Annotated in this window: 62 protein-coding genes and 3 tRNA genes (1 of these 65 running past the window's edge); 36 read left to right on the top strand and 29 right to left on the bottom strand. The window is 64.9% G+C overall.

The genetic code is table 11. The annotated features are described in order from the left end of the window. On the top strand, positions 1 to 822 hold the 3' portion of the coding sequence (locus tag L1087_RS07615; RefSeq protein WP_234558345.1) for a CTP synthase. Its footprint begins 828 nt before the window's first position; the window shows 822 of its 1650 coding nt (coding positions 829-1650); its start codon lies off the left edge, out of view; it ends in the stop codon at positions 820 to 822. Here L1087_RS07615 and L1087_RS07610 read toward each other — a convergent pair. From L1087_RS07610 to cycA, 6 genes are all read right to left on the bottom strand, one after another. After that, complete coding sequence (locus tag L1087_RS07610; protein ID WP_386082872.1) at positions 819 to 1844, bottom strand: DUF815 domain-containing protein; 1026 nt, start codon at positions 1842 to 1844, stop codon at positions 819 to 821. The genes L1087_RS07615 and L1087_RS07610 overlap by 4 nt on opposite strands. Before the next feature lie 254 nt (positions 1845 to 2098). Beyond that, positions 2099 to 2974, bottom strand: a complete 876-nt coding sequence (locus L1087_RS07605; protein ID WP_234558341.1) for a tyrosine-type recombinase/integrase — start codon at positions 2972 to 2974, stop codon at positions 2099 to 2101. A gap of 82 nt (positions 2975 to 3056) precedes the next feature. Then, positions 3057 to 3132, bottom strand: a tRNA-Lys gene (locus L1087_RS07600). Between the two features lie 85 nt (positions 3133 to 3217). Then, a complete protein-coding gene (locus tag L1087_RS07595; RefSeq protein ID WP_234558339.1) occupies positions 3218 to 3829 on the bottom strand; it encodes a thiamine diphosphokinase in 612 nt (203 codons plus the stop codon). Next, positions 3826 to 4776, bottom strand: a complete 951-nt coding sequence (locus tag L1087_RS07590; RefSeq protein ID WP_234558323.1) for an ABC transporter ATP-binding protein — start codon at positions 4774 to 4776, stop codon at positions 3826 to 3828. Before L1087_RS07590 ends, L1087_RS07595 begins: the two co-directional genes overlap by 4 nt. Positions 4777 to 4836: 60 nt before the next feature. Further along, complete coding sequence (gene cycA / locus L1087_RS07585; protein ID WP_234558321.1) at positions 4837 to 5283, bottom strand: cytochrome C-552; 447 nt, start codon at positions 5281 to 5283, stop codon at positions 4837 to 4839. A 229-nt stretch (positions 5284 to 5512) separates the two neighbouring features. Here cycA and L1087_RS07580 point away from each other — a divergent pair, with 229 nt between their 5' ends. The 23 genes from L1087_RS07580 (at position 5513) to L1087_RS07470 (ending at position 23477) form a co-directional block, all read left to right on the top strand. Continuing rightward, positions 5513 to 5947: a thioredoxin fold domain-containing protein gene (locus tag L1087_RS07580; protein WP_135259886.1), complete on the top strand. Its 435-nt coding sequence runs from the start codon at positions 5513 to 5515 to the stop codon at positions 5945 to 5947. Next, a complete protein-coding gene (soxY, locus tag L1087_RS07575; protein WP_234558320.1) occupies positions 5940 to 6392 on the top strand; it encodes a thiosulfate oxidation carrier protein SoxY in 453 nt (150 codons plus the stop codon). The genes L1087_RS07580 and soxY overlap by 8 nt, the downstream gene beginning before the upstream one ends. An 11-nt stretch (positions 6393 to 6403) precedes the next feature. Then, positions 6404 to 6730, top strand: a complete 327-nt coding sequence (gene soxZ, locus L1087_RS07570; RefSeq protein WP_038041426.1) for a thiosulfate oxidation carrier complex protein SoxZ — start codon at positions 6404 to 6406, stop codon at positions 6728 to 6730. Between the two features lie 48 nt (positions 6731 to 6778). Continuing rightward, positions 6779 to 7561 (top strand): sulfur oxidation c-type cytochrome SoxA, encoded by a 783-nt coding sequence (soxA, locus tag L1087_RS07565; RefSeq protein ID WP_234558318.1) that lies wholly within the window; start codon positions 6779 to 6781, stop codon positions 7559 to 7561. 9 nt (positions 7562 to 7570) lie between these two features. Then, positions 7571 to 8146 (top strand): sulfur oxidation c-type cytochrome SoxX, encoded by a 576-nt coding sequence (gene soxX / locus L1087_RS07560; protein ID WP_038041428.1) that lies wholly within the window; start codon positions 7571 to 7573, stop codon positions 8144 to 8146. Next, positions 8143 to 9864 (top strand): thiosulfohydrolase SoxB, encoded by a 1722-nt coding sequence (soxB, locus tag L1087_RS07555; protein WP_234558316.1) that lies wholly within the window; start codon positions 8143 to 8145, stop codon positions 9862 to 9864. Before soxX (L1087_RS07560) ends, soxB begins: the two co-directional genes overlap by 4 nt. Then, on the top strand, positions 9861 to 10424 hold the full coding sequence (gene soxX, locus L1087_RS07550; protein WP_234558314.1) for a sulfur oxidation c-type cytochrome SoxX: 564 nt from the start codon (positions 9861 to 9863) through the stop codon (positions 10422 to 10424). The genes soxB and soxX (L1087_RS07550) overlap by 4 nt, the downstream gene beginning before the upstream one ends. 3 nt (positions 10425 to 10427) lie before the next feature. Next, positions 10428 to 11231: a sulfur oxidation c-type cytochrome SoxA gene (soxA, locus tag L1087_RS07545; protein WP_038041431.1), complete on the top strand. Its 804-nt coding sequence runs from the start codon at positions 10428 to 10430 to the stop codon at positions 11229 to 11231. A 2-nt stretch (positions 11232 to 11233) separates the two neighbouring features. Then, a complete protein-coding gene (locus tag L1087_RS07540) occupies positions 11234 to 11674 on the top strand; it encodes a rhodanese-like domain-containing protein (RefSeq protein ID WP_038041432.1) in 441 nt (146 codons plus the stop codon). Then, a complete protein-coding gene (locus tag L1087_RS07535) occupies positions 11671 to 12522 on the top strand; it encodes a translation initiation factor 2 (RefSeq protein WP_234558313.1) in 852 nt (283 codons plus the stop codon). The genes L1087_RS07540 and L1087_RS07535 overlap by 4 nt, the downstream gene beginning before the upstream one ends. Before the next feature lie 10 nt (positions 12523 to 12532). After that, positions 12533 to 13822, top strand: a complete 1290-nt coding sequence (locus L1087_RS07530) for an FAD-dependent oxidoreductase (protein ID WP_234558312.1) — start codon at positions 12533 to 12535, stop codon at positions 13820 to 13822. A 68-nt stretch (positions 13823 to 13890) separates the two neighbouring features. After that, a complete protein-coding gene (gene soxC, locus L1087_RS07525) occupies positions 13891 to 15174 on the top strand; it encodes a sulfite dehydrogenase (RefSeq protein WP_234558311.1) in 1284 nt (427 codons plus the stop codon). Beyond that, the gene (locus L1087_RS07520) at positions 15167 to 15715 is read left to right on the top strand and encodes a c-type cytochrome (protein ID WP_234558310.1); all 549 of its coding nucleotides are present in this window, start codon (positions 15167 to 15169) and stop codon (positions 15713 to 15715) included. The genes soxC and L1087_RS07520 overlap by 8 nt, the downstream gene beginning before the upstream one ends. A gap of 9 nt (positions 15716 to 15724) precedes the next feature. After that, positions 15725 to 16393, top strand: a complete 669-nt coding sequence (gene ccdA / locus L1087_RS07515; protein ID WP_135259795.1) for a cytochrome c biogenesis protein CcdA — start codon at positions 15725 to 15727, stop codon at positions 16391 to 16393. Between the two features lie 76 nt (positions 16394 to 16469). Then, positions 16470 to 17039 carry an ABC transporter ATP-binding protein gene (locus tag L1087_RS07510; RefSeq protein ID WP_234558309.1) on the top strand — a complete coding sequence of 190 codons (570 nt, stop codon included), beginning with the start codon at positions 16470 to 16472 and terminating at the stop codon, positions 17037 to 17039. Then, positions 17036 to 17758 carry a heme exporter protein CcmB gene (locus L1087_RS07505; RefSeq protein ID WP_051906164.1) on the top strand — a complete coding sequence of 241 codons (723 nt, stop codon included), beginning with the start codon at positions 17036 to 17038 and terminating at the stop codon, positions 17756 to 17758. The genes L1087_RS07510 and L1087_RS07505 overlap by 4 nt, the downstream gene beginning before the upstream one ends. 71 nt (positions 17759 to 17829) lie before the next feature. Continuing rightward, entirely contained in the window at positions 17830 to 18516 is a 687-nt protein-coding gene (gene ccsA / locus L1087_RS07500; RefSeq protein WP_135259794.1) for a cytochrome c biogenesis protein CcsA, read from the top strand. Positions 18517 to 18607: 91 nt separating this feature from the next. After that, complete coding sequence (gene ccmE, locus L1087_RS07495) at positions 18608 to 19036, top strand: cytochrome c maturation protein CcmE (protein WP_038041443.1); 429 nt, start codon at positions 18608 to 18610, stop codon at positions 19034 to 19036. Continuing rightward, entirely contained in the window at positions 19033 to 20964 is a 1932-nt protein-coding gene (locus L1087_RS07490) for a heme lyase CcmF/NrfE family subunit (protein WP_234558308.1), read from the top strand. The genes ccmE and L1087_RS07490 overlap by 4 nt, the downstream gene beginning before the upstream one ends. Before the next feature lie 20 nt (positions 20965 to 20984). Further along, positions 20985 to 21521, top strand: coding sequence for a TlpA family protein disulfide reductase (locus L1087_RS07485; RefSeq protein ID WP_135259885.1), 537 nt, complete (start codon positions 20985 to 20987; stop codon positions 21519 to 21521). After that, a complete protein-coding gene (locus L1087_RS07480; RefSeq protein WP_038041448.1) occupies positions 21518 to 21949 on the top strand; it encodes a cytochrome c-type biogenesis protein in 432 nt (143 codons plus the stop codon). Before L1087_RS07485 ends, L1087_RS07480 begins: the two co-directional genes overlap by 4 nt. Beyond that, complete coding sequence (locus L1087_RS07475) at positions 21946 to 22926, top strand: c-type cytochrome (protein WP_234558307.1); 981 nt, start codon at positions 21946 to 21948, stop codon at positions 22924 to 22926. The genes L1087_RS07480 and L1087_RS07475 overlap by 4 nt, the downstream gene beginning before the upstream one ends. Further along, positions 22923 to 23477: a Rieske 2Fe-2S domain-containing protein gene (locus L1087_RS07470; RefSeq protein ID WP_234558306.1), complete on the top strand. Its 555-nt coding sequence runs from the start codon at positions 22923 to 22925 to the stop codon at positions 23475 to 23477. The genes L1087_RS07475 and L1087_RS07470 overlap by 4 nt, the downstream gene beginning before the upstream one ends. Here L1087_RS07470 and tyrS read toward each other — a convergent pair. Further along, positions 23474 to 24778, bottom strand: coding sequence for a tyrosine--tRNA ligase (gene tyrS, locus L1087_RS07465; protein WP_135259790.1), 1305 nt, complete (start codon positions 24776 to 24778; stop codon positions 23474 to 23476). The two genes, L1087_RS07470 and tyrS, sit on opposite strands and share 4 nt — an antisense overlap. A gap of 22 nt (positions 24779 to 24800) precedes the next feature. Here tyrS and L1087_RS07460 point away from each other — a divergent pair, with 22 nt between their 5' ends. The 3 genes from L1087_RS07460 to L1087_RS07450 are packed head-to-tail and all read left to right on the top strand — an operon-like array spanning position 24801 to position 25623. Then, complete coding sequence (locus L1087_RS07460; protein ID WP_234558305.1) at positions 24801 to 25178, top strand: hypothetical protein; 378 nt, start codon at positions 24801 to 24803, stop codon at positions 25176 to 25178. Between the two features lie 57 nt (positions 25179 to 25235). Then, a complete protein-coding gene (rpsT, locus tag L1087_RS07455; RefSeq protein WP_015717955.1) occupies positions 25236 to 25529 on the top strand; it encodes a 30S ribosomal protein S20 in 294 nt (97 codons plus the stop codon). Between the two features lie 10 nt (positions 25530 to 25539). Beyond that, complete coding sequence (locus tag L1087_RS07450; RefSeq protein ID WP_008632889.1) at positions 25540 to 25623, top strand: 30S ribosomal protein THX; 84 nt, start codon at positions 25540 to 25542, stop codon at positions 25621 to 25623. Between the two features lie 65 nt (positions 25624 to 25688). Here the strand turns inward: L1087_RS07450 and L1087_RS07445 are convergent, their stop codons facing one another. The 3 genes from L1087_RS07445 to L1087_RS07435 all read right to left on the bottom strand — a co-directional run bounded on the left by L1087_RS07445 (position 25689) and on the right by L1087_RS07435 (position 29020). Beyond that, entirely contained in the window at positions 25689 to 26429 is a 741-nt protein-coding gene (locus L1087_RS07445) for a DUF4388 domain-containing protein (protein WP_038041456.1), read from the bottom strand. Further along, a complete protein-coding gene (thrB, locus tag L1087_RS07440) occupies positions 26414 to 27292 on the bottom strand; it encodes a homoserine kinase (RefSeq protein ID WP_234558304.1) in 879 nt (292 codons plus the stop codon). The genes L1087_RS07445 and thrB overlap by 16 nt, the downstream gene beginning before the upstream one ends. A 279-nt stretch (positions 27293 to 27571) precedes the next feature. Next, the gene (locus L1087_RS07435; RefSeq protein ID WP_234558303.1) at positions 27572 to 29020 is read right to left on the bottom strand and encodes an NAD(P)H-hydrate dehydratase; all 1449 of its coding nucleotides are present in this window, start codon (positions 29018 to 29020) and stop codon (positions 27572 to 27574) included. 35 nt (positions 29021 to 29055) lie between these two features. Between L1087_RS07435 and L1087_RS07430 the strand changes: the two genes are divergently transcribed. Both L1087_RS07430 and L1087_RS07425 read left to right on the top strand, forming a co-directional pair. After that, positions 29056 to 29817 (top strand): SIR2 family NAD-dependent protein deacylase, encoded by a 762-nt coding sequence (locus tag L1087_RS07430; RefSeq protein WP_135259544.1) that lies wholly within the window; start codon positions 29056 to 29058, stop codon positions 29815 to 29817. Further along, positions 29789 to 30325 carry a hypothetical protein gene (locus L1087_RS07425; protein ID WP_234558301.1) on the top strand — a complete coding sequence of 179 codons (537 nt, stop codon included), beginning with the start codon at positions 29789 to 29791 and terminating at the stop codon, positions 30323 to 30325. Before L1087_RS07430 ends, L1087_RS07425 begins: the two co-directional genes overlap by 29 nt. On the opposite strand, the gene der is transcribed toward L1087_RS07425, so the two are convergent. After that, a complete protein-coding gene (der, locus tag L1087_RS07420; RefSeq protein ID WP_135259545.1) occupies positions 30322 to 31620 on the bottom strand; it encodes a ribosome biogenesis GTPase Der in 1299 nt (432 codons plus the stop codon). The genes L1087_RS07425 and der overlap by 4 nt on opposite strands. Before the next feature lie 80 nt (positions 31621 to 31700). Between der and L1087_RS07415 the strand changes: the two genes are divergently transcribed. Both L1087_RS07415 and L1087_RS07410 read left to right on the top strand, forming a co-directional pair. After that, complete coding sequence (locus L1087_RS07415; RefSeq protein WP_038041462.1) at positions 31701 to 32273, top strand: lysophospholipid acyltransferase family protein; 573 nt, start codon at positions 31701 to 31703, stop codon at positions 32271 to 32273. 44 nt (positions 32274 to 32317) lie between these two features. Continuing rightward, complete coding sequence (locus L1087_RS07410) at positions 32318 to 32683, top strand: DUF4870 domain-containing protein (RefSeq protein ID WP_038041464.1); 366 nt, start codon at positions 32318 to 32320, stop codon at positions 32681 to 32683. Here L1087_RS07410 and acpS read toward each other — a convergent pair. Further along, positions 32661 to 33038, bottom strand: coding sequence for a holo-ACP synthase (acpS, locus tag L1087_RS07405; RefSeq protein WP_234558299.1), 378 nt, complete (start codon positions 33036 to 33038; stop codon positions 32661 to 32663). The genes L1087_RS07410 and acpS overlap by 23 nt on opposite strands. A 168-nt stretch (positions 33039 to 33206) precedes the next feature. Between acpS and rsmF the strand changes: the two genes are divergently transcribed. Next, positions 33207 to 34574 carry a 16S rRNA (cytosine(1407)-C(5))-methyltransferase RsmF gene (gene rsmF, locus L1087_RS07400; RefSeq protein ID WP_234558298.1) on the top strand — a complete coding sequence of 456 codons (1368 nt, stop codon included), beginning with the start codon at positions 33207 to 33209 and terminating at the stop codon, positions 34572 to 34574. On the opposite strand, the gene L1087_RS07395 is transcribed toward rsmF, so the two are convergent. The 13 genes from L1087_RS07395 to L1087_RS07335 form a co-directional block, all read right to left on the bottom strand. Further along, positions 34571 to 35620 (bottom strand): 3-dehydroquinate synthase, encoded by a 1050-nt coding sequence (locus L1087_RS07395; RefSeq protein ID WP_234558297.1) that lies wholly within the window; start codon positions 35618 to 35620, stop codon positions 34571 to 34573. The two genes, rsmF and L1087_RS07395, sit on opposite strands and share 4 nt — an antisense overlap. Next, a complete protein-coding gene (locus L1087_RS07390; RefSeq protein WP_038041470.1) occupies positions 35598 to 36152 on the bottom strand; it encodes a shikimate kinase in 555 nt (184 codons plus the stop codon). The genes L1087_RS07395 and L1087_RS07390 overlap by 23 nt, the downstream gene beginning before the upstream one ends. Positions 36153 to 36177: 25 nt before the next feature. Further along, entirely contained in the window at positions 36178 to 37329 is a 1152-nt protein-coding gene (gene aroC, locus L1087_RS07385; RefSeq protein WP_234558296.1) for a chorismate synthase, read from the bottom strand. 185 nt (positions 37330 to 37514) lie between these two features. Beyond that, positions 37515 to 39770, bottom strand: coding sequence for a secretin N-terminal domain-containing protein (locus tag L1087_RS07380; RefSeq protein WP_267964788.1), 2256 nt, complete (start codon positions 39768 to 39770; stop codon positions 37515 to 37517). 11 nt (positions 39771 to 39781) lie between these two features. Continuing rightward, entirely contained in the window at positions 39782 to 40756 is a 975-nt protein-coding gene (locus tag L1087_RS07375) for a competence protein (protein ID WP_234558294.1), read from the bottom strand. Continuing rightward, positions 40753 to 41376 carry a type IV pilus inner membrane component PilO gene (locus tag L1087_RS07370; RefSeq protein ID WP_234558293.1) on the bottom strand — a complete coding sequence of 208 codons (624 nt, stop codon included), beginning with the start codon at positions 41374 to 41376 and terminating at the stop codon, positions 40753 to 40755. Before L1087_RS07370 ends, L1087_RS07375 begins: the two co-directional genes overlap by 4 nt. After that, positions 41366 to 41989, bottom strand: coding sequence for a competence protein (locus L1087_RS07365; RefSeq protein ID WP_038041475.1), 624 nt, complete (start codon positions 41987 to 41989; stop codon positions 41366 to 41368). Before L1087_RS07365 ends, L1087_RS07370 begins: the two co-directional genes overlap by 11 nt. Next, positions 41982 to 43115 (bottom strand): type IV pilus assembly protein PilM, encoded by a 1134-nt coding sequence (pilM, locus tag L1087_RS07360; protein ID WP_135343082.1) that lies wholly within the window; start codon positions 43113 to 43115, stop codon positions 41982 to 41984. Before pilM ends, L1087_RS07365 begins: the two co-directional genes overlap by 8 nt. Positions 43116 to 43307: 192 nt before the next feature. Further along, positions 43308 to 44312 (bottom strand): homoisocitrate dehydrogenase, encoded by a 1005-nt coding sequence (locus L1087_RS07355; protein ID WP_038041479.1) that lies wholly within the window; start codon positions 44310 to 44312, stop codon positions 43308 to 43310. A gap of 72 nt (positions 44313 to 44384) precedes the next feature. Then, the gene (locus L1087_RS07350) at positions 44385 to 44894 is read right to left on the bottom strand and encodes a DUF5317 domain-containing protein (protein WP_234558439.1); all 510 of its coding nucleotides are present in this window, start codon (positions 44892 to 44894) and stop codon (positions 44385 to 44387) included. A gap of 35 nt (positions 44895 to 44929) precedes the next feature. Further along, complete coding sequence (locus tag L1087_RS07345) at positions 44930 to 46345, bottom strand: HD-GYP domain-containing protein (protein WP_234558292.1); 1416 nt, start codon at positions 46343 to 46345, stop codon at positions 44930 to 44932. A 679-nt stretch (positions 46346 to 47024) separates the two neighbouring features. Beyond that, a tRNA-Phe gene (locus tag L1087_RS07340) sits at positions 47025 to 47100 on the bottom strand. Between the two features lies 1 nt (position 47101). Then, positions 47102 to 47178, bottom strand: a tRNA-Asp gene (locus tag L1087_RS07335). Positions 47179 to 47243: 65 nt separating this feature from the next. Between L1087_RS07335 and L1087_RS07330 the strand changes: the two genes are divergently transcribed. Then, a complete protein-coding gene (locus tag L1087_RS07330; RefSeq protein WP_038041482.1) occupies positions 47244 to 47615 on the top strand; it encodes a hypothetical protein in 372 nt (123 codons plus the stop codon). Here the strand turns inward: L1087_RS07330 and L1087_RS07325 are convergent. Continuing rightward, positions 47572 to 48330: a type III pantothenate kinase gene (locus tag L1087_RS07325; protein ID WP_234558291.1), complete on the bottom strand. Its 759-nt coding sequence runs from the start codon at positions 48328 to 48330 to the stop codon at positions 47572 to 47574. The two genes, L1087_RS07330 and L1087_RS07325, sit on opposite strands and share 44 nt — an antisense overlap. A 5-nt stretch (positions 48331 to 48335) precedes the next feature. Further along, entirely contained in the window at positions 48336 to 48764 is a 429-nt protein-coding gene (locus tag L1087_RS07320) for an OsmC family protein (RefSeq protein ID WP_234558290.1), read from the bottom strand. 48 nt (positions 48765 to 48812) lie between these two features. Between L1087_RS07320 and L1087_RS07315 the strand changes: the two genes are divergently transcribed. Next, a complete protein-coding gene (locus tag L1087_RS07315; RefSeq protein WP_234558288.1) occupies positions 48813 to 49919 on the top strand; it encodes an N-acetylmuramoyl-L-alanine amidase in 1107 nt (368 codons plus the stop codon). A gap of 313 nt (positions 49920 to 50232) precedes the next feature. On the opposite strand, the gene L1087_RS07310 is transcribed toward L1087_RS07315, so the two are convergent. Beyond that, the gene (locus L1087_RS07310; protein WP_234558438.1) at positions 50233 to 51009 is read right to left on the bottom strand and encodes a serine/threonine-protein kinase; all 777 of its coding nucleotides are present in this window, start codon (positions 51007 to 51009) and stop codon (positions 50233 to 50235) included. 44 nt (positions 51010 to 51053) lie between these two features. Between L1087_RS07310 and L1087_RS07305 the strand changes: the two genes are divergently transcribed. Together L1087_RS07305 and lepB are read left to right on the top strand one after the other, a co-directional pair. Further along, on the top strand, positions 51054 to 51809 hold the full coding sequence (locus L1087_RS07305; protein ID WP_135259563.1) for a patatin-like phospholipase family protein: 756 nt from the start codon (positions 51054 to 51056) through the stop codon (positions 51807 to 51809). Then, complete coding sequence (gene lepB / locus L1087_RS07300; protein WP_135259564.1) at positions 51806 to 52612, top strand: signal peptidase I; 807 nt, start codon at positions 51806 to 51808, stop codon at positions 52610 to 52612. Before L1087_RS07305 ends, lepB begins: the two co-directional genes overlap by 4 nt. On the opposite strand, the gene L1087_RS07295 is transcribed toward lepB, so the two are convergent. Further along, positions 52597 to 53166 (bottom strand): LutC/YkgG family protein, encoded by a 570-nt coding sequence (locus tag L1087_RS07295; protein ID WP_234558286.1) that lies wholly within the window; start codon positions 53164 to 53166, stop codon positions 52597 to 52599. The genes lepB and L1087_RS07295 overlap by 16 nt on opposite strands. Positions 53167 to 53255: the final 89 nt, after the last annotated feature.

Raw genomic sequence — 53255 nt, 5'->3', positions numbered from 1 at the left:
CTCGAGGCTGTCTTCCCTAACCTCTCCTTCTGGCAGGAGGCGGTGCGGGTGCTGAAGCACCCCGAGCGCACGGTGAGGATCGCCATCGCCGGGAAGTACGTGAAGATGCCCGACGCCTACCTCTCCCTTCTGGAGGCCTTGAAGCATGCGGGTATCCGGCACGGGGCCCGGGTGGAGGTGAAGTGGGTGGACGCCGAGGGCCTGGAGGCGGGGGACCTGGACGAGGCCTTCCGCGACGTGGCGGGCATCCTGGTGCCCGGGGGTTTTGGGGTGCGGGGCATCGAGGGCAAGGTGCGGGCGGCCCAGTACGCCCGGGAGCGGAAGATCCCCTACCTCGGCATCTGCCTGGGCCTGCAGATCGCGGTGATCGAGTTCGCCCGGAACGTGGCCGGGCTCAAGGGGGCCAACTCCACCGAGTTTGACCCCTACACCCCCCACCCGGTCATCGACCTCATGCCCGAGCAGCTGGAGGTGGAGGGCCTGGGGGGCACCATGCGCCTGGGGGACTGGCCCATGCGCATCCGCCCCGGCACTCTCCTCCACCGCCTTTACGGCAAGGAGGAGGTCCTGGAGCGCCACCGCCACCGCTACGAGGTGAACCCCCTCTATGTGGACCAGTTGGAGCGAGCCGGGCTGGTGATCTCCGCCACCACCCCGGGCATGCGGGGCCGGGGGGCGGGGTTGGTGGAGGCCATCGAGCTCCCGGACCATCCCTTCTTCCTGGGCCTCCAGAGCCACCCCGAGTTCAAGAGCCGCCCCATGCGCCCCTCGCCTCCCTTCGCCGGCTTCGTGGAGGCGGCCTTGAGGTACGCTGGGCTCTAGAGCAGGCTTTGGGCGAACTGCCGGGCCACGCGCCCGGAGAAGCCTTTTTGCAGGGCAAAGCGCAGGGCCTCCCTTTCCTCCTCCGGGGTCAAGGGGCGGCCTAGGTGGTGGGCCACCGCCTTCAGGTAAAGGGCCTTGTCAAAGGGGGGGAAGGTGAGGACCAGGCCGAAGCGCTCGGAAAGGGCCAGGGTGTCCTGAAGCTCGTCCCAGGCGCTGGGGTCGGCCCCGGGTAGGGGGTTTTCCCCAGTTTGACGCACCAGGTGGCGGCGGTTGGAGGTGGCCAGGAGGAGGACGTTCTCCGGGGGGCCTTCCAGGCTTCCCTCTAGGAGGGCCTTCAGGTGATGGAAGGAATCCTCTTTAGGATCCAGGGAGAGGTCGTCCAGGAAGAGGAAGAAACGATGGGGAAGGAGAGCCAGCTTTTCCAACAGGTTTTCCAGGTGGGCTAGGGCATTGTGCTCCACCTCTACCATGCGGGCTTCTCTAAGGTGCAAAAGACTCTTGGCGGCAGTGCTTTTGCCCGTGCCCCGGGCCCCGTAGAGGAGGGTGTGGAGGGCGGGTTTTCCCGAGAGGAAACGAAGGGCATTGGCTCTAAGGGCCTTAAGCTGCTCCTCGTAGCCCAGAAGTTCGTCCTCCTGGGGCAGGCGGTAGCGTTCCAGGGGGCGCACCTCGCCAACGAAGCGGAAGGCCCGGTAGAGGGCAAAGGGATAGGGTCCGTGGGCTTGGAGTACCCGGGCCAGGGCCTCGGGGTCGCGGGTGAGGAGGGCGGCCAGGGCCCCTTCCTCAGCAGGGTGGGGGGGGCGCTCTCCCAGGTCGGCTAAAGGGTACTCCTTCCGCCTTTCTTCCAGTTCCAGGAAGAGGACCTCGAGGTCCTGCCGCATCAACTGGAGAAGCCCTGGGGTGGGCCTTAAAGCCCGCCAGGCCCAGGGGGCTTTGAGGAGGCTTTGGGCGAAGCCATAGCCCCAAGGTTCACCCCGGGGTAGGTCCAGGTCCAGGAGGTCCAAAGGGGTCTTAGGAATCTTCATGGGCCCCATGGTAAAGGAAGACCCCCGGGGAAGGCCCCGGGGTTCCGTGGTGGGCCGCACAGGACTCGAACCTGTAACCCACCGATTAAGAGCCAGGCTCTCCCTTGCATGGCCGTTTTCCCGCGTCCAGGAGCCCAAAGCCTGTCCGCTTTCCTAAGTTTACAACCACCAGATTGGGGTTTCAAGCTCTGTCGGTTGCTCATATCCGGGGTTACAGCCTTCCAAGCTACACTATGCTACCTCACTTCCAAATTTCATTGTGGGCGTGTTCCCCTTTTGACTAACGCCACCAAGTCCACAGTTTGCAGGCGTTCCCTAAGGTCTTCGGTTAGGAGGTGGAGGTAGCGGCTGGTCATAGCCGGGGTCTTGTGGCGCAATATACGTTGCAATGTAAAGGGGTCGCCCCCGCTTTTGAGGAAGTGCGTGGCGAAAGTGTGGCGTAAGAGATGCATGCCTACAGGACGGTCAATTCCAGCGGTCTTAGCCAGGCGATGAATCCAGCGAGACAAAGCATTGGCGTTCAAGGGCCGGTTCCTGTGAACAAACAAGTAGGGTATGGTGGCCCGGCGTTCCCGGTCCACGTACAGCCGTAGATACCGCAAAGTGTCTTTTGTGAGGGGAACGACACTGAAGCCCGTTTTCCCCTCTACCCGCAGGACAGCTTCTTCCCATTGAATATCTTGGAGGGTTAGGCGGCAAATCTCCGAGGCCCGTAGTCCGGCACCCAAGGCGAGCGCTAAGATGGCTTGGTTACGGAAGCGGAAACGAGGGTCTTTACGGGCTGCGGCAAAAAGAGCGGCTATCTCATCTAGGCTTAGAACCTGCCTGGGCCGGAAGTCTTGCCTAGGGCGCTTGCGCCCTTGGAAAGGATTTTTGTCTAGATAGCCAACGGCGACAAGCCAATTGCAGAAGCCCCTTAGCGCCCGGTCATAGTTGCCCAGTGTAGCTTGAGATACATTTTTGAGCAGGGCTTGAGTTACCAGGCTGCGGTTGAGGGCTACCAAAGGCTGGTCCAAATGCTCCCGTAGTAGATAGCTCACGGTCTGCTGATACCAGCGGATGGTTGCTGGCCGTTTCCCCTCCACCCTTTTCTCCTGCAGAAACTCTTCTAGCGCTTCAAGAATTGTCATGCCCGGCACCTCCTTCGACCAAGAGAGATGCCGGGCTCGACAACTCGCTTCCAAGAGTGGAAGCTTTGCCTTTAAAAGGCGATGGTGGGCCGCACAGGACTCGAACCTGTAACCCACCGATTAAGAGTCGGTTGCTCTACCGGTTGAGCTAGCGGCCCAAACGCCAAAGGCTAGTGTAGCCTTCCCCCCTTTTCCTGTCAAGGAGAGGCGGCGGGCCCTTCTTTGCCCCTGGCGGCCCCGCCCTCAGAAGAGGTAGAGCACCGCCCGCCCCGCCTCCACCCGTATCCGGATGGGCCCTAGGGCCCGGTTTTCTAGGGTCATAGTGGTGGCTTTGAGGGGGGCAGGGGGAAGGTTCCAGCGGGCCCCTTCCACCCCCAAGGTGGCCTCGGGGAAGGGGAGGAGGCTGAAGGGGGCTCCGGCTTCCAAGGGAAAGGTGTGGCTTCCGGGGAGGAGGGGGAAGGCTCGGGTGAGGCCGTCGGAAAGCTCCACCTGCACCCCCAGTGCCGCCAAGGAAAAGGCCAGCTCCAGGTGGGCCAGGGTGTGGTCCAGCCGCCCGCCCAGGGCCCCCAGGAGGAGCATCGCCTCCGCTCCCAGGTCCAGGGCTTTCCGCACCAGGGCTTCGCCGTCCGTAAGGTCCTTTTCGCGGGGGAGTACCTCCTTGGGAGCGGGAAGGATTTGCTGGAGCCAAGGAGGGCTTGAGTCGAAGTCCCCAAGCCATAGCTCCAGGGGAAGCCCCAGGGCCAGGGCATGCCGTCCACCGGAGTCCGCCGCCAGGAGGCGGTAGCCCTGAAGGCGCGCCCTCAGGGCCTCCGTTGCCAAGAGGGGGCCGCCCAGGAGGAGGGCAAAGCGCTTCACCCTTCCAAGGGTAACGCCTGGTTGAGGTCCAGGTGGAGGCGGATAGGGGTTCCCTCCTCCGAGCCCTCCTGGGCCTCGAGGTAAAGCCGCACCCCCTTAACCCGCACCCAAAGCCCCACCCTGGGCCCGTAGTAGAGCCGTTCCTCCACCACACCCTCCGCCCCCTCCCCCAGGCGCAGGGCCCCCGGGGGTAGGAGATGCGGCTTAGGCGGCAGGCCTATCCTTTGGCTTTCCTCCGGGGAGAGGAGGTTTTTGTGGCCCATAAAGCGGGCGGTCCAGGCATCTTTAGGTTTGGTGTAGACCTCTTCTGGCCGCCCCACCTGGACCAGACGCCCCTGGCGGATCACCGCCACCCGGTGGGCCAGGAGAAAGGCTTCCCCCTGGTCGTGGGTGACCAGTAGGGTGGTAACCCTGGTTTCCCGCAGGGTCCTGCGCAAGAAGAAGAGCAACTCCTCCCGTAGGCGCAGGTCCAGGGCCCCCAGGGGTTCGTCCAGAAGCAGGAGGCGGGGCTTGGGGGCCAGGGCCCGGGCCAGGGCCACCCGCTGTTGCTCCCCTCCTGAAAGCTCTTGGGGCCTTTTGCCGGCGTGGGAGAGGAGTTCCATCCGCTCCAGGAGCTCCCGCACCCGCGCTTCCCTCTCGGCCCTGGGCCAGCGGGCTTCCACCAGGCCGAAGGCCACGTTCTCCGCCACCGTGAGGTGGGGGAAGAGGGCATAGTCCTGAAAGAGAAAGCCCACCCCCCGCCTTTCCGGGGGCAGGGGAGTGAGGTCCACGCCCCCAAAGCGCACGAAGCCCCGGTCCGGGGCTAGGAGCCCGGCGATGAGCCGCAAGAGGGTGCTCTTGCCGCTTCCCGAAGGCCCCAGAAGGGCCAGAACCTCTCCTTCTTGGGCCGTGAGATCCAGGGCCAGCTGGAAGCCAGGGAAGGACTTCTCCAGGGAGAGCTCCAGCACCCCTTCATTAAACTAAGGAACCCGGGGCCTTGGGCCCCGGGACCAGAGGAAAGGTAACCTTTACTTCAGGCCCAGCTTCTTCCGCTCCTCCAGCACCTGCTGGGGAGTGAGCTTCTTGTCCCGCAGGGCCTTGACCTCGGCGGCGGTGAAGGGCTTCCAGTCCTTCACCTTCTTGTCGTCGCCCCAGGCGGTAACGATGTGGTTGAGGACGGCGGCGATATCGTCGTCCTTGAGGCCGTTGAAGGCGGGCATGGCCCCGTTGTACTTCATGCCCTTCACCTCAATCTGCCCCTGCAGGCCCCAGAGCAGGACCTTGATCAGGAACTCCCGGCCGCCTTGCTTGCTCAAGATATCCGCCACGTGGCCCGCCAGGGGCGGGAAGGCCCCGGGAAGTCCCTGGCCGTTGGCCTGGTGGCAGCCCGCGCACTGGGCGTATACTTTAGCGCCGTCCGCCTGGGCAAAGGCCAGGCCGCCGATAAGGAGGAGAACCGTTAGGGTCCGCTTCATCTTTACCCTCCGGGGTATCAGGGTATTTTGTCCCTCGTTCCTTGTCAAGGCCTTTGGCCAAGCCCAGTCTTTAACTTTTCTTAAGGGTATAGTCCTGGGGGGTACAGGGGAGGAGCCCACATAAGTGGGTTTTTATGAAAAGGGGATTCCGTGTCAAAGGAGCTTGACATGGTCCCGGGGGGGGTGCTAGGGTACAAATGTCCTTGGGTGTACCCAGGCGGTGTATAAGATGTACGCATACCGGGTACTTTGGTCCCTTCTGGTACTAACCCTGGCCGCGGCCTTGGCTGCCCCGGATTTTGGTCGTTGGTACCCTTATGGGGCGGCGCTGGACCTGGCCCGGGCCCATGGCCGTATTGCGATGGTGTACTTCCATTCCCCTCATTGCCCCTACTGTGACCAGATGAACACCTTTGTCCTCTCTGATCCCCAAGTGAGCCAAGTTTTGGAGGACCGCTTTGTGGTGGCCTCCGTGGGTACGGAAACCCCGGAGGGTCAGGAGCTTGCCCGGCGCTACAGGGTGCTGGGTACCCCAACCTTTGTCTTCCTCGTCTTCCGCAAGGGGACGTGGGAAGAGGTGGGCCGGTTTTTTGGCAGCCGGCCCCGGGCGCAGTTCCTTTCGGAGCTGCGCCAGATCTGTGCCAAAGGAGGTGCGTGTGAATAGGCGAGCGTTTCTAAGGACCACTGGCGTAGCCCTCGGGGCCGTTGCCTTGGCGGGGCTTCCCGTAAGGGCGCAGGGTTTGGAGGGCGAGGACCTGGCCAACCTGGAGAAGGCCTTGCAGGCGGTGTTGGGCAAGGGATTCAAGGACCTTACCCCCTCCAACGTCATCAAGCTCACCATGCCGGCCATTGCCGAAAGCGGCGCCAATGTTCCCGCCGAGGTGGAGGTGAACCTTCCCTCTAATCAGGTGAAGGCCATCCATCTCTTCGCCGATAAGAACCCCACCCCGCACCTGGTGGCCTTTATGCCCATGAAAGCCTTGCCCTACTACGCTACCCGGGTGCGTTTAGCAGAGACCAGCGCGGTGCGGGCGGTGGTGGAAACGGTGGACGGCAAGTTCCTTTTGGCTTCGGCCAGCACCCGCGTGACCGTGGGTGGCTGCGGTTAAGGAGGTAGAAAATGGCGATTCGTACCATTGTTCGCTTGACTCCGGCCAAGCCCAAGGCGGGCGAGAACTTCAAGCTCCAGGTAGTCGCCCAGCACCCCAACGAGCCTGGCACCCGTAGGGATGCCGAGGGCAAGATCATCCCCGCCAAGTACATCAACCAGGTGGAGGTCTACTTTGAGGGGGAGAAGGTGGCCGAAGCCAAACCCGGTCCCTCCACCAGCGCCAACCCCCTTTACGGCTTCATGTTCAAGGCGGAAAAGGCGGGAACCTTTACCGTCAAGCTTAAGGACACTGATGGGGATACCGGCGAGGGTACGGCAAAGCTGGAGCTAGCCTAAGGTGGGGCGCCCGGTTTTCCGGGCGCCTTTGCCTTTATAGAGGAGAATATGCCTCTCAAGGCGTGGTTGACGACTGGTGTTTTGGCCCTGGCGGTCCTTGCCCTAGCCCAGGAGGGGGTGGACCCCCGGGAGGAGGCCAAGCGGCAAAAGCAGCTCCTTTTGGAAACCGCAGGTATCCTGCCCACGGAGCTCATTGTGGAGCAGGGGAAGGAGCTCTTCAACCGCAAGGGGCCTTCAGGCAAGACCATGGCCGAGTGCGACTTCGGCTTGGGCAAGGGGGTGCTGGAGGGGGCCGCTGCCCGGCTTCCCCGCTACTTCCTGGACACAGGGAAGGTGGAGGACCTGGACAGCCGCATCATCACCTGCATGACCCGGGTTCAGGGCTTTAAGCCGGCACAGGTGAAGCGGTCCGAGGTGGTGGCCGTGGCCTTCTACATCGCCAGCCATTCCACGGGCAAGCCCATCCAAGTCCGCCTCCTCTTCCCGGAGGAGCGGGCCCTTTACGCCCTGGGAGAAAAGCTCTTTTACGCCCGCTCCGGGGCCCGGGACGTGGGGTGCGCCACCTGCCACGTGACCTACGTGGGCAAGCGGGCCGGGGTGCTTCCCTATGCGGATGTCCTGGGTAAGGACAAGTCCTGGACCCACTGGCCCGCTTACCGCTACTCTAACGACCAGATCTGGACCATGCAGGACCGCATCCGCGCCTGCTACGGCAACATCGCCCACCCCCAGCCGGACCTGTACTCCCTGCCCATCCTGGCCCTGGAGCTTTTCCTGGCCTACAGCAACAACGGGGCGGTGGTGGAGGAGTGGCCCGCCTTTGTGCGCTGAGGAGGGAGCATGAAAAAGGCACTCCTTACCCTCTTGGCCCTCTCCCTTCTGGCTTGGGGCTTGGCCCAGCGCTACTTTCAGGACCCGGAGCTGGAGCGGATCAAGTCGGGGGGCAAGGCCTACGCTGAGGTCTTCGTAAGCCAACGCCCAGACCAGGCCCTCTGCTCCATCCACCGGAACCGCCTGCCTGCTGATCTTCTGCCCAAGTTCCTCGAGGAGCAGCGTTCCCTCATCAAGTATCCGCAAAATGGCAAGCTCATGGGGGACTGGAAGAAGGGCGGGGCCATCTTCAACAACCTGCAGAAGGCCAACTGCTTCTCCTGCCACTTCGGCTCCCCGGTACACCTGGGTGGGGACGTGGGCCCCAGCCTGGAGAAATACGGGGTGAAGAGGGGTCAGTCCGAGGCGGTGCAGCGCTACACCTACGAGGTCATCTACAACGCCTGGGCCTACTTCCCCTGCACGGTGATGTACCGCTTCGGGGCCCAGGGGCTTTTGACCCCCGAGGAGATTGCGGACGTGGTGGCCTACTTGTTGGATCCGGAGTCTGAGTTCAACACCAAGCCGGCGGTGGGTTCCAAATGAACCGAAGGGAGCTTCTTTTCTGGCTTTCCGCTTTGGCGGGGTTCGGACCCAAGGTCTTGGCCCAGGTCCTGGAGAACCCTTCCCGGCTTTACGACCTCCCCCCCTACGGCAACGCCACCCTTCTCTACTTCTCTGACCTCCACGGCCAGGCTTTTCCCCATTACTTCATGGAGCCCCCCAATCTCATTGCTCCGAAGCCCCTTATGGGGAGGCCCGGCTACCTCACCGGGGAGGCCATCCTGCGTTACTACGGGGTGGAGCGGAAGACCCCCTTGGCCTACCTCCTCAGCTACCTGGACTTCGTGGAGCTGGCCAAGGCCTTCGGCCCCATTGGGGGGCTTTCCGCCCTCACCGCCTTGATCCGCCAGCAGAAGGCTCAGGTGGAGGCCGAGGGGGGCCAGGCCTTGGTCCTGGACGGCGGGGACACCTGGACCAACTCCGGCCTTTCCCTCCTGACCCAGGGGGAAGCCATTGTGGACTGGCAGAACCTCGTTGGGGTGGATCACATGGTCTCCCACTGGGAGTGGACCTTGGGGCGGGAAAGGGCAGAGGCGCTCTTCAAAAAGCTTAAGGGGGAGCACCTTTCCTACAACGTGGTGGATGAGCTTTTCGGCGACCCCCTTTACCCTGCCTACAGGATTCACCAAATGGGCCGCTACGCCCTGGCCGTGGTGGGGGCCACCTATCCCTACGTGAAGGTTTCCCACCCCGAGGAGTTTACGGAAGGCCTTTCCTTTGCCCTGGATGTGCGCCGCTTGCAGGAGGCCGTGGACCAAGCGCGGTCCGAGGGGGCGGATGCGGTGGTCCTTCTCTCCCACAATGGCCTCCAGCTGGACGTGGCCCTGGCGGGGCGGGTGAAGGGCGTTGACCTCATCCTTTCCGGGCACACCCACGACCTCACCCCTTCCCCCTGGCGGGTGGGCAAGACTTGGATCGTGGCGGGAAGTGCCGCAGGCAAGGCCCTGATGCGGGTGGACCTCGAGCTTTTCAAGGGGGGTATCGCCAACCTAAGGGTTCGGGTCCTGCCGGTCTTGGCCCGCCACCTCCCGGGGGCTCCTGACGTGGAGGCCTTTTTGGAGAAGACCCTAGCTCCCCACCGCCAGCACCTCTTTGAACCCTTGGCGGTCTCCGAATCCTTGCTGTACAAGCGGGATACCCTGTACTCCACCTGGGATGAGCTGGTGGGGCGGGCGGTCAAGGCCCTTTACCCGGAGGTGGACCTGGTCTTCAGCCCGGCGGTGCGCTGGGGCACCACCCTTTTGCCGGGGCAGGCCATCACCCGGGACCACCTCTACGCCTACCTGGGTTTCACCTACCCCGAGCTTTACCTCTTCTGGCTAAGGGGGGAGCAGATCCGGAACACCCTCGAGGACATCGCCAGCAACGTCTTCACCCCCGATCCCTTCTACCAGCAAGGAGGGGATGTGAGCCGGGTCTATGGCCTCCGCTACGTCCTGGACCCCGATGCCCCCACGGGTCGGCGGGTGCGGGAGGTGGAGGTGGGCGGCAAGCCCTTGGACCCGAACCGCCGCTACCTGGTGGCCGCCTACGGGGGAAGGCTCCAGCGGGTGGGGGAGGCCAAGGCTGGGTATGAGCCCAAGCCCATCTACCAGGTCCTCGAGGAGTACCTGAAGGCTGAGGGGCGGGTGAAGGTCCTGCCTCAGGCCAACGTGCGGGTAATCGGACGCAACTACCGTGTACCGGAGGTGAGCTTATGACCAGAAAAGCGGCGATAATGGCGGCTTTGGCCTTGCTTATGGGGATCGGTCTTACCCAAGTGAGCCCTTTCAGGGCCCGCCTCGAGGCGGCTTTGCATGCGGGGGGCCACGAGTTCGCCCAGGTGATGCTGTCCCAGGACAAGGGGCAAGCGCTTTGCTCCCAGTACCGGGACAAGCTCCCCGCGGACCTCATCCCAGGCTTCTTGGCCGAGCAGAAGGCCCTCATCAAATACCCGGCAAACGGCAAGCTCATGGGGGACTGGAAGAACGGGGAGAAGGTCTTCACCGATCCCAAGCGGGGGAACTGCTACGCCTGCCACGCGGGGGTGGCCAGCGAGGTGGCCTACGGCACCATGGGCCCGAGCCTGACCAACTATGGGCAGCGGGGCACCTCGGAGGCGGTGGTGCGGTACACCTACGAGAAGATCTACAACGCCTGGGCCTTTGTGCCCTGTTCCCTCATGTACCGGGGTGGGGTGCACGGCCTCTTCACCCCCGAGGAGACCGCCGACCTGGTGGCTTTTCTCCTGGACCCCGAGTCCCCCATCAACCGGAGGTGAGTCATGGGACGTAAGAAGCGCTGGATTCTACTGGGCGCAGTGGCCTTGGGGACCCTGGTAGGCGTGGGGGCTTACACCCAGCAGCAAAAGCCCCTGGATCCCTTTGAGGAGGCCATGCGCCAGCGGCAGATGTACCTGGAGACCTTCGGCGTGCTTCCTGGGGAGCTTTTTGCCGAGGAAGGGAAGGAGCTCTTCTTCCGCAAGGGGCCGAGCGGCAAGACCCTCGAGGAGTGCGACTTCGGTAAGGGGAAGGGAGTTTTGGAGGGCGTCTACGCCATCCTGCCCAAGTACTTCCCCGATACCAAGCGGGTGGAGGACCTGGAGAGCCGGGTCTACACCTGCATGCAGACGGTGCAGGGCTTCAAGCCCAGCGAAATCAAGCGGGACGAGGTCAAGGCCATCACCACCTACATCGCCACCTTCTCCTCCAAGGCCAAGATCCAGGTGGTGCCCAAGCATCCGGCGGAGTTGGCCATGTACAACCTGGGGCGGGAGCTTTGGTACACCCGGGCGGGGGCAAGGGACATGAGCTGCGCCGTCTGCCACGACCAGTACGCGGGCCAGAGGGTGCGGCTTTCCCCGGTCCGTAGCCCCAAGCAGGGCTTGGGCAACGAGTGGCCCGCCTACCGCTTTGAGGAGGATAAGCTCTACACCATGGAGGACCGCATCAACTTCTGCTACGAGTCCATCGCCATCCCCAAGCCCGAGTTCTACTCCGACGTGCACATCGCCCTTACCCTGTACATGCTGGCTGAGGCCACTAAGGCCGGGCACTCCTTTGAGGAGTTGCCCTTCTTCACCCGCTAGCCATGCGCCGCCGCGACCTTCTCGCCCTCTTTTCCCTCCTGCCCCTAGCCCGGGCCCAGGGGGGAGGGGAGGCAGGGGACTGGGTCGAGGCCTTTGGGGAGTTCCTCAAGCGGGTGCCCCCTGCCAGCTACCTGGTCTACCCCACGGAGGCCAAGGACCTGCTCCTCTTTGACCCCTTTATCCTGGATGTGCGCACGGAGGAGGAGCGGAAGAAGGGGTACGTCCCCGGATCGGTGCACATCTACGCGGGGCAGGTACCAGACCGCTTGGCGGAGCTCCCCAAGGACAAGGAGGCTCTGATCCTGGTTTACTGCAATTCGGGAAGCGTCTCGGCGGTGGTGGCAGCCTATCTGCAGGCGCTGGGCTACAAGAACGCCAAGAACATCGCGCACGGCTTCAAGGGCTGGCTGGACGCTGGCCTGGAAGTGGAGGGAGGATCATGAGAAAACTGTTCGCGCTGGTGGCCCTGTTGGGGCTGGCCCTGGGCCAAGCCTTGGTGGTGGAGGTTCGGGGTTCCTTGGAAGAGGTGGAGGGCAAGACCCTGCAGGCTCTGAAGGCGGTGGGCCTCGAGGCCGACCGGGTGCTGAACCTGGGCGAGCAGGTGCGCCAGGTCACGGGCCCCGGCTTCCCCGACTACCGCCTGGTGGTGCTGAAGCCCGAAAAGGGAAGCGTGGAGGCCGTTTCCAAGAACCCCATGGCGGCCATCGTCCTGCCGCCCACGGTCTTCATCACCGGGGAGGGACAGAAGTATCTGGTGGGCACCTTTGACGGGCGGCTTCTTTTCGGTATGCTCCAGGTGTACGGAGGCGAGGTGGAGCGGCTCACCTGGCGCCTCGAGGGGGCTTTAGGGCGCTTAGGGATTGTGAAGCGCCTGCCACCCGCCATGATGCCCGATCCCGCTAGCGGCATGATGCCCGCCCTCATGTACCGGGTTCCGGGCGCCAAGGTGGAGGATGTGGTGCTCATGGTGGAAACCGAACTCACCTCCAACGGGCTTAACCTGCTGCCCAACGTTAAGGTGGGGCCGGTGACGGTGATCATGCCCTGCAAGAGCGAGTGGGCCCGGATCATGTTCCTCACCCAGCCCGCGGGCGGCTTCGCCGCTCCTTGCCGCTTCTTCGCCATGCAGATGGGCAATGACGTCCTGGTGGGTGCCATCGAGCCCATGCTCATGACCATCATGCCTGGGGTGATGGGTAGCCCGGCGGTGGCCATGCTCCAGGAGGCCCGCCAGGTGATGGGTCAGATTCTGGAAGCCACAGGCGGGATCCCTTACCGCCTTGGCCAGTAAAGGAGGGAGTATGAGCAAGGTAAATCGGCGTCAGGTTTTGAAGACGGGGGCGGCTTTGGCCGCGGCGGGGGCCTTTTCCGGCTCGGCCTTCGCCCAGGAGTTCTATAGCCGTCCAGCCACCCTGCTTCCCCGCACCCGGAAGCCCCGGGTGGTGGTGATCGGGGGCGGCTGGGGTGGTACCACGGTGGCCCGGAAGCTGGCCCAGTCCGGGGTAGATGTGGAGGTGGTGCTCATCGAGCAGAAGCCCATCTTCATGTCCTGCCCCATGTCCAACCTTTTCCTGGCCGGGGTCAAGCCCCTGGAGTGGCTGGTCTTTGACTACACCAACGTGGTCAAGGACGGGGTGATCTTTGTCCAGGAGAGGGTGTTGGACATCAACCGGGACCGCCGCCTGGTGCGCACCACCGGGGGCTACATCGGCTACGACTACCTGGTTCTGGCCCCGGGCATCGACTACATGTACGAGGCCATCCCAGGCTACGCCGAGGTGAAGCACCTCATGCCCGTGGGCTTCAAGCCCTTTGAGCACATCGCCCTCAGGAGGCTTTTGGACCAGTTTGACGAAACCGGTGGGGAACTGGTCATGTACATCCCCAACCCTCCCTACCGCTGCCCCCCTGGCCCCTACGAGCGGGCAGCCCTGTTCGCCTGGCGGCTCAAGACCAAGGGGGTCAAGGGCAAGGTCATCGTTTTGGACGCCAACCCGCAGCCGGTTTCCAAGGCCCCCGGGTTCTTGGCGGCCTTCAACGAGCTTTACAAGGACTACCTGGAGTACGTGCCCAACACCCGCATCACCGGGTTGGACTACGAGAAGAAGCAGGTGAAGACCGAGTTGGGGGATGTTCCCTTCGCTCTGGCGGACATCATCCCCCCCATGAAGGCGGGAGAGCTGGTGCGCACCGCGGGCCTGGGGGAGCGCTGGGCCAACGTGAAGGTCCCCTACTTCCTCTCGGAGAAGGACGACCGCGTTTATCTGGTGGGGGACATCACCGGGAACACCCCTTACCCCAAAAGCGGCATGGTGGCTTACGTTTCCGGCACCATCGTGGCTCGGCAGATCGTGGAGCGGCTGCGGGGCAAGCCCCTCCAGGATATTCCCCCGGAGTTGCCCAACAACATCTGCTACTCCTTCGTGGACTCGGAGGAGGCCATCTGGGTGGCGGCCAACTACTCCTGGGACGAGGCGGCCAAGCAGATCAAGTCCCAGGGCTCCGTGGACAACCAGCGCTCGGCGGCCAACGGCACCGCCGCCATCGGCTGGGCTACGGGCATCTGGAACGACATGTTCGGCCCTGCTTAAAGACTTAGCCCCGCCCCCTTTGCGGGCGGGGCTTTTCCTTGTTGGCAAGAGATACGATGGGAGGGTATATGGACCGAAGGAAGTTCTTCCGGCTTTTAGGCGCGGGGGGCGTTCTTGGCCTCCTCAAGGCCAGGGCCCAGACAGCTCCCTGGGACGAGGAAACCTTTGCCCCCATGAAAACCCTGGGGGCTCCCCTTTCCGAGTACGGCCAAAGGAGCCCCTTTGAGGAAGGGGTAGTGCGCTACATCTCCCCGAACCTGCGCACCCGCCACTCGGGGGCGGACTTTGCCCCCCTGGAGAAGCTGGAAGGGGTTATCACCCCCAACGGCCTGCACTTCGAAAGGCACCATGGCGGCGTGCCCCAGGTGGATCCGGCCAAGTACCGCCTGGTGATCCATGGGATGGTGGAAAGGCCCCTGGTCTTCACCTTGGAGGACCTGAAGCGCTTTCCCTCCGTGACCCGCACTTACTTCATTGAGTGCGCCGGAAACGGGCAAAACGGCTACCGCAACCCTCCCGACCCCAACCTCACCGCCACCCGGAGCCGGGGCCTGGCCTCCAATGCCAGCTGGACGGGGGTGCCCTTGGCCCTGCTCCTCAAGGAGGCCGGGGTGAAGCCGGAGGCCAAGTGGCTCATCCCCGAGGGCATGGATGCTGCAGCTTACACCCGCTCCTTGCCCCTGGAAAAGGCCATGGAGGACGTTTTGGTGGCCTACGCGCAAAACGGGGAGGCCCTGCGCCCGGAGCAAGGTTACCCGGTGCGCCTGGTAGTGCCCGGCTGGGAGGGGAGCATCCAGGTGAAGTGGTTAAGACGCATCCTGGTCACCGACCTGCCCGCCATGGCCAAGGACGAGACCAGCGAGTACACGGACGTGATGGCGGATGGCAAGGTCTGGGCCTTCACCTGGATCATGGACCCGGAGTCCATCATCACCTACCCCTCCGGCCTCCAGCAGATCAAGCCCGGTTTCCACGAGATCCGCGGCCTGGCCTGGAGCGGGTACGGGCGGATCACCAAGGTGGAGATCTCCTTTGACGAGGGCAAGACCTGGCGCCAGGCCACCTTGGAACCCCCGGTGGAGCGCTACGCTTTTGTGCGCTTCAAGATGCCCTGGTACTGGGACGGCAAGGAGGTGGTCCTTTGGAGCCGGGCCTGGGACGAGAAAGGGAACACCCAGCCCACCCGGGAGGAGTTCTTCAAGAAGTGGGGAAAGAACAACCGCTACCACTACAACGCCATCCAGGCCTGGCGGATTCTTTCCGACGGCCGGGTGGTGAACGGGGACCGGCCCTTGGGCCAGCAGGCTTTCGGGCCCGTGGGCGGATGCGGCGGGGGGGGGTTTGATGGCTAGGCGCATCCTGGTTCTTTTAGCTCTCTTGGGATTGGCGGTAGGGGCCCGGTACAACCTGGGTACCCCCATCTCCGAGGAGCTGGTGGCCCAGTACGACCTTAGGCCCGTGGTTCTGCCGGACGGCCGGGGGCTTCCCCCAGGGGAGGGGAAGGTGGAGGAGGGAGAGCGAATCTACGCGGAGAAGTGTGCCTCCTGCCACGGGGCCCGGGGTGAGGGCTACCCCTTCAACCGCCTGGTGGCCGAGCCCTTCCCCATCACCCCGGACACCGAGCCCGCCGAGTTTGCCATCGGCAACTACTGGCAGTACCCCACCACCCTCTACGACTATATCCGCCGCGCCATGCCCTTCGGCGCTCCGGGCACCCTCACGGACGAGGAGGTCTACCACCTGGTGGCCTTCCTCCTGTACATGAACGGGATTATCGACGCCCACGAGCCCATCAACCAGAAGACCCTGCCCCAGGTGAAGATGCCGGCCCGGGAGCTTTTGCAGTTGGACCCTGAGACCAAGCGCCGCTTCCCCTGGCTCACCCTGCCCTAGGATGGAGGCATGAGCGTTTCCTTAACGGCGGCTTTTTTAGCGGGGGTGCTTTCCTTCCTCTCCCCTTGTGTCCTTCCCCTGGTGCCCACCTACCTCTTCTACCTAGGGGGGGAGCGGGGGCGCCCCCTCTTTAACGCCCTTTTCTTCGTGCTAGGCTTCGGGGTGGTCTTTTTCCTCCTGGGCCTACCCTTTACCCTCCTTGGAGGGCTTCTCTTTGAGCACCGCCAAACCCTGGCCCGGGTGGGGGGGGTTATCCTGATCCTCTTCGGCCTGTACATGCTGGGCCTGAGGCCCCGCTGGGGGGTGAACCTCCGCTACGAGGGGGAGACGGCCCGTCCCTTGGGGGCTATGCTCCTGGGGGCCAGCCTGGGCTTGGGCTGGACCCCTTGCATCGGGCCCATCCTGGGGGCCATCCTCACCCTGACGGCGGTAGGGGGCGGGGTAGGGCTTCTTCTGGCCTATATCCTGGGTTTGGCGGTGCCCTTTTTGCTGGTGGCCCTCTTTGCTGACCGGCTTAAGGGGTGGCTGAGGCGGGCTGGGCGGCTTTCCCACTACGTGGAGTTGCTGGCGGGGGTGGTGCTCCTTGTGGTGGGGGTTTTGCTTCTCACGGGGACCTACAGCGCCTTGAACTCCTTCTTCCTCCGGATTACGCCGGAGTGGCTGCAGAAGAACCTGTAGGGGTGAGGGGACCTGGGGGTTTTTTCCCCTAAGAGGGACGATTGGCCCTCCGGCATACCTCTAAACTGGTATAGGCATGTTGCTTCGCTTGCAGGGCACCTCCAAGCGTTTCGGCCGGGACTGGGTGGTCCGGGACCTTTCCTTTACCCTAGAGCGGGGGGAAGTGGTGGCCCTCTTGGGGCCCAACGGCTCGGGGAAGACCACCCTCTTGCGCCTCATGGCGGGTCTTTTGAAGCCCACCCGGGGCCGGGTGGAGCGCGCTGGGCGGGCCCTTTTCCTGGCCAATCCTCCCCCCTTCCACCGCCACCTCACCGCCCGGGAGCACCTCCTTTACGACCTGGCCTTCCACCACCAAGGCAAAGAAGCTGAAGAAACCCTGGACCGCTTTGGCTTGCCCGGGGACCTTCCCCTTTACGCCTTTTCCAGCGGTATGAAGAAGAGGCTCGCCTTGGCCCGGCTTACCCTTTTGTTCCCCGACATCTGGCTGTTGGACGAGCCCGAAACCGCCTTGGACAAAGGGGGAAGGGAGCTTCTTCTTGCCACCTTGGCCGAGGCCCGGAAGAGGGCGGGGGTGGTGCTGGCCACCCACGACCGTGCCCTGGCCGAGCAGGTGGCGGACCGCACCCTGGAGCTGGGGGCGGCATGAAGCTTCCCGTGGAAGAGTGGCCCGAGGCGGCCGGGCAGGGTAGGGTAGAGGTGGTGCGCCGGGTGGTTTTGCTGGCCTTAAGGGATCTTCGCCTCGAGGTGCGCGACCGCGCGGGGCTTCTTTCCATCCTGGCCTTTTTTATCGTGATGCTCTTCATCATGGCCTTGGCCCTGGGGCCGGAGGAGGAGCCTTTGCGCCGGGCCGCCCCTGGCGTGCTCTGGGTGGCCTTGGCCTTCGGGAGTACGCTCCTTTCCACCCGGGCCTTTGCCCTGGAGGTGGAGGAGGGCACCTTGGACGACCTCCTCCTGACCCCGGGGGGCAAGGAGTGGATCTATTTCGGCAAACTTCTTTTCCAGATGCTCCTCCTCCTGCCCTTGGCCGCCCTTGCCCTCTTGATGGCGGCGGGCCTCTTTTACCTGCCCTTGGAGCGCCTTTTCCCCCTTTTCCTGACCTTGGCCCTGGGGGTCTTGGGGTACGCCAGCGTGGCCACCTTCTACGCCGGTCTCCTGGCCCGCCTTAGGGGGCGGGAGGTGCTTTTGCCCCTTCTCCTCTTCTCCTTGGTGGTGCCCGTGGTCCTGGCCTCCGTGCGGGCCACCACGGGCCTGGCGGAGGGTCTTCCCGTGACGGAGATTTCCGCCTGGTGGCAGCTCCTTTTGGTTTTTGATGTGGTCTACCTCACCGCCAGCGCCCTCCTTTTCCCAGTGGTTATGGAAGGTTAGGTTTGGCGGTACGGAGGCCACAGATTTTTAACCCTTCCCTTGGCTATGCTAGGAGGCGTGGAGGTACAAGCATGCTGAAGGTTGCGCAACCCGACCGCCCGGACGTCCTCACCTGGGTTTTCCTGGGGCTGGGGCTTTTGCTTCTCCCGGTGGGACTCTATTTAGCCCTCTCCGCTCCTCCCGATGTCAACCAAGGCTACCTGGCCCGCATCATGTACCTGCATGTGCCCGGGGCCTGGCTGGGCTACCTGGCCTTTTTCGTTACCTTCCTTTACTCCCTCCTCTACCTCTTCCGGCAGAACCCCAGGTACGACCGGGTGGCCCTGGCGAGCGCAGAGGTCGGCCTGGTCTTCATGGGGCTGGCCCTGGTGACGGGGATGCTCTGGGCCCGGCCCACCTGGGGGGTCTACTGGACCTGGGAGCCCAGGCTCACCACCACCGCTATCCTCTTTGCTGTCTACGTGGGGTACTTCCTCCTCCGGGGGGCCATCGAGGACCCCGAGCTTCGGGCCAAGGCGGCGGCGGCGGTGGGCATTCTGGGTTTCATCAACGTGCCCATCAGCTACATGTCAGTGAAGTGGTGGCGGAGCCTGCACCAAACCCAGTCCATCGACCTCACCACGGGGAAGATCCACATGGATCCCGCCATGCTCCAGGCCCTCCTCTTCAACCTCTTCGTCTTTACCCTCCTCTACCTCGGCTTCGTGCGCTTCCGCTCCCTGTTGGCCGCTTTGGAGGCCAGGAAGGAGGAGGCGTGAGCGAAATCTTCGTCACCTGGGTCTATGTCCTCACCTACCTCACGGTCTTCGGCTACCTGGCCTACCTCTTCTGGCGTTACCGGAGGGTGAAATGAGGGCCAAGTACCTGGTGGGGCTTTTGGTCATCCTGGGCGCCTTGGCCTACTTGATCTTCGGCGGCCTTGGCCAGAACCTGGTTTACTTCCTCACCCCTTCCGAGTACCTCCAGGACCAGGCCCGCTACCAGAACCGTCCTGTGCGCCTGGGCGGCTTGGTGAAGGAGGGGACGGTGCGCTACGACAGGGACCAGCTGGAGCTCCGCTTCATCCTCACCGATGGGGTGGCGGAGGTGCCCGTGGTGCACAAGGGCACGCCCCCGGGGATGTTCAAGGAGGGGCAGGGGGTGGTGGTGGAGGGACGGTTCCAGGGCGACCACTTCCAAGGCACCAACCTCCTGGTGAAACACTCCGAAACCTACCAGGCTCCCAAGGCGGGTTGGACTCCGGAGGAAGTGCGCAAGCTCATTGAGGAGGCCAAGTGACCCCGGCGCTTCTCGGCAACCTGGGCGTGAGCCTGGCCCTGGCCTTCAGCCTTCTGGGCCTGGCTTTGGCCCTTCTTGCCTATGCCCAGGGTGATGGGCGCTTTCTTAAGGGGGCCAAGTCCTTGGTCCTGCCCGCCTTCCTGGCCGCTTTGGTGGCCTTTTTGGCCCTGGAATGGGCCCTCCTCACCCACGACTTCAGCCTGGCCTACGTGGCCCGCAACCACTCCACCCAGGATCCCCTCTGGGTTACCCTGGTGACCCCCTGGGCGGCCCTCGAGGGGAGTATCCTCCTTTGGGGCCTGCTGCAAACCCTCTACACCCTTTTGGCCAGCCGCAAACCCCTGGACCCGTGGCGGGGCTCAGTGGTGTTGGCCGTGCTTTTCGGTATCCAGGTCTTCTTCTTCGGGGTGATGGCCACCATCGCCAGTCCCTTCCAAACCCTGCCCAACCCGCCAACGGATGGCAATGGGCCTAACCCTCTTTTGCAGAACCACTGGATGATGGCCGTCCACCCGGTCCTCATGTACCTGGGCTTTGTGGGCTTAAGCGTGCCCTTCGCCTACGCCGTGGCGGCCATGGTGGTCCGCCGCTACCAGACCTGGGTGGGGGAGACCCGGTGGTGGACCCTGATCGCCTGGGGTTTCCTCACCGCCGGGAAGGTGGCGGGAATGTGGTGGAGCTACGAGGTCCTAGGCTGGGGCGGGTACTGGGCCTGGGACCCGGTGGAAAACGCCAGCTTCATCCCTTGGCTTTTGGCCACCGCCTTCCTGCACACCGCCCTCGTCCAGGAGACCCGGGGGTCCTTTAAGGCTTGGAACTTCGCCTTCGTCACCCTGGCCTTCGCCGCCACGGTGCTGGGGACCTTCCTCACCCGGAGCGGGGTGATCCAGTCGGTCCATGCCTTCGCCGAGGGGCCCGTGGGGCCTGCCTTCCTGGGCTTCTTCCTCCTGGTTACTGGCTTGGGGCTTGGTCTTCTTTCCCGGGTTAGCCGGGAGGTGCGGGACACCGTGGTTTTCCGGCCCCTTTCCCGGGAGGGGGCTCTTCTCCTAGGGGCCTTCTTCTTCGCCGGCTGGGCCTTGGTGGTGGTGCTCGGCACCTTTTACCCCCTTGTGGTGGAGGCCTTCACCGGGGCTAAGGTGAGCGTGGGGGCCCCCTTCTTCAACCAGGTTTCCGCGCCCATCGGGGTAGGGGTCCTGCTCCTCATGGGGGTGGGGCCCATCCTGCCCTGGCGGAGGCCTAGGGCGGAGGTCTTCCGCAACCTGTACCTCCTGCTGGGGGTCTTGCTGGTGGGCACCCTGCTTGGGCTTCTTCGGGGCTATACCGTGGGGGCTTCCCTGGCCCTGGGGCTTTTCCTCTACAACACCGCCGCCATCCTCCTCTTGGTGCGGGAGGGGGTGCTGGCCCGTCTTAGGGCCGGGCTTTCCCCCTGGGGGTTCTTGGAGAACCGTAGGCGGATAGGAAGCCTTGTGGTCCACTTTGCCGTGGCCCTCATGGGGCTTGGCATCGCCTTCAGCCAGGCCTACCGCCTGGAGAGCGAAAAAACCCTTTATCGTGGGCAGGCTTGGGAGGCGGGGGGGGTGCGCATGGAGTTCCTGGGGGTGCGGGCCTTGGACGAGGGGAGGCGCTTTGCCGTGGAGGCTTCCTTGCGCACGGACCGCTTCGGGGAGGTGCGCCCCCGGCTTCACTTCTACCCCCAGATGAACTCCCCTCTGCCCGCCCCTAAGGTGGTCTACACCCCGGGCAACGACTACTACTTCCTCCTCATGGACTTTGACCGGGAGAAGGGGGAGTGGGCTTCTATCCGTCTCATCGTTACCCCCCTGGTCTTCTGGATGTGGGTGGCGGGGGGGCTCATGGCCTTGGGTACCTTGTACATCCTCTGGCCCACGGCTAAGCGGGAAGAGCTTAAGGGGGTGAGCCCAGCGTGAGGTTTCCCGCAGGGAACACCTTGAGGAGCTGGCTGTGGCTCCTTGTGGTCGTGGCCTTGGGGGGGCTTTTTTACTGGGGAATGCAACGAAACCCCAAAGAGCTTCCTTCGGTGCTGGCCAAGGAGCGCCGTCCTGCCCCGGACTTTACCCTGCCGGTGCTGCCCCCTTACCAAGGGGAATGGGGGGAAACCTTCAAGCTCTCCGACCACCTCGGTGGGAGGCCCATCGTGCTCAACTTCTGGGCCAGCTGGTGCTACCCTGCCTGTTACGAGGAGGCCCCGGTCCTCGAGGCCACCTGGCGCCGGTACAAGGACCAGGTGCTGTTTGTGGGCATCAACACCCAGGACAAGGAGGGGGATGCCCTGCGCTTCATAGGGCAGTTTGGCCTCACCTTCCCCCAGGTCTTTGACCCCCGGGGCCGGGTGGGGGTGGACTACGGCATGTACGGGGTACCGGAGACCTTCGTCATAGACCGGGAGGGCCGGGTGGTGGTCCGCCATGCGGGGGCCATCGACGCGGCTACTCTGGAGAGGTACCTGAAGGAGGTGCTCCCATGAGATTCCTCTTGCTGTTGGCCTTCCTGGTCCTTTCCGCCTGGGCCCAGGAGAGCCCTGCCTCCCCGCCCCCGGACCTCCCTCCGGAGGTCTTTGCCATCGCCCGGGAGCTTCGCTGTCCCGTGTGCCAAGGGGAGTCGGCGGCGGAGTCCAACTCCGGGGTGGCGGTGGAGATGCGGCGCATCATCGCCGAGATGCTCCAGGAGGGCAGGACCAAGGAGGAGATCAAGGCTTTCTTCGTGGACCGGTATGGGGAGTGGATCCTCTACGAGCCTCCCAGGCGGGGGGTGACCCTTTGGGTCTGGGTGTTGCCAGTTTTCGGTCTGGTCCTTTTGGGCCTGGGGCTTTTCGCCTACTTCCGGCCCAAGAAACCCCTGCCCCCTGAGCTTCTGGAGGAGGCGGAGCGTCGGCTTAAGGAGCCTCCCGCATGATGGCCACCCTTATCTTTCTGGTTCTGTTCTTTCTTGGTCTCTACTTGGCTTTAAGGCCTCTTCGGGGGCCCCGGGAACCCTTCCCCGAGCCTCCCCGGCGGGAGGAGCTTCTCAAGGAGCTCGAGGTCCTGAAGGAGGAGGTGAAGGGCCTGGAGGGGGAGGAGAGGAAGCTGGCTATGGCCCGGGTGGTGGAGTTGGAACGGGCCTTGGACGGTTGGCGCCCTCCCGAGCCTCGTCCCTTCAACCCCTGGCCTGTGGCCCTGGCCCTGGGGGTGGTGGTCCTCCTGGGGGTGGGGCTTTGGCGCTACACCCTGCCCAGGCTTCCCGGGGAGACCACGGTGACGCAAAGGGCCGAGGCCAGGGAGCTTAAGGCGCTTCAGGACAAGGCCAAGCGCACCGGGGAGGTGGCGGACCTCCTGGCCTGGGGGAGGCGGGCCTACGAGCTTCAGGCCTTGGATCAGGCGGCGGAGGCCTACCTGGAGGTCTTGAGGAAGGACCCCAGGAACGTGGAGGCGGTGCGCCGGGTGGGGATCCTCCTCTTCATGGGCGGGAGGCTGGAGGAGGCGGAGATGTTCCTGCAGATCGCCCAGCACGCCGACCCCACGGCCGCCGAGGGGTGGCTCTTCCTGGGGAACATCTACTTCCAGAAGGGCCAGGCGCAGGAGGCCATCGCCGCTTGGGAGAAGTATCTGGAGGTGGGCGGGGAGGCCAGGGAAAGGGTGGAGGGTCTCATCGCCATGGCCCGCACCCAGGCCCAGGGGGGAACGGATGGGAAAACGGTCTACCAGGCCCGTTGTGCCGCCTGCCACGGAGCCGAGGCCCAGGGGGGAGTGGGGCCTAGGCTTAAGGGAAACCCCATCCTGAAAGCCCCGGAGGCGGTGAGGGAGATCGTGCTCAAGGGCCGGGGCCAGATGCCGGCGGTGCCCTTAGCTGAGGGGGAGCTGAAGGCCCTGCTGGACTACCTATCCGGCCTATGAAGCGGCGGGACCTTGTCTTCTACATCCCGGTGGCGGTGGCCGGGGGGTTTTTCCTCTGGCTTGGGGTGCGCACCTATAACCTCCGCTTCCGCCCAAGGCCCGGGGTGGGGGAGCCCACCTGGAAGGAGGGACCGAAGGTGGCGGTGGCCCGGCGGGGAGAGCTTGCCGTGTGGCAGGTGAAGCCCTTTGAGTACCCCTTGCCCTTAGGGCCCTTGAGGGCTTTCCTTCTCTGCCTGCCCGAGCCGGTTTTGGGAGGGCTTTCCCTGGGGGAGGAACACTACCTGGCCTTAAGCCGCATCTGTACCCACCAGGGGTGCACTGTGAACTATGTTCCCGATCCTGAGGCGGCCTCTATCCTCTACAACGTGCGCCTTGAGAGGCCCTTTTTGGGCTGCCCCTGCCACTTTGGGGCTTTTGACCCCCTCCTTGGGGGGAAGGCGGTGTACGGGCCCCCCCGCTACCCCCTGCCCCGCCTCCGCCTCGAGGCGGAAGGGGACACCCTCTACGCTACTGGGCACGAGGTGCCTTTAAGGCCCATGGAGGGTACTTAGTCCGCCAGCCGCACCCGTACGAAGCGGTCCTTGCCCCGCTGGAGGATGCGGGGGCGGGAAAGGTCCACCTCGAGGGTCGCATCCTCTATAAGCTCCCCATCCAGCCTGAGGCCCCTGTTCTGGATGAGCCTTCGGGCCTCGGCGTTGGAAGGGGTGAGGCCTGCCAGGGTGAAAAGCCTCGCCACCCAGATGCGCCCCTCCTTCAGCTCGGAAGGGGGGATGAGCACCTCGGGCACGTTCTCAGGGATGAGGCCCTTGGCCACCTGGTCGTAGCGGGCCTCCGCCTGGCGCACGGCTTCCGGCCCCGCCTCCTTGTCCTTGCCCAAGGCTTCCCAGGCGTAGCCCAGGCTTTCATAAAAGGCCCGGTCGATGCGGGCAGGGATGGTGGGCAGGGCGTAGGCGGCGGTGAGGAGGCGGGCCAGGACCCGGTGGGCGGGGACGGGGCCTGCCTTTAGAAGGGTTTGGATCTCGGCCTCCTCGAGGTCGGTAAGAAGGCGGAAGTAGCTTTCCAGAAGGGCGTCGGGCACCCACATGAGCTTCTTGAACATCGCCTCGGGGGGCTCGGCCACCCCGATGTAGTTGTCCAGGCTCTTGCTCATCTTTTCCCGCCCGTCCAGGCCCACCAAAAGGGGCATGAGGAAGGCCACCTGGGGGGGTTGGCCGTAGGCCCGTTGCACCTCCCGGCCCACCAGGAGGTTGAACTTTTGGTCCGTGCCCCCCATCTCGATGTCCGCACGGATGGCCACGGAGTCGTAGGCCTGGGCGAAGGGATAGAGGAACTCGTGCAAGGAGATGGGGATGCCGTCCTCGTAGCGCTTTTTGAAGTCCTCCCTTTCCAACATCTGGGCCACGGTCATGAGGGAGGTGAGGCGCACCACCTCCTTGAAGGTGAGCTTTTCCAGCCACTCGGAGTTGTAGCGGAGCTCAAAGAGGTGGGGTTCCTGCCTGAGGATCTTCCCCGCCTGCTCCACGTAGGTTCTGGCGTTTTCCCGGGTTTCCTCCAGGGTCAAGGGGGGCCGGGTCTTGCTCCGCCCCGAGGGATCCCCGATCATGCCCGTGAAGTCTCCGATAATGAGCACCACCTTGTGCCCAAGCTCCTGGAACTGGCGCATCTTCCTCAGGACCACCGCGTGCCCCAGGTGCAGATCCGGCCGGGTGGGGTCGGCCCCCAGCTTGACCACCAACGGGCGGCCCTCCTTGAGTTTTACGAGGAGTTCCTCCTCGGGGATGATCTCCTCGGCCCCCCGCTTGAGGAGGGCCAAGGCTTCTTCCGGAGAAGGCTTGGTGTCGGCGCCTGCCATGAGCCCAAGTATACTTAAGGCAATGCGGACCCTGCTCCTTTTGGCCCTCCTGGCCCTCGGCCTTTACTGGTATGCGGAGCGGTATGGCCTGGCCGTGGGCTACCCACCCTTCCTGCCGGTCTTCTACTGGAAGTATACCGGGGAGGCCCAGTACCCCATCCGGGTGAGCGGCCTTTACGATGCGGTGAAGGTGAAGGTGTCCGGGAACCTCGAGGAGGGGCGGCTTTCCGTGGCCCTTCTCCGGGACGGGCGTGTGGTGGGGGAGAGGGTCTACTCGGGGAGCTTCCAGGAGGAGGCACGGTTTTTCACAAGCCCTGGGGAGTACCTCCTCCGCTTCCAGCTTCAGGGAGCCAAGGGCCGGGTGCGCTACGACTGGGTCACCACTAAGTTTGCCCCTTGAGGCGGGCTATGCTACACTTAGGCCTGGTCTGCCCCTAAGGGGCACGAGGGGAGAACGATGGCGCAGAAGAAGCCTAAGAGGAACCTTTCCGCTCTGAAGCGGCACCGGCAGTCTTTGAAGCGCAGGCTTCGTAACAAGGCCAAGAAGTCGGCCATCAAGACCTTGAGCAAGAAGGCTGTGCTTCTGGCCCAGGAGGGCAAGGCCGAGGAAGCTTTGAAGATCATGCGCATGGCGCAGAGCCTCATCGATAAGGCGGCCAAGGGGTCCACCCTGCACAAGAACGCCGCTTCTCGGAGGAAGTCGCGCCTTATGCGTAAGGTGCAGAAGTACCTTTCCGCGGTGAGCGCCTAGGAGGGAGGGCATGGGTAAGGGCGACCGTCGCACCCGGAGGGGCAAGATCTGGCGGGGCACCTACGGCAAGTACCGTCCGCGCAAGAAGAAGTAGGGCTAGCCTCCTTGGCGAGGCCAAGGGGATGGGATCGTTTGGGGTCCAGGGCCTAGGGGATTCCTCTAGGTTACCTCTTCCTTTTCCATTTCCCAGGTGAGGTCCCTCAGGAGCCATCCCCGGCCCGGGGGGGTGAGTTCCCCTGAGGCCAGGGCCTGCACCAGGTACCGGCGCACCAGGCCGATGGGCACCCCCGAAGCGATCACCTCCCCCAGGTTGCGGGTGCCGTCCAGAAGGGCCTGAAGCTGGCCGAACTCCTCCAGGGTCTTCCCCTTCCTTCCCTGGTACTTGATCCTTAGGGCGTACCAGGCATAGCGGCGAAGGGGGTAAAGGTCCCCTTCCCTTACCCCCATGTAGGCCCGTTCCATGGCGATGAGGAGGGGAACCCCCCAGGCCTTGGCGGCTGCCCGGACACTTTTCCCCCCCTGGAAGGCCTCGTAGGGAGGCTTGGGCCGGATGGCCTCGAGGACCCGGCTGGGGGAGTCCACCAGGGTGCGGAACCGCTCCCACTCGTCGTTGACCCGGGCCCACTCCCCCAGGAGGGTGGAGAAGGGCATGAGGGGCTTGTCCGCGGAGGGTGGGGTTACCCCGAAGCGGAAAACCCCTTCCTGGGGATGCAGGGGGAAACTGAAGAGGGCCTCGAGGCCTTCCCAGTCCAGGATGGCCGCCCCCACCACCTCCCCCCCGGCGAAGCGCAGGGCGAGGGGCAGGTAGTCCACCTTCACTTCCAAGACGCCCGAGCGGCGGCTGGTGTGGATGAGCTCCAGGAGCTCTGCAAGGGGGATGGTGTTCAAGTTTCCTTCCAGAAGTATCCCTCCCCGATGTTCAACACTAGCGTACGCCCTTGTCCCCGGTAGTCCTCGAGGGCCTTTGCCACCTCCTCCAGCTCATCCTCCCGGGCCAAGGCGGCTAGGGTGGGACCCGCTCCCCCCACAAAGGCTGCCAGGGCCCCGGCTTTCAAGGCGCCTTCTATGGCTTCCAAGATGCCAGGCATCAAGTGGGCGCGGTAAACCTGGTGGAGGCGATCCCGGCAGGCTTCCCGTAGGGCCTCTAGCCTTCCTGAGGAGAGGGCAGCAGGCCAAAGGGCACTGCGGGCCAGGTTAAACACGGCATCTTTTAAGGGAACCTTCGCGGGCAAGGCCGCCCGGGCCAGGGGGGTAGGCACTTCGTAGGGGGGTACGGCCAGCACAAAGTACACTCCCTGGGGCTTAGGGAGAGGGATGGCCAGAGGCGGTTCCGCCAGGGCAGCCACGAAGCCGCCGTAGACTGCGGGGGCCACGTTGTCGGGGTGGCCCTCTACTCCAGCCGCCACCCGGAAGACCCCCTCCCGCCCAAGGCTACCCCCGGAAAAGCGGTCCGCCAGGGCCACCCCCGCCACCAGAGCCGCCGAGGAGCTTCCCATCCCTCGGGCCAGGGGGATGGGGTTGAAGGCCCGGATGCGCAAGGGTTCAGGCGGGAGGCCCAAGGCCCGCATCCCCGCCCGGTAACCCTGGTGGATGAGGTTGTCCGTTCCCTCCACGTGGCCCTCGCCCTCGTAGAAAAAAGCGTCCTCTCTTGCGGGCTCGGCTTCCACCTCCAGGTAGAGGTCCAAGGCTACCCCTAGGGCGTCAAACCCCGAGCCCAGGTTGGCCAGGGTGGCGGGGACATAGAGGCGGACTTTGCCTTCCATACGGCCTATACCGCCCCCAGCATACCAGGGGCTTTCCTGGGGTGTTGACAAGAAGAAGTCCCTTTGCTTGCCCTCGCCGTCCTCTACTTTGGCCTTGGCCTCGTGTTCCCTGAGGAGCTGGCTCGTCGGGTAGAGGGGGCGGTGGTCGATCCCTTCGTCGCGGGCGTCCTTTTGGCCCCCTTCCTGTTTCGCCCCGGGTACCCGCCGACGGGTCGCTCTCAGCAGGTGCCCGACCTCTGAAGTGGCCTTTGGCCTTGGGCTGGGCCCTCTGCTCCGGGGTTACACCCAGGCGAAGGGCAGGGGGCTTTGCCCTCGCACCAGGGCTTCCCTGGCCCGGGGCAGGGCCTCCGCCACCTCGCGGGCTAAAAGCCCAACCCCCTTTTCCGCCGCCAGCAAGTCCCCGGCGAGGCCGTGGAGGTAGACCCCAAGCCTTGCGGCGTCAAAGGGGGCAAGGCCGGCTGCCAAAAGGGCGGCGATGGCCCCGGAGAGGACATCCCCCGTGCCCCCGGTGGCCAGGGCGGGGTTGCCCGTGGGGTTCACGGAGAGGCGGCTACCTTCCGCCACCACCGTGGGGTTGCCCTTCAGTACCACCACCTGCCCCGTGGCCCCCGCCAGGGCCTGGGCCGAGGCCAGGGGGTCTTGGGCCACCTCCTCGGGGGCCTTCCCGAGGAGCCTGCCCGCTTCCCCTGCGTGGGGGGTGAGGACGGCTTTGACTCCGGCCTTGCGGTAGGCCTCCACCACCTCGGGCTGGAGGGCGTCGGCGTCCAGCACCGTGGGTAGCTGGGCCTGAAGGGCCGCCAACGCCCACTCCCGCCCCCAAGGCCCCCCGCCCATCCCCACCGCCAGGGCCTCCACCCGCATGGACGGGAGAGCAGGGGCTTCCACGGGGTGGAAGACGGCCTCGAGGGGCTCCAGGGGGGTGCCTTCCGGGGCCACCAGGTGCACCAATCCCGCTCCCATGCGGTAGGCGCCCCAAGCGGCCAGGACCGGGGCCCCGGCGTAGCGGAGCCCCTCCCCCCGAAACCCCCCCAAGACCCCCACCCGGCCCACGCTCCCCTTGTGGGCGGTGAGGGGGCGCTGGGGCAGGAGGGGGAGGAGGGCCTCCGGCGTGGCCACCTCGGGCAGGTCCTCCCGCTCCAGGAGGTGCCGGGGCAGGCCGATTTCCGCCAGGAAGAGTCGGCCGCAAGCCTCCCGCAGGAGGAGGTGGGGGGTTTTGAGGGCGGCAAAGGCCACGGTGGCCGTGGCCCGCACGTGGGGGGCGTAGGGAAGCCCCGAGGGCAGGTCCAGGGCCAGGACGGGGAGGCCGGAGGCGTTCACCCGGTCCACCAGCCCGGCGTAAAGGCCCCCCAGGGGCCCCTTCAGCCCGGTGCCGAAAAGGGCGTCCACCAGCACCTCGCCCGGCCCCCAGGCGGCTTCCTCCAGGGGGCGCAGGTCCAGCCCGTGGGCCTCGAGGGCCTGCCGGGCCAAGAGGGCGTCCCCCTCCTGCCCCTCCGCGGCGTAGACCCGCACGGCTACGCCTTCCAGGAGGAGGTGCCGGGCCAGGACCAGGCCGTCGCCGCCGTTATTCCCCTTGCCCGCCAGCACCACGGCGGGGCGGTGGCCAAAAAGCTCCCGGTAGACCCTCGCCGCCTTCCACCCCGCCCACTCCATGAGGAGGAGGCTGGGGTAGCCCATCTCGGCTGCCTTGCGGTCCGCTTCCCGCATGGCCTCGGGGGTGAAGAGCCTCATGGCTTCCAGGATACCTTCTGCGTTACCATGGCCTTATGGAGCGGCTGGAGGAAGCCCGCGCCCGCCTGCGGGCAGCCCGGCGGGTGGCGGTTCTCACCGGAGCGGGCATCTCCAAGCCCTCGGGGATTCCCACCTTCCGGGATGCGGAGGGGCTTTGGAAGGAGTTTAACCCCCTGGATTACGCCACCCCGGAGGCTTACGCCCGGAACCCGGAGAAGGTTTGGGCCTGGTACGCCTGGCGCATCGCCAAGGTGCGGGAGGCCCTTCCCAACCCGGCCCACCTGGCCCTGGTGCGCTTGGAGGAGGAGGTTTTGGCGCGAGGGGGGGAGTTCCTCCTGGTTACCCAGAACGTGGACGGCCTCCACGCCCTGGCGGGGAGCCGGAACCTAGTGGAGCTTCACGGCAACCTCCTCCGGGCCCGCTGTGAGGCGTGCGGGCATCGGTTTTTGCTCCCCGACCCTTTCACCCCTCCACCCTTCTGTCCCCTTTGTGGGCATAGGGCCCGGCCCGACGTGGTCTGGTTTGGGGAGTTCTTACCTGAGGGGGCTTGGGAGAAGGCGGAAAAGGCCTTTGCCCAGGCGGATGTGGCCCTGGTGGTGGGCACCAGCGCCGAGGTGGAACCTGCGGCTTCCTTGGGACGCATTGCCTTCACAGGCGGGGCTTATCTGATTGAGGTCAATCCCGAGCCCACCCCCCTTACCCCCTTGGCCCACCTATCCTTGCGGATGGGGGCGGTGGAGGGCTTGCAGGCGCTGGGATATGGGGAGAGTGGAACGCATCCTTCGGCTTCTGGCTGACGTGGCCACCCTGGCCCGGGGTGGGGTGGTGGCCCTGGTTCTCCTCCGGGTGGGGGAGGGACCCGAGGCCCTGGCCGGGGTGGTGCGCCTTTTGCTCCTGGGTTGGACCCTGGATGTATTGGACGGGGTACTGGCCCGGGCCTCGAGGCGGCCTTCGCCCCTGGCGGCCTGGGATTATCCCTTGGATGCCGGGCTTGCCTGGGCAGGCCTGGCCTATCTGGTCGGGGCGGGGCTGGTGCCGGAAGGTTTCGCCTGGAGTTGGGCGGTGGGGAGTCTGGTCCTCCTCCTTCGCTATCCCAAGAAAAGCCTTTCCATGCTCCTGCAAGTACCGGCTACCTTCGCCCCTTTCTACTACGCCCATAAACTGGCCCCGGAGGCCTTTTGGGAAGCAGTCATCTGGGCCTTTCTTATGCTTCTTCTAGATGGAAGGCGCTTTTTAGGGGTGGTGGTGGAGTTTATGGTGGACGCAGGCCTCTTGGCTTCCGCGCGCCGGGAAAGCCGCCCTTAGCCTTCTTCCCGACGTCCGCGGAAGACCAGGCGGAAGGGCACTTCCTTAAGGCCCAGGTCCTCACCGATGCGGTTTTTCAGGTAGTTCTCAAAGGCCCGGGTCACGAACTCCGGGTGGTTTACGAAGAAGACGAAAGTGGGTGGGGCCACCTCGGGCTGGGTGGCGTAGAGGATCTTCAAGGGTTTGCCCTTGAAGTTGGGAAGTTGCACCTTCGCCGTCCAGACGGAAAGCCAGCGGTTGAGCTCGGCGGTGGGGATGCGGGTGTGGTTGAGCTCGAATAGGCGCACCGCCTCGCTGAAGATCCGCTCCAGGTTCTGCTTGGTGAAGGCCGAGGTGAACACCCGGGGAAGATGCTCCAGGTGCGCAAGCTTTTCCTTCAGTTCCCGCCGCACCTTGGGGGCTTCTTCCTTCCGCACCAGGTCCCACTTGCTGATGACCAGGACCACAGGCTTTCCCTTTTCCAGGGCGTGGTTGGCCAGCTTGAGTTCCCGGTCTCCCACCTGGAAGGGGTCTATGACCAGAAGGACCACGTCCGCTTCCTCAATGGCCTTGAGGCTTCGCCGGATGGCCAGCTCCTCTACCAAGGTTTCCGGCCGCTTGCGGATGCCGGCGGTGTCCACCAGGACGAAGGGTTGGCCGCGGAAGGTGAAGTGCACGTCGATGGCGTCTCGGGTGGTGCCGGGCTCCTCGGAAACAATGACCCTTTCCTCCCCCAAAATGGCGTTGAGGAGGCTACTTTTCCCGGCATTGGGTCGGCCCACGATGGCGAGCTTGATGCCCGCCACTTCCGGCTCCGACTCGATGTGCCGAACAGGAAGCTTTTCCCAGATGGCCTCCAGGAGTTCCTCGAGGCCTCTTGCATGCTCGCTGGAGGTGGGGATGGGATCGCCGAACCCCAGGGTATAGAGGGGGCCCAGGTAGTGCTCGTGCTTGGGGTCGTCCACCTTGGTGGCCACCAGGATCACGGGCTTGCCCTTGCGGCGTAGGTACTCCGCCACCTCGTAATCCGCCTGGGTGAGCTCGGAGCGGCCGTCCACAGCGAAGAGAACCACCTCGGCGTCCTCCAGGGCCCGGTCCACCTTTTCCTGGATCTTCCGCTCCCACTTGTCTCCGGACCAGAGCCCCCCGGTGTCCACCAGGAGGAAGCGGCCCTGGTCCGTTTCCACCACGCCCTCCTTGAGGTCGCGGGTGACCCCGGGCACATCGGCCACCACCGCGCTCCTTTTCCCCAGGAGGCGGTTGAACAGGCTGGACTTGCCCACGTTGGGCCTTCCCACGATCACGACCTTGTGCATCTTCACCCCAGAAAAGAGGGGTGGGATCACCCCACCCCACCTTCCTTCTAGTGTACCACAGGGGGTATACTGGCGAGGTTATGCGCATCCTCGCAGGCTTGGTTCTTCGCGGGCTGGGCTGGCGCTACCACATGCCCGAGCCTCCCAGCAAGAAGTACGTGCTCATCGGGGCGCCCCACACTTCCAACTGGGACTTCTTCGTGGGCCTTCTGGCCCTTTGGGCCTTAGGCATCCGGGCCAGGTGGCTGGGCAAGAAGGAGCTTTTCCGCCCGCCCTTGGGCTGGCTTCTCCGCCTCCTCGGGGGCATTCCCGTGGACCGCTCCCGCAAGAATAACCTGGTGGACCAGGTGGCGGCCATCTTCCAGCGGGAGGAGGAGATCGCCATCCTCATCACCCCCGAGGGCACCCGGAGCCAGGCCCCCTACTGGCGCACCGGCTTCTACTACATGGCCCTGAAGGCGGGGGTGCCCATCGCCCTGGGTTACGCTGACTTCCGGCGCAAGGAGGTGGGCATCGGGGGCTACCTCTGGCCCACGGGGGACATAAGGCGGGACTTCGCCGAGATCCGGGCCTTCTACCAGGACAAGGTGGGCCTTAGGCCGGAAAAACAAGGACCCATCCGCATCCGGGACGAGGTGGAGGGGGTGGCCTAGGCAAGCGGGAGCCTCAGGTTTTCCTTCTTTGGTAAACTGGTTTTATGGAGCAACCCACCCCCTTGACGGATGCAGAGCGCACCTGGGCGGCGGTGGCCCACCTGGCTCCCTTGGTGGGGTACTTCATCCTCATAGGCCAGATCCTCCTACCCCTGGCTATCTTGGTTTGGGGTCCTAAAAGCTCCTTTGTGCAGGCTCACGCCAAGGAGTCCTTAAACGGGCAGATCAGCTACACCCTTTACGGCCTCGGTCTTTTCCTTTTGGCCATCACCGTGGTGGGGCTCGTGGTGGCGGTGCCCTTGGCCGTGGCTCTCCTGGTCCTGGTCCTTTGGAACATGGTCCAGGGAGCTTTGGCGGCGGGCAGGGGAGGGACTTACAGCTACGCCCTCATCCTCCGGCTGGTCCCCTAGCCTCCAGCACTACCACCGCCAGGGCGTGGCTTTTCTCGTGGCTTAGGGAGAGGTGAGCGAAAAGGTTTTCCGCCTCGAGGCGGGCCTTTACCCGGGGAGCAAAGCGCAAAACCGGCCTTTTCCCCTCCATCCCCACCCAGACCTCCTTCCAGGAGAGGCTTTCCGGCCAGCACTTTTGGAAGGCCTCCTTGGCGGCCAGTCGGGCGGCCAGGCTGGGGGCGGGGTCCTGGTGGCGGAGGGCGTAGGCCAGTTCCTCCTCCGCGAAAAGCCGCTTCAAAGCGCGCTCCCCGTGGCGGGCGAGGAGCCTCCGCACCCGGGCGATCTCCACCAGGTCGGCGCCCAGGGCCCGGATCATTGGGGGTCAGGGCGGACGCACGCCCCCCGCCCCCGGGGGTTTTCCGGCCAGCTTCCTGCCGCGGCATCCTGAGGGGGAAATCCCGGTTTCTGCCCTCCTCGGTTCATGGCCCCATTCTAGGGGGCCTTCGGCTTGTGCCCGGGGGGCTGGTTGTGCTAGGGTACTCCGGTGTTGCCCAAGGCCTTCCTCTCCCGCATGGCGGAGCTTTTGGGGGAGGAGTTTCCCCTTTTCCTCAGGTCCCTTACGGAAGGGGAAAGGAGCTATGGCCTTAGGGTGAACACCCTGAAGATAACGCCGGAAGACTTTACAAGGATCGCCCCCTGGCCCTTGAGGCCCATCCCGTGGTGCCCAGAGGGGTTCTACTACCCAAAGGAGGCCCGTCCCGGTCCTCACCCTTTCTTCTACGCCGGGCTTTACTACATCCAGGAGCCAAGCGCCCAGGCCGTGGGGGTGCTTGTGGACCCTCAACCGGGAGAGCGGGTTTTGGACCTGGCGGCGGCCCCGGGGGGGAAGACCACCCATCTCCTGGCCCGCATGGGGGGGCGGGGCCTCTTGCTGGCCAACGAGGTGGACAGCAGGAGGGTGCGGGGCCTTATGGAGAACGTGGAGCGCTGGGGGGCCCGCCTGGGGGTGCTTCAGGCCCCACCCAGGGCCTTGGCCGAGGCCTTCGGCCCCTACTTCCACCGGGTGCTCCTGGACGCCCCCTGCTCCGGGGAGGGGATGTTCCGCAAGGATCCGGAGGCCATCCGGCACTGGGGGCCTGGAGCGCCCAAAAGGGCCAGCGAGGTGCAGAAGGCCCTTTTGGCCCAGGCCGCCCGCCTGGTGGGTCCGGGGGGGGTCTTGGTCTACTCCACCTGCACCTTTGCCCCCGAGGAGAACGAGGGGGTGGTGGCCCAGTTCCTGAGGGAGCACCCCGAGTTCCACCTGGAGGACGCCCGCTTCCACTCCCTCTTCGCCCCTGGGGTGCCGGAGTGGGGGGATGGAAACCCCGAGCTAAGGAAGACCGCCCGCCTCTGGCCTCATCGCCTCGAGGGGGAGGGCCATTTCCTGGCCCGCTTCCGCAAGGAGGGGGGTAGCTGGGGCACGCCCCCTAAAGAGCGCCTTCCCTCCTTGAGCCAGGAGGCCCGCAAGGCCCTTGCGGGTTTCCTGGAAGAGGCGGGTCTAGACCTGGAAGGGCCCATCTGGGAGCGCGCGGGCCACCTGTACCTGGTGCCGGAGGAGCTTCCTTCCCTTTCCGGCCTCAGGGCCCCCGCTCCCGGGCTCTACCTGGGCCGAGTGCAAAAGGGCCGTTTCCGCCCGGCCAAGGCCCTGGCCCTGGCCTTCGGGGCGACCCTTCCCTGGCCCAAGCTCCCCCAGGTTTTCCTGCTTCCGGAAGACCCCCGGGCCCTGGCCTTCGCCACCGGGGAGGGGGTGGGGTGGGAGGGGGAGGACCTGTCCCTGGCCCTGGTGGCCCTGCAAACGCCCCTGGGGGCCTTTCCCCTGGACTTCGGCAAGGCCAAGGCTGGGGTGCTACGGCCCGTGGGTTTGGGGCTTTAGGGGCGGACGAGTCCTGCCGCCTCCAGTTCGGCCTGCCACGCCCCGTAGGCTTCCCGCAGCAGGGCTTCCGGCAGGGGGCGGACCTCGAGGCGCCCCAGGGCCAGGGGCACCACCCAGTGCAGGCTTTCCGAGACCTTTTTCTTGTCCCGGGCCAGGTAGGGAAGAAGGTCCTCCCAGACCAGCCGGGGCAGGGGAGGCGGGGCGAGCCAGCGGAGGAGGCGCTGGATGAGGGGGACCAGGTCCTCCCCCCCCAAGGCCCTGCCCAAAAGGGCGGCGTAGAGGAGGCCGTAGGCCACCGCCGCCCCGTGGGGGAGGGCGTGGTGGGTGGCGGCTTCCAGGGCGTGGCCCAGGGTATGGCCCAGGTTCAAAAGCCTACGCTCCCCCCTTTCCAGGGGGTCCCGCTCGGTGATGGCCACCTTCACCGCCACCGCCTGGGCCAGGTAGGCCTCCAGCCTGGGGCTTTCCGGGGCCAGGCCCTCCACCTCTAAAAGCCCCTCGTCCCCGGAGATGAGGCCGTGCTTGAAGGCTTCCACCAGGCCCTCCTTGAAGGTGAAAGGGGGAAGGGTCTTGAGGGCCCTGAGCTCCGCGTAGACCCCTTGGGGGAAGTGGAAGGCCCCCACCAGGTTCTTCCCCTCGGGGAGGTTGAGGCCGGTCTTGCCCCCCACGCTGGCGTCCACCACGCTCAGCGTGGTGGTGGGGAAGGAGAGGTAGGGGATGCCCCTCAGGTAGGTGGCGGCCACGAAGCCCCCCAGGTCGGTGAGGGTGCCCCCGCCCACCACCAGCAAGGTGGTGTTACGGGGCAAGCCCCTTTGGGCCAGGAAGGAGAGGACCCGGCCGTAGACCTCCAAGGTCTTGGCTCCCTCCCCCCCTTCCAGCCCCAGGCGGTGGGGCACCTTTAGGGCCTCGGCCACCTCCAGGGCGAAACCCTCCACCTTGCGGTCGTAAAGGAGGGCCTTGGGGCCCTGGGGCACCTCCACTTGGGCCAGCACCCCCTCGCCGATGGCGATGGGGTAAGGAGAGGGCTTACGGACGCTTAGCCTCTGCATAGCGCCAGAGCTTCTCCACCACTTCCTCCACCACTTCCTCCACCTTCCTGCCGTCCGTGGATACGTGCACGTGGGCCTCCTGGTAGATGGGTTTGCGGGCCTCGAGGAGGGTCCTTATGCGCTCCAAGGGGTTTTCCACCTGTAAAAGGGGCCTTTCCCCCGGCTTGCGGGTGGCCCGCTCCAGGATGGTTTCCGGGCTGGCCCAGAGGGCCACCACTGGGCCCCGTTGCAGGAGCAGGGCCCGGTTTTCCGGGTCCACGAAGGTGCCCCCGCCCAGGGAGAGGACCAGAAAGTCCTTGGCGATGAGCTCCCGCACCGCCTCCTTCTCCATGCGCCGGAAGGCCTCCTCCCCGAGATGGCGGAAGATGTCGGGGATGGAGAGGCCGGTGCGCCGTTCGATGTAGCGGTCCAGGTCGATGAAGTGGAGCATGAGGGCGCGGGCCAGCTCCCGGCCAATGCGGCTTTTCCCCACCCCCATGAAGCCGGTGAGGCTCACGAAGGTGGCGGGGCGGGGCACCTCGAGGCGGGCCATTGGCCTATCCTAACCCGGCAGAGCTTCAGTAGGCGAGGACGCGGGCCTTGTACCGCTCCACCCGGTCCTGGATTTCTTCCATGGTGTCCCCGCCGAACTTCTCCAGGTAGGCCTGGGCCAGGACGATGGCGGAAAGGGCGCAGAGGATCACGCTGGCCGCCGGAACAGCGGTGACGTCGGAGCGCTCCCGGGCGGCGTCCGCAGGCTCGTGGCTCACCACGTCCACGGTGGGAAGGGGTTTCATCAAGGTGGCGATGGGCTTGAGGGCGGCGCGCACCACCAGCTCCTCCCCCGTGGTCATGCCCCCCTCGAGGCCCCCCGCCCGGTTGGTCTTGCGGTAAAACCCCCGTTCCGGGCTCCAGTAGATGGCGTCGTGCACCTCCGAGCCCCGGCGCATGGCGTTCTCAAAGGCGGGGCCGATCTCTACCCCCTTGACCGCGGGGATGGAGAGGGCCATCTGGGCCAGGCGGCCATCCAGCTTCCGGTCCCAGTGCACGTGGCTCCCCAGGCCCGGCACCAGGCCGCGGAAGCGGGTCTCAATCACCCCGCCTAAGGTGTCCCCTTCCGCCTTGGCTTGGTCTATACGCCGGATAACCTCGGCTTCCGCCTCGGGGTCGGTCATGCGCAAGGGGCTTTCCTCTATGCGGGGTACCAGGTCCCAGGCGAAGGGCACCTGGCTCCAGACCCCCGCCATACCCGGCACGTACCCTGTTCCCTCAACTCCAAGAAGGCTCAAGAACTTCAAGGCCACCGCGCCCACCGCCACCCGCATGGCGGTCTCCCGGGCGCTGGCCCTTTCCAGCACGTCCCTTAGGTCCTTGTGGCCGTACTTGATGCCCCCAGGGAGGTCGGCGTGGCCGGGACGGGGGGCGGTGAGGGCCTTTTTGCGGGGCTCGTTTCCAGGGGCTGGGTCCATGATCTCCACCCAGTTGCGGTGGTCGGCGTTCCGGATGGCCAGGGCCACCGGCGCCCCCGTGGTGCGCCCGGCCCTGACCCCGGCGCGGAACTCCACCCGGTCGGTTTCGATCACCATCCGCCGCCCCCGCCCGTACCCCTTCTGGCGCCGCTCCAGCCAGGGGTTGATGTCCTCCTCGGTGAGGGGGATGCCGGCGGGTAGGCCCTCGATGATGGCCAGAAGCTCGGGGCCATGAGACTCGCCTGCAGTCAGGAACCTCATGGGGACATTGTAGGGAGGAAGGGGCCCAGGGTCCAGGGGAAAAGGGGGGAGGGCCTAAGTACCCCGTCGTGGCTTGCGCCACGACGGGGGCCCCAAAAAGTCCATGAACACGTCACTTTGGCTTTGGCCGGTGGGGCAACCTTTGCGTGCGGGTACTTAGGCCCTCCCCTCGCCGGGCGCTTGCTTTAGCGGGAAGCCGTTTCCCTCAGAATGTCGGCGGTGATGACCACCAGAAGCTCCCGGTCGGTGGTTTCCTGGGTGCGTTGCTTGAAGAGTTCCCCGATCAGGGGGATGTCCATGAGGAGGGGGACTCCCTGTTGCACCTGGTTGTTCTCCTGGGAGGTGAGACCCCCCAGGACCACCGTCTGCCCGTCCCGCACCCTCAGGGTGGTGGTCACCACCTGCTTGGTGAAGCGGTCCACGTCCCCGTCCACGGGGTTGCGTTGCACGTTGCCGGAAACCTCGGCCTTGATGTTGAGGAGGATCTGCCCGTCGGCGGTGATCTGGGGGGTGACCTCCACGATGATACCGATGTCAAAGGGCACCCGCTCCACCCGGTCCCCCACCACCCGGCGGATGAGGAAGGTCTCGCCGGACTGGAGGCGGGCGGTCTGGTTGTTGAGGACGGTCTGGTTCACGTCCCTTAGCGCCCGGGAGAGGCCCTGGCGCTGGAGGGCCTCGAGGGTGGCCAGGATGTTCAAGGCGGCCAGGCTCCGGGTGCTGTCGAAGATGAGGGAAAGCCCCGTGTCCAGGATGCTGGCCGCCACATTTCCCCCGGCAATGGTGTTCCACTTGAGGCCCAGGTTTCGGCTGAAGTTGGACTGCACCTCCTGGATGCGCACCCTGAGGTTCACCTGGGGCACCGCCTGGTCCAGCTTGGGGATGAGGCCCTCCACCAGGGCTAGATCCTCCTGGGTGCCGGTGACGATCAGGGTATTGGTGCGCTCGTCCGCCACCACCGTGGCCTGGCGGGTGGGGGCTTGGGGCTGGGCCTGGCCCTGGGCCTGCCGGGCCTGCAAGGCTTCCTGGAGGACTTTGGCCAGGTCGGTGGCCTTGGCGTTGGAGAGCTGGTAGGAACGCTGGAACACTGGGGGGCCTTGCTCAGGGGCCTGGTCGATTTGGGCCAGGAGGCTTTCCACCTCGGCAAGCTGTTTCTCCGTGCCCCGCACGGAGAGGACGGGCTGCCCCGGCACCGTCTGCACCACGATCCCCGGCACCTCCCTGGCCAGGAAGGGGGCCACCTTTTCCGCGTCGGCGAAGCGCAAGGGGTAAAGCCTGCGCACCGTGGCCTCCTGGGTGGGTGGGGCCACCTGGGGGGGCACATCGGCGGCCTTGAGGACCTCGGCGAAGAAGGCCTGGTCGGCTTCGGTAGCCTCCAGAAGAAGGGCTTTGGGGTTACCCGGGACACCTTCCAGGCGGGCCCCTTTCAACTCCCTTTCCAGGACGGGCTTAAGCCTTTGCTGGGCTTCCTGGAAAGTGAGGTTCTGCAAGGTGTAGACCCGGCGCACCGTGGGGATGGGCTTGGGTACATCGACCACCTTTAGGAGTTCGGCGATGCGGGCGTGGTCCTCCTCGGTGGCAGTGATGAGAGCCCGTTTGGGGTCGGTGGGAACCACGGCCACTTGGGCGTTCGGGATCTGTGTTTGCAGGAAGGAAAGGATCTCCGGGAAGGTGGAATGGGTCAGGACATAGGAGCGCTCTACCCGAGGCTTGGGCAGGGTGAGGGCGGGCAAGGGGCGGAAATCAATCCCTGCACGCTGGAGGATGTCCGAGAAGCGAATGTGCTGTTCTGGGGTGGCCAGGACAGAGAGTAGGGCCCTGAGTTTGCCCCCTTCCTCCACCACGATCCAGTTCACGCTAAGCCCGCTGGCTTCCCGGGAAAGGAAGGGCAGAAGATCGTTTTGCACCCAGGCCTTGGCCCCATCTATGTTCACCACGGTGCGGGCCTGGCCCTGGGCATCGGTTTCCGTGCGCCGGTAGGCGATCTCGGGGATGGCCACCAGGTAGGGCTTCCGCTCCATGGCCCCGGTGCGGCTTGGGGCGTCCACCAAGGCGGTGATCACCTGGGTGGGGGCCACCACCACCACGTCCGGAGGAAGGAAGAGATAGTCTAGATTGAACTGGGTGCCATACGTGGCGAAAAGGAGCTCCCAGACCTCCCGGAAGGGCTTCCCCTGGAAGTCCAGCTTCACGTTGGGCAAGGGGGGCTGGGCCTTGGCTGGGTCCCCTGTGGGGTCGTAGGCCCGATAGATGAGGGGCTGGAGGCCCACGCTCCGGGCCAGGGCTTCCAGGACCACATCCAGAGGCATGGTGAGCCCGGCCCGCACCTGGCTTTCGGAGACCTTCAGGTCCACCTTGGCGTCAAAGCGGGGTTCCTGGGGGAGGCTTCCCGCCAGGGCCCCCATGCCCAGGGCCAAAAGGCCGGGGATCACAAGTTTCATAAGTGCCGTTCTCACTGACCACCTCCTGCTTGCGTGTTTTCTAAGGCAATCTCCAAGCTTTCATCCTTCAAGGCCAACACCACCCGGTCGCTTTCTATGCGGCGAAGCACTGCCTCGCTGCCTGGAAGAAGGCTACCCACGGGTAATACCAGATACCCTTCCTTGGTTTCCAGTATGGCCACGCTCACCGGGCCCAAAAGCGTACCCGCCAGCTTGATGCCTTTTTCCTCCACCAGGGCCTGCAAGGGGGTTTTGGAGGGCGTGGGGGGAGCGGCAGGAGAGGGCGCGGACTTTGCTTCCCCCTCTGGGGTTTGGGGTGCCCTGGGTAAGGGAACCTCCACGAGGCCAGCGGGTGGGGTGAGGAGAGGTGGGGTATCCACCTGGGCTTTGGGGGTTTCCACCTGGAAAGCAGGGGTGAGCACCTTGGGGGCGGGCAAGGCTCCTTGGCTTCCTGGAAGAGGCCGGGGTGGAGTTTGAACGCTGGGGGTGGGCAGGGGTGTTCCCTGGGTTACCCGGACAGGGGCCCCTGTGGGTACGGGGGTGGGCCTAGGTGCCGGGGCAGGGGAGGGTACGGGGGGAGAAGGTGGGGCCTCCACCACCAGGGGCACAAAGGGGTTTGGAAGCGGGGCCTCTTGTTGGGTTTTGGGGATGGGTAAGGCTGTGGCCGAAACGGGCTCACCTGCCTTGGGGGCTTCCTGGGAAGGAGAAGCCTCGGGGCTAGGCTTCGCCGCTTGGCCTTGGGGGGCAGTTTCGGCAAGGGGTGGGATGGGTGGAGCTTCTATGGTTTTGGGAGCCTCTGCTCCCTGGCTGGGCACCTGAGGTTGGCCGGGGGTGGGTTGCACCTCCATGGGTACCTGGGCCGGGAGGTAGAAACCCACATACCAAAGCGCCACGGCGCTCACCAGGAGAAGGCCCGCCAGGAGGAGCTTGGTGGACTGGGGTAGGTTTCGCCAGGCCTCGGCCAGGCGCGCTAGAAGACCTTTCACCGACCACCTCCTTGACCGGTTTGCGGGGATGGAGCCCCCTGTGCCTGGGGGTTTTCCTGGGGTTGGCCGAGGTCTTTGGCCAGCATGTAGAGGGTAAGGGTCAAGCTGGTAGAGAGGAGGGGATTCGAGTCCTGGCCCTGGACGCTGAGGTTGAGCCCGGAAAGAGAGCTGAAACGGGAAAGCCCTTCCAGGCGCTTCAAGTAGGCATAGGTTTCGGGGAAAGGCGCCTCGAGGGAAAGGGCCAGGTTCACCGCGCGCACCTCGGGCACCGGGGCCGAGGTGGGGGAGCGGGTGAAGGAGCGCACCGTGACCCCACTCCTTAGGGCTTCAGTTAGGATCTCGTTCAGAACCTGGGAAAGCCGTTCCTCCTTGGGAAGTGCCCTCAGAAAGGCTTGGCGCTCGGCTTGTAGCTCGGCGATGGTGGCCCGGAGTTCCGGCAGGGCCCGCTGGGCTTGCCTTCCTTTATCCCGCTCGGGGATAAGGGCGCCTATCTCCTGGCGCACGCTATCCGTTTCCTGGCGCATGGGGACGATGAGGAGGAAGTACCAGAGGAGGGCCACCACCAAGGTGAGGGCGATGGCGATCAGGGCCCACTCCCGCTGTCCCAGCCTAGCGAGCACTTTCCCCACCTCCCACCAAACCCACCCGGGCGCTGAAGGTGTAAAGCCCCCGGTTCTGGTCCAGGGAAGCCCCCTGGAACTCTATGCCGAATCGGGGCGAGGTTTCAAAGGCCCGCACGAAGCTCACCAGAGCGTTTTGGTTCAGCGCCTCCCCCTGTACGGTGAACTCCACCTGCACCCTTTTGCCGTCATAGGTTCCGGCTTGAGCCATCCGGTTGGCCTCGTCCTCGGGAATGGCCCGGGTACTCACGGAGCGCAGGGCCACGGGGAAGCGTCCACCTTGCTGGGGGATTTGCCGGATAAAGGCCGCCAGATACTCAGACCAGGGGACGAAGTTCTTCTTGAGGCCTTCCCGGATGGCAAGGAGGGCCTCGAGGGCCTTTCTCTCCTGCTGGAGGCGGTTTTGTTCGGCGATGAAGGGTTTTAAGGCCTCCACCTCCGCTTTTAGAGCATCCCTTTCCTGCTTGGCCAGGGTGAGTTCGGTGTAGGCGGTGTAGTGGAGAAAGCCCAAAAGGGAGAGGGTCAGTAGGGCGAAGGCCCCCGCTGCCAGACGCCACCAGCCCGGTTCAATGCGGCGGCGCAGGTTTTTGGGGAGAAGGTTAAGCCTAATCAAGGGGCATCACCCCCCGTAGGGCCAGGCCCACGGGCACCAGAAACTCGGGCCCCATATCCCTTATCTTCTCCAGGTCAAAGCGTTTGGGGTCCACCTGGATGCCCTGCCAGGGGTCGGGGACGGTGAAGTTGACCCCCAGGGTATCGGTGAGCAGGGTGGCCAGGCCCCTAAGCCGGCTGCCCCCGCCATAGAGGTACCCTACCTCCGGCTGCACGTCCCCCAGTTGAACCCGGAAAAATTCCAGGCTCCGGCGGACCTCCTGGGTAAGTTCCACCAGGACGGGCCGGATGGCGTCGTAGATTTTGCCAGGGCTGTACCGCTCCCTCTCGGCGTCAAAGTCTAGAAGAAGCTCCTCGTCCTCAGTGGGGATGGTGGCGAGGCCATAAGTGCGCTTTACCTCCTCGGCGGTGAGGAAGTCCAGGCCAAAACTTTTCCCAATGGCTTCGGTGAAGTCCTTGCCGGAGAGGGTGAGGATCCGCACCGCCAAGGGACGGTCGCCCTTAAGGAGGACCAGGCTGGTGCTTTCTGCCCCGATCTCCACGGCCACGGAAATCCCTTCCGGGTCGCTGCTGAGCTGGGCTTCCAGGGGATAAAGCCCGGCAAAGGGTTTGACATCCAAAATGATGGGGGTCAGGCCTGCTCCCCGCAAGGCTTCCAGCAAGGAGGCCACTGCTTCCTGGCGGGCTGCCCCCACCATCACCTCCACCTGTTCCCCCTCGGCTGCCTCGGCTAACGGATCCAAGGGGGCGAAGTCCAGGACCACCTCGTCGATGGGGAAGGGGATGTACCGCTCCGCTTCCCAGCGAACCGCCTCCTCCATCTCCTTGAGGGGCATCTTGGGCACCTGAAGGGTGCGCAGGATCACGCTGGGATTGGGTACGGCGGTGACCACGTAGCGCTTTTTGGTCCGGGCTTCGGCGAGAAGTTCCTTGAGTTCCTGGGCCAGGGCCTGGGGTTCGGCGATCACCCCTTCCACCAGCATTCCCGGGGGAGTGGGCCGTGCGGCCAGGGCCCTGAGGGCGGGAGGATTTCCGGAGAGTTCCACCAGTTTGAGGTTGGCGGCGCCGATCTCCAGGCCTAGCGCCTCCACGCGGGGTTTAAATAGCTTGCTCAAACCGGAAAGCACGTTGCCTCCTTAAAACAGGGCGGTGTAGCCACCGTAAGCCATAAGCGAACCTGCTTGCAGTATACACGGTCTTACCTGGAATAGGGAAGAGGTGCTCGCTAGCATGTACTCCTTCGCCTTTGGCTGTATCTGCCCCGAGAAAAACTTGCACCCCTCGAGGACCTCCCCTCGAGGGGCGCTCAGGCGAAAGCCTTAAAGGGCCTTTAGCGTTTCCACCACTGCTTTGGTAAAGGTTTCCGTGGTGGCGGTTCCCCCCAGGTCCGGGGTGCGGGGGCCCCTTTCCAATACCAGGTCCACCGCCTTCTCCACCTTTTTGGCGGCTTCCTTCTCCCCCAGGTACTCCAGCATCATGGCCGCAGAGAGGATGGTGGCGGTGGGGTTGGCGATCCCCTTGCCGGCGATATCGGGGGCGGAACCGTGCACGGGCTCAAAAACCGCAGTGGTGTCCCCGATGTTGGCGGAAGGGGCCAGGCCCAGGCCGCCCACTAGGCCCGCGGTCAGATCGGAAAGGATGTCCCCCAGAAGGTTGGTGGTCACGATCACGTCAAAGCGTTCGGGGCGCATGACCAGCTGCATGGCGCAGTTGTCCACGATGATGTCCTGCACGTTCACCAAGGGATAGTCCTTGGCCACCTCCCGCACCGTATCCAGGAAAAGCCCTTGGGTCACGGGGAGCACATTGGCCTTGTGGGCGATGTGCAGGGTTTTGCGGGGTCGGCTTTCCGCGATCTTCAAGGCCACGCGGCCGATGCGTTCGCTAGCCTTCTTGGAGATCACCGCATCGGCAATGGCCACATCCAGGTAGCGCCGTTCCTGCTCCACGTAAAGCCCCTCGGTGTTCTCCCGTACAATGACGAGGTCCACCCCAGGACGGCTTCCTGGGACGGGGCGGCTTTTAGCGGGGCGCACGTTGGCATAGAGGTCCAGCCGGCGGCGCAGGTAGCGAATGGCCCCAAAAAAACCAGGCACCTTGCGGGTAGGGCTTGTAGCTGCACCAAAAAGGGTGGCTTGACAGGAGAGGATTTTCTCCACGGTCTCCTCGGGCACGGAAGTCCCTCTTCGCTCAAAGGTTTCCCAGCCAGCTTCGGCCTCCACGAACTCCAAAGGTAGTCCTGTGGCCTCCAGCACCCTTCGGGCCGCGGGGACCACCTCGTGGCCGATGCCATCTCCCTCAATCAAGCAGATGCGGTACGCCATGTTGCCTCCGGACTTAGGGGTAAGCCCCCTTCTTGGGAATATACCCTACACCAAGCCGTGAAGAGGCTGGGCTCAGGTGCGGAGGGTAAGTAAAAGCCAGACCAGCAGGAGAAAAACCAGTACCCTAAAGGCCGCCTGACGCCTAGGAAGCCGTCTTCCCCCGGCCCTTAGGGCTCCTTCCACCACCACCCCAACGATTCCCGCCAGAATGAAGAGGTCCCCCGGGCTCACCGCCTTGCGCAAGGGGGGCAGGGCGATCACGTCCCCCAGGAAGGGGAGGCGGGTGTTCTCGTCCAGGAGGGTGTGCACCGCGTCCCGGCGCTCCCTTAGGATCTCCTCCCACCCCTCGAGCCCCGCCCGCTCCAAGGCGGCCAGGCTCACGGGCATATGCCCCCCGTTGGCGAAGATGACCAGGGTGTTCAGAAGAAGGCCGAAAAGCACCAGGTAGAGGCTTTTCAGGTGCTGGTTCTGGTAAAGCCCATAGCCCACCAGGGCCAGCACCAGGAGCTTGGCCAGAGGCCCGGCCCACTCGGGCTGGAAGAGGCCCCGGTAGGTGCCGTACGCAAGGCTACCCTCCGCCAGCGCCGCCAGGAGGAAGGCCCAGGGCGCCCTTAGCTCTATTCCCCCGAGGTCCTTGGGTCTGGCTCCGAGGGCGAGGGCGAGTCCGATGCCAAATAGAGCTGCGGCAAGGTAAAGCGTGATACCGATCCCTCCTTTGCCTTGAGGTAAGCTTCGCGGTCGCGCCACAGGGGGTTTTGGTGCCAAAGCTGGGTGAAAAGCTCCACCAGCCTGGGGTCAAACTGGATGCCGGAGAGGTCCTGAACCTCCTGAAGGGCTTCCTCCGAGGACTTGGCCTTGCGGTAAGGGCGGCCTGCGGTCATGGCCTCGTAGGCGTCGGCCAGGCCCACGATGCGGGCTTCCTCCGGGATTTCGTGCCCGGCAAGGCGCTTGGGGTAGCCCCGCCCGTCCCAGCGCTCGTGGTGGTGGAGGATCACGTTGTAGACCACGGGGCCAAAGGCCACCTTCTCCGCGGGCTTCAAGAGCTGGGCGCCCAAGGTGGTGTGGCTTTGCACCACCTCGTACTCCTTGGGCGTGAGCTTATCGGGCTTGAGGAGGAGGGCCTCGGGGATGCCGATTTTGCCGATGTCGTGCAGGCGGGCGGCCCGGTAGATCTCCATGGCCTTGGCCTCGTCCCCGTAGCGGGCCCGGGCCAGGTCCTTGGCGATTTCTGCCACGCGCTCGGAGTGCATGCGGGTTTCCGGCTCCTTGGCCTCCAGGGCGTGCATCAGCACCTCCAGGGTGGCGTCAAAGGCCTGCTCCAGGCGCACCTTCTCGTCCCAGTAGAAGCGGCTGTAGTAGAGGGGGACCAGGAAGAAGAGGACCGTCCACCCCCCCCAGCCCCCGAGGAGGGGGGTCTCGTAGGCCCGGGCCAGGAGGAGGGCCACGGGGGAGAGGAGAAAGTAGCTAGCGGCGAGCCAGCCGAAGTTCTTCTTCCAGACTTCCCGCAAGGGGGTGCCATTGGCTAGGTGGATGACAAAGGTGACCAGGCTTATGTTGACCAAAAAAAGGGCAACCGATGCTAAGCTTATTCCCACCCCAGCGCTCAGGTTAAGCGTCCCCAGGTAGAGGGGGTTGCTCTGGAAAAACTGCCAGACCAGGGCGGCGGCCAGGGTGGCCAGGGCGTCCTGGGAGCGGTTGAAGAGCTGCTTGTACCAGAGGTTGTCGCTCGGCTGGAAAAGGAAAACCACCAGAGGGGCGAACCAGGGGGGTGTGAGGACCACCAGGGCCAGGGCGAAGAGGAAGAGGTGGCTCATGCTGGCGCTTAGGGGCAGGCGGATCTCCACCCGCACGCTCCAGAAGACCAGGGCCGCCCAGAAGAGGAGGTCAAACCAGCCCAGCCCGGGCGGGGGAAGGTGGAACCCGTGGCGGGCGATGAGGTAGCCCTCCAGCAGCAAAAAGATGGCAAAAACCCCAAGGATGAAGGCCAGCACCCGGGGCGGGGGGAGTTCCAGACGGCGGAGCTTTTGGAGCATACGGCCCTTAGGATAGCACAAGGCCCCCTGGAGAAGGGGACCCAAACGAAAAAACGGCCAGCGCGTGGCCGTTTTTACTTCCAGTGCGCTGTTGCCCCAGCCGCCAGTCCCAGAGCCACCAAAGAGCCGAAAAGCGCCAGAACCTTAGTGATGAGCTTCTTCATCTTCATCCCTCCTTTTCTTCCGCTTCCGGGGGTTCGGCCCCGTTTGCTTGTCTTTCACTTTAGGGGGGGTCTGTCAATACTGTCAAGAGGGAAAGAATAGGTATCAGAACGGTGAAAATCGCCATTACCCTAACAATTTTTGGGAGTGAGTCAGATTTACACTACCCAGCCTAGCACATCCCTGGCCAGCTGGGTAGTACCCTGGGGAGCAAGGGGGGAACCTTCCGGGTTTGGGGGAATGCTCTTCAGAAAATAAAGGGAGCCGCGGGGCAGAGATGCCCGGCGCGGCTTGCCCAATACAGCCTTTTGAATTTACCCCGTAAATTCACCGGCAATACCTAGTAATGAATGCCTTCAGCGCCGAAAATCTTTATCCTGAATACCCACCCGGAATCCCAGAGGAGAGGTTTGCTTCAGGTTCCCACCCCCTTCAGAGCTAGTGTAGCAAAAACGAAGGGAAGGTCAGGGTGGAAAAAAGGAGCCACCCTCAAAACGAGGGTGGCCTGCTTTCACCCTGGTGCCGAGGGGCGGAATCGAACCGCCGACACTGCGATTTTCAGTCGCATGCTCTACCAACTGAGCTACCTCGGCCTGGCGGCCCCGACGGGACTCGAACCCGCGATCTCCCACGTGACAGGCGGGTGTGTTAACCAACTACACCACGGGGCCTTGGGTTGTTGCCGGGTCGGGGGCATCCGACCGGGCACTTAGGATGATAGCCGGGGGAAAGGGCGGTGTCAAGCTTGAGCTGGAGCGAGGTTTTCGCCTACCACCGGACCCGGAAGGGGATTGGTCGGCAGAGCCTCTTGGTGGACCGGGGGGAGTCGGGGTACCGGAATGTTTTCTTGCCCGATGGCCGCATCCTCTACCAGGGGGAGGGCAAGCGGGGAAACCAAGAGCCCACAGGGGGAAACCTCCGGCTTCTTTTGGCCCAACAGGCGGGAACCCCCTTAAGGGTTTTCCTCCGGGAGCGGTCCGGCCTCTGGCGGGACCTGGGGTGCTACCGGGTGGAGGGACACAGGTACAGCCTTCTCCTTGAGGAGGGGCGGTGGGTGTACTGGTTTACCCTTGCCCCTTGTGGATGCGCAGAAGCCCCTTCAGGGTGAGGTCTTCGTCCACCACGTCGAAGGAGGGGCAGAGGTCCTTGAGGGTTGCCGCAAAGCCGCCGGTGGCGATCACCAGGGCTTCCCCGGCTTCCTCCTTGAAGCGGCGCACCATGCCCTCCACCAAGGCGGCGTACCCCAGAACCAGGCCCGAGCGCAGGGCGTCCAGGGTGTTTTTGCCCACCACCTGGGCGGGGGGGACCAGGTCTATGCGGGGGAGTTTGGCGGTGCGGGCGGCCAGGGCGTCGGCGGCGGTCTGGGGGCCGATGGTGATGGCCCCGCCCAGGTAGCGGTTCGGGGCCTCCACCAGGTCGAAGGTGGTGGCGGTGCCGAAGTCCACCACGATGTAGCGCCCCGTGGGGCTAGGGTAGCCCAAGGCGCCCACGGCGTTCACCAGGCGGTCCGTGCCGGCCTCCCGGGGGTTGTCTATGACGATCTCTAGCCCCGTGGCCTCAGCATCCACCACCTGGGCCCGTATGCCGAAGAGCCTCTCGATGGCCTCCTTCATCTCCCGCTCCACCGGGGGTACCACGCTGGAGAGGAGGGCGGCCTTGGGAGGGGGAAGGTTTTCTAAGGCGAAGAGGTTGCGTAGCATCACCCGGTACTCGCTTTCCATGCGCATCCGATCGGTGTGGATGCGGAAGTGGGCCACGAGGTCTTCCCCGGAAAAAACCCCCAAGACCGTGGAGGTGTTGCCGATGTCTATGGCCAGGAGCATGGCGCTTAGCCTTGGGCCTCTTGGCCTTCTTCCCAGGGCTCCAGCACCACCTTCACGGCGATCTCGGCGTTGAGGCTGGCAGAGACGGAGCAGTACTTGGTGTGGGAGAGGTGGGCGGCACGCTCGAGGGCCTCCAGGGTCACGTTGGGCCCTGAGGCGATGTGGGTGACGGTGATGTGGGTGTAGCGCCGGGGGTGGGTTTCCGCCCGCACCCCCTCCACCTCCACCCGGTAGCGGGCCAGGGGTTGCTTCTTCTTCCTCATGATGTCCACCACGTCGTAGGCGGTGCAGGCTCCTAGGGCCATGAGGAGAAGTTCCATGGGGCGGGGGCCGGTGGCGGGCTGATCCCCGTCGATCATCACCTTGTCCCCTTGCTCGTTCACCCCCAGGAAGCGGTGGCCTACCAGATGATGGATCACGACCCTCTTCGTCATGAGCCGGATTTTATCAAGCTTTAACTTTTCCCGCTAGAATGGGCGTAGATGCGGGTATTTCTTTTGGTTGGCGTCTGGTTATGGAGCCTGGCCTTAGCTTTTCCCCGCATAGGGGTGCACGAGGGCTTCACCCGCTTGGTCTTTGATCTGCCCTCTAAAGAGGTACAGCACACGCTTTCCCAGGAGAATGGCCTGCTGGTCCTGATCCTGAAGGGGGTAAAGGCAGCTCCCTTGGATCAGGTGGTGAACTCTTCCGAGGTGGCCTCGGTGCAGACGGTGCCCGAGGAGGGGCAGGTACGGGTTTTGGTGCGCTTGAAGGGGGCAGTGGAGGCCACGGTGCGCCGCTATTCCGACCCGGAGCGGTTGGTGGTGGACCTGAGCTTGAAAAAGGAGGCCTCCACCCCGGCCAAGCCGGCCCAGGCAAACGTGGACCCACCCCGCAACCGGCCGCCCAAGCCTCCCAAGCCCGTGGTTCTTCTAGACCCCGGCCACGGGGGGGTGGACCCGGGGATGGTGGGGTACGCGGTGGAAAAGGAGGTGGTCCTGGATGTGGCCTTGCGCCTTAAGCGCCTTCTGGAGCAGGAGGGGATAGAGGTGCGCCTTACCCGGGATCGGGATATGCACCTTTCCCCGGACAAGCGGGAAGATCTTTCCCGCCGGGCCTCCCTGGCCGACAGCTCCCAGGTAAACCTTTTCATCTCCATCCACGTCAACGCTTCCCCTACCCGCACTGCCCAAGGGGTGGAGGTCTTCTACTTTGGCCAGGCCCAGAGCCCAGGGGTTCTGGCTCAGGTGATCCGGGAAAACGGCGGAGGGGAGCTGGGGCGGCGCCTGACCCAGGAGGCCCGCACCGTGGCGGAGAGGATCCTCTTTGACATCGTGGCCCAGGCCAACCAGCGCTATAGCCAGCGCCTGGCGGAAACCCTGGGGAGGAAGCTTTCTCAGGCCACGGGGAGCCCCTACCGGGGAACCTTCCCCGGCGATTTCTTCGTGCTTCGCTACGCCAAGGTGCCCGCCGTGTTGGTGGAAATAGGCTTCGGGGACCACCCGGTGGAGGGAAGGCGGCTTGCCGACCCCACTTACCGGGAGAAGGTGGCCCAGGGGCTCCTTGCGGGCATCCTCACCTTTTTGGCCAACGGGGCCTATGCCCGCTGAGGGCTAAGTACCCCTTCGTGGCCCAAGCCACGACGGGGTACTTAAGGCCCAGCCCGTCCAAAAGGAGCCCCTCGGAATCCCCCTTTACCTCCAGCTGGCCCACCGCCCCCCTCCCTCCTAAGTACCCGCACGCAAAGGTTGCCCCACCGGCCAAAGCCAAAGTGGCGTGCTCATGGCCTCTTTGGGGCCCCCGTCGTGGCGCAAGCCACGACGGGGTACTTAGGAAGCGGAGGTAGTCGTTTTCCGGTTAGCCACCACGGTGCCCGAGAGGACGGAGCCCAGAAGGGTGGAGAGGATCCAACAGGAAGCCATTTCAGGGAAAGGGGAACCCCTCGAGGGCCTCCTTTGCCGAGGGGAAGCGTTCCCTAGGGGATTTGGCCAGGAGGCGTTCCAGGTAGGCCTGTTGGACGGGGGTTAGACCGGGGACAGGGGGAACGGGTTCCTGGAGGTGGCCGAGGAGGACTTCCTCCGGCCCACCCACAAAGGGATGTTCCCCGGAGAGGATCCAGTACAGGATGATGCCCGCGGCGTACACATCCGCCTCGGGACCAGGGCTTTGCCCCAGGACCTGTTCGGGGGCCAGGTAGGGAAGGGTGCCCACCCTTAAGGGTTTCTTGAAGGCCTCGAGGGCCGGCCCCGAGAGGTCAAAGTCCACCAACCGGGCTTCGTCCGTCCCCGCCACGATGATGTTCTCCGGTTTCACGTCCCGGTGCACCAGGCCCTTGCCGTGCATGTGGGCCAAGGCCAGGAGGAGTTGGCGGAAGACGTATAAGGCCCTAGGGCGCTCGGGGCGGCGCCCCATCCAGCGCCCCATCTCCTCACCGGGGGCGTAGGCCAGGAGGAGGGCGGGGCCTTCCTCGAGGTCCAGGCTCTCCAGGACCGGGTTCAGGTTGGGGTGGGAAAGCTGCCTACCCACCCAGAACTCCCGGTTCCGCCTGGCCTCGGACCCCATGGGGAAGACCTTGAGGGCGTAAGGGGTGCCGAAGCGGTCGAAGGCCAGGTAGACGGTGGCCAGGGCGCCCCGGCCCAAGGGGCGCACCACCCGGTATCGGTTCAGAAGGACCCTCCCCGCTAGGCTCACCGCCTCCACTATATCCCTCACCTCTTTCACCCAGAAGCCGTTAGGATTTTGGCGTGCGCGGTTTGGCGCTTTCCGGTGGGGGGGCCAGGGGGCTTGCCCACCTCGGGGCCCTCGAGGTCTTCCTGGAGGCGGGCCTGGACTTCCAGGTGGTGGCGGGGACCAGCATGGGGGCCATCGTGGGGGCGCTTTTCGCCGCCGGAAAGACCCCGGAGGAGATGCTGGCCCTGGCCCGCCGGACCCCTTGGCTTGGCCTTTTGGGCTTTTCGCCCCGGGAGGGGATCTTTTCCCGGCGAAAGCTTCTGGACTTCCTAGCGGAACACCTGCCCAAGAGCTTTGACGGGCTGAAGAAACCCCTGGCGGTCACCGCCGTGGACGTGGTTTCGGGGCGGCTTGTCTTCCTTACCCAGGGGGACCTGCCCAGCGCCATCCTGGCCTCCGCCGCTTATCCTGGGCTTCTTGCCCCGGTGGAGCGGGAGGGCCGGCTCCTTTTTGACGGCGGGGTCCTGGACAACCTTCCCGTGGATGCTGCCCGGTTCCTGGGGGCCACGGAGGTCTGGGCCGTGGACGTGACCCCGGAGCGGGAGGTGGCAGGGGCTCCCAGAGGCCTCTTGGCCCTGGCCCGGCGGGCGGTGGACCTCATGCAGCTCCACCTCACCTCCCTCCGCCTCACCCTGTATGCCCCGGAGGTGTACGTAAGGCCTCCCCTGGCTGGGGTGGGCATAGAGGACTTCCGCCGTCTAGAGGAGATCGTGGAGGCGGGGCGCAAGGCGGCAAGACAGGCGATCGGGGGTAGAGTAGGAGGGGTATGAAGGCGTTTTGGGACTATCTTTTCAAGGAGTGGTTCCGCCAGGTGGGAGAAGCGCTCCTGGTGGCGTTTTTGGTCACCACCTTCGTCTTCACCACCGTGGGGGTGGTGGGGCAAAGCATGTTTCCCACCCTGCAAAACGGGGAGCGGGTTTTGGTGCCCAAGTGGGAGACCTGGCTGGTGCGCTTTGGCCTGATGGAGTGGCGAAGGGGGGAGATCGCCATCCTGAAACCCCCCGAGGGCACCCCCAACGCCACCGCCCGCTTTCCCGTCCTGGGCTTTAGCTTCAGGGCCTTCTTCATCAAGCGCATCGTGGCGGTGCCGGGAGACGAGGTCTATGTGGAGCGGGGGGTGGTGTATGTGAACGGCATGCCCCTGGACGAAAGGCACATCACCGACCGTATCGCCCCTTGGCCTGACTCCTTTCCCGGGGTGTGCTACAAGGACGGGCGCATGACCCGGATCCTCACCCAGCAAGGGGATTTCCCCGTGGAGCTTCTGCCCGCCTACTTGAAGCCTCTTAAGGAGATGCTTCTACCCCCTTCCCAAGAGGTCTTGGCCCGAAGCCACCTCACCGAGGCCTGCGAAGTGGGGAAAATCCGCCTGAAGGAGGGGTACTACTTCGTCATGGGGGATAACCGCACCCTGGGGGGGTCGGAGGACTCCCGCACCTTTGGGCCGGTGCCCGTGCAAGCCATCGCTGGTCGGGCCAGCTTCGTGTGGTGGCCCATCTTCGTGCGGGATGAGGGTGGGCTTCGTCTGAACGTGAGGAGGCTTTCCCCACCCCCCGCCTACCAGGTGCCCTGAAGCACCGCCACCACCAGCCTCCCAGGGCCATGCACGCCCTTCACCATCACCTGGCCAATGTCCGCGCTTTTGGAGGGGCCGGAGTGGAGGCCCAGGGCGCTGGGAAGGGATTTCAGGTCCAAGAAGGCCTCGAGGAGACTGGGGTAGACCCTTTTTTCCTCCACCAGGACCAGGTGAACGGGGGGTAAGAGCTGGGTCCTCCTCCCGTCCTCCGAGGAGAGGGCCACCGTCCCCGTTTCCGCCACGGCGAAGAGGGCCCAGGACACCCCTAAGGGGGCCTCTTCGGGAGGAAGCTCCGGCAGAAGGCGGAAGGCATCGGGAATCCCCTTGCCGTAAGCGGCCCCGGGAAGCCCCTGGGCCAGGTCGGCAAGGAGCTTTCTGGCCCCTTCCTTATCCACGAGGTGGCCTTCGGCCCCGTTCTCCGTTAGGCGTTTTAGAAAAAGCTCCATGGCATCTTGGGAAAAGGCGGGGTGAGGGTGTTCGGGGAGAAGGGCCTTGGGCTTGTCCTTGAGGGCATGCCGTATGCGGCTTAGGATGCGGGATTTGGCGTCCATGGCCTTACTCCTTGAGTTCCTGCCAAAGCTGGTGGAAGGGCTTAGGGCTGGGCTGTAAGGGGCCGCGCCCCTCGGTCCAGGCCTTAAGA

The organism is Thermus tengchongensis, from assembly GCF_021462405.1.
GTDB lineage: Bacteria > Deinococcota > Deinococci > Deinococcales > Thermaceae > Thermus > Thermus tengchongensis.
Note: the sequence above shows the minus strand (reverse complement) of the source record. Positions and strands in the feature narration are given on the sequence as shown.

Excerpts from the sequence above, each read along its gene's own strand:
- L1087_RS07610 (WP_386082872.1), bottom strand. The coding sequence starts at position 1,844 with ATGAAGATTCCTAAGACCCCTTTGGACCTCCTGGACCTGGACCTACCC.
- L1087_RS07605 (WP_234558341.1), bottom strand. The coding sequence starts at position 2,974 with ATGACAATTCTTGAAGCGCTAGAAGAGTTTCTGCAGGAGAAAAGGGTG.
- cycA (WP_234558321.1), bottom strand. The coding sequence starts at position 5,283 with ATGAAGCGGACCCTAACGGTTCTCCTCCTTATCGGCGGCCTGGCCTTT.
- L1087_RS07580 (WP_135259886.1), top strand. The coding sequence starts at position 5,513 with ATGTACGCATACCGGGTACTTTGGTCCCTTCTGGTACTAACCCTGGCC.
- soxZ (WP_038041426.1), top strand. The coding sequence starts at position 6,404 with ATGGCGATTCGTACCATTGTTCGCTTGACTCCGGCCAAGCCCAAGGCG.
- soxA (WP_234558318.1), top strand. The coding sequence starts at position 6,779 with ATGCCTCTCAAGGCGTGGTTGACGACTGGTGTTTTGGCCCTGGCGGTC.
- soxX (WP_038041428.1), top strand. The coding sequence starts at position 7,571 with ATGAAAAAGGCACTCCTTACCCTCTTGGCCCTCTCCCTTCTGGCTTGG.
- soxB (WP_234558316.1), top strand. The coding sequence starts at position 8,143 with ATGAACCGAAGGGAGCTTCTTTTCTGGCTTTCCGCTTTGGCGGGGTTC.
- soxX (WP_234558314.1), top strand. The coding sequence starts at position 9,861 with ATGACCAGAAAAGCGGCGATAATGGCGGCTTTGGCCTTGCTTATGGGG.
- soxA (WP_038041431.1), top strand. The coding sequence starts at position 10,428 with ATGGGACGTAAGAAGCGCTGGATTCTACTGGGCGCAGTGGCCTTGGGG.
- L1087_RS07540 (WP_038041432.1), top strand. The coding sequence starts at position 11,234 with ATGCGCCGCCGCGACCTTCTCGCCCTCTTTTCCCTCCTGCCCCTAGCC.
- L1087_RS07535 (WP_234558313.1), top strand. The coding sequence starts at position 11,671 with ATGAGAAAACTGTTCGCGCTGGTGGCCCTGTTGGGGCTGGCCCTGGGC.
- L1087_RS07530 (WP_234558312.1), top strand. The coding sequence starts at position 12,533 with ATGAGCAAGGTAAATCGGCGTCAGGTTTTGAAGACGGGGGCGGCTTTG.
- soxC (WP_234558311.1), top strand. The coding sequence starts at position 13,891 with ATGGACCGAAGGAAGTTCTTCCGGCTTTTAGGCGCGGGGGGCGTTCTT.
- L1087_RS07520 (WP_234558310.1), top strand. The coding sequence starts at position 15,167 with ATGGCTAGGCGCATCCTGGTTCTTTTAGCTCTCTTGGGATTGGCGGTA.
- ccdA (WP_135259795.1), top strand. The coding sequence starts at position 15,725 with ATGAGCGTTTCCTTAACGGCGGCTTTTTTAGCGGGGGTGCTTTCCTTC.
- L1087_RS07510 (WP_234558309.1), top strand. The coding sequence starts at position 16,470 with ATGTTGCTTCGCTTGCAGGGCACCTCCAAGCGTTTCGGCCGGGACTGG.
- L1087_RS07505 (WP_051906164.1), top strand. The coding sequence starts at position 17,036 with ATGAAGCTTCCCGTGGAAGAGTGGCCCGAGGCGGCCGGGCAGGGTAGG.
- ccsA (WP_135259794.1), top strand. The coding sequence starts at position 17,830 with ATGCTGAAGGTTGCGCAACCCGACCGCCCGGACGTCCTCACCTGGGTT.
- ccmE (WP_038041443.1), top strand. The coding sequence starts at position 18,608 with ATGAGGGCCAAGTACCTGGTGGGGCTTTTGGTCATCCTGGGCGCCTTG.
- L1087_RS07480 (WP_038041448.1), top strand. The coding sequence starts at position 21,518 with ATGAGATTCCTCTTGCTGTTGGCCTTCCTGGTCCTTTCCGCCTGGGCC.
- L1087_RS07475 (WP_234558307.1), top strand. The coding sequence starts at position 21,946 with ATGATGGCCACCCTTATCTTTCTGGTTCTGTTCTTTCTTGGTCTCTAC.
- L1087_RS07470 (WP_234558306.1), top strand. The coding sequence starts at position 22,923 with ATGAAGCGGCGGGACCTTGTCTTCTACATCCCGGTGGCGGTGGCCGGG.
- tyrS (WP_135259790.1), bottom strand. The coding sequence starts at position 24,778 with ATGGCAGGCGCCGACACCAAGCCTTCTCCGGAAGAAGCCTTGGCCCTC.
- L1087_RS07460 (WP_234558305.1), top strand. The coding sequence starts at position 24,801 with ATGCGGACCCTGCTCCTTTTGGCCCTCCTGGCCCTCGGCCTTTACTGG.
- rpsT (WP_015717955.1), top strand. The coding sequence starts at position 25,236 with ATGGCGCAGAAGAAGCCTAAGAGGAACCTTTCCGCTCTGAAGCGGCAC.
- L1087_RS07450 (WP_008632889.1), top strand. The coding sequence starts at position 25,540 with ATGGGTAAGGGCGACCGTCGCACCCGGAGGGGCAAGATCTGGCGGGGC.
- thrB (WP_234558304.1), bottom strand. The coding sequence starts at position 27,292 with ATGGAAGGCAAAGTCCGCCTCTATGTCCCCGCCACCCTGGCCAACCTG.
- L1087_RS07435 (WP_234558303.1), bottom strand. The coding sequence starts at position 29,020 with ATGAGGCTCTTCACCCCCGAGGCCATGCGGGAAGCGGACCGCAAGGCA.
- L1087_RS07430 (WP_135259544.1), top strand. The coding sequence starts at position 29,056 with ATGGAGCGGCTGGAGGAAGCCCGCGCCCGCCTGCGGGCAGCCCGGCGG.
- der (WP_135259545.1), bottom strand. The coding sequence starts at position 31,620 with ATGCACAAGGTCGTGATCGTGGGAAGGCCCAACGTGGGCAAGTCCAGC.
- L1087_RS07415 (WP_038041462.1), top strand. The coding sequence starts at position 31,701 with ATGCGCATCCTCGCAGGCTTGGTTCTTCGCGGGCTGGGCTGGCGCTAC.
- L1087_RS07410 (WP_038041464.1), top strand. The coding sequence starts at position 32,318 with ATGGAGCAACCCACCCCCTTGACGGATGCAGAGCGCACCTGGGCGGCG.
- acpS (WP_234558299.1), bottom strand. The coding sequence starts at position 33,038 with ATGATCCGGGCCCTGGGCGCCGACCTGGTGGAGATCGCCCGGGTGCGG.
- L1087_RS07395 (WP_234558297.1), bottom strand. The coding sequence starts at position 35,620 with ATGCAGAGGCTAAGCGTCCGTAAGCCCTCTCCTTACCCCATCGCCATC.
- L1087_RS07390 (WP_038041470.1), bottom strand. The coding sequence starts at position 36,152 with ATGGCCCGCCTCGAGGTGCCCCGCCCCGCCACCTTCGTGAGCCTCACC.
- aroC (WP_234558296.1), bottom strand. The coding sequence starts at position 37,329 with ATGAGGTTCCTGACTGCAGGCGAGTCTCATGGCCCCGAGCTTCTGGCC.
- L1087_RS07380 (WP_267964788.1), bottom strand. The coding sequence starts at position 39,770 with ATGAAACTTGTGATCCCCGGCCTTTTGGCCCTGGGCATGGGGGCCCTG.
- L1087_RS07355 (WP_038041479.1), bottom strand. The coding sequence starts at position 44,312 with ATGGCGTACCGCATCTGCTTGATTGAGGGAGATGGCATCGGCCACGAG.
- L1087_RS07345 (WP_234558292.1), bottom strand. The coding sequence starts at position 46,345 with ATGCTCCAAAAGCTCCGCCGTCTGGAACTCCCCCCGCCCCGGGTGCTG.
- L1087_RS07325 (WP_234558291.1), bottom strand. The coding sequence starts at position 48,330 with ATGCTCCTGGCCATAGACATCGGCAACACCTCCACGGTCTTGGGGGTT.
- L1087_RS07320 (WP_234558290.1), bottom strand. The coding sequence starts at position 48,764 with ATGACGAAGAGGGTCGTGATCCATCATCTGGTAGGCCACCGCTTCCTG.
- L1087_RS07315 (WP_234558288.1), top strand. The coding sequence starts at position 48,813 with ATGCGGGTATTTCTTTTGGTTGGCGTCTGGTTATGGAGCCTGGCCTTA.
- lepB (WP_135259564.1), top strand. The coding sequence starts at position 51,806 with ATGAAGGCGTTTTGGGACTATCTTTTCAAGGAGTGGTTCCGCCAGGTG.
- L1087_RS07295 (WP_234558286.1), bottom strand. The coding sequence starts at position 53,166 with ATGGACGCCAAATCCCGCATCCTAAGCCGCATACGGCATGCCCTCAAG.